The organism is Curtobacterium guangdongense (assembly GCF_049341845.1).
Taxonomy (GTDB): Bacteria; Actinomycetota; Actinomycetes; order Actinomycetales; family Microbacteriaceae; genus Curtobacterium; species Curtobacterium guangdongense.
Genome location: NZ_JBMPIT010000001.1, coordinates 451,928 through 503,708, shown reverse-complemented (window position 1 = coordinate 503,708; position 51,781 = coordinate 451,928). Strand labels below are relative to the sequence as shown.

General features: G+C 69.4%; 57 protein-coding genes and 1 rRNA gene (1 of these 58 only partly in view). 33 read left to right on the top strand and 25 right to left on the bottom strand.

What is annotated here, in order from left to right; all coding sequences use genetic code 11:
• The 10 genes from rrf to ACO0E1_RS02375 form a co-directional block, all read left to right on the top strand.
• A 5S ribosomal RNA gene (gene rrf / locus ACO0E1_RS02420) occupies positions 1-76 on the top strand; the annotation flags it as partial.
• A gap of 1,288 nt (positions 77-1,364) precedes the next feature.
• Positions 1,365-2,195: a tetratricopeptide repeat protein gene (locus tag ACO0E1_RS02415; protein ID WP_422872715.1), complete on the top strand. Its 831-nt coding sequence runs from the start codon at positions 1,365-1,367 to the stop codon at positions 2,193-2,195.
• Positions 2,196-2,226: 31 nt separating this feature from the next.
• Positions 2,227-3,201, top strand: coding sequence for an HAD-IIA family hydrolase (locus ACO0E1_RS02410; protein ID WP_422872733.1), 975 nt, complete (start codon positions 2,227-2,229; stop codon positions 3,199-3,201).
• 10 nt (positions 3,202-3,211) lie between these two features.
• On the top strand, positions 3,212-3,391 hold the full coding sequence (locus tag ACO0E1_RS02405) for a hypothetical protein (RefSeq protein ID WP_422872714.1): 180 nt from the start codon (positions 3,212-3,214) through the stop codon (positions 3,389-3,391).
• Positions 3,384-4,220: a TlyA family RNA methyltransferase gene (locus tag ACO0E1_RS02400; RefSeq protein ID WP_422872713.1), complete on the top strand. Its 837-nt coding sequence runs from the start codon at positions 3,384-3,386 to the stop codon at positions 4,218-4,220. The genes ACO0E1_RS02405 and ACO0E1_RS02400 overlap by 8 nt, the downstream gene beginning before the upstream one ends.
• Complete coding sequence (locus tag ACO0E1_RS02395) at positions 4,217-5,143, top strand: NAD kinase (protein WP_422872712.1); 927 nt, start codon at positions 4,217-4,219, stop codon at positions 5,141-5,143. Before ACO0E1_RS02400 ends, ACO0E1_RS02395 begins: the two co-directional genes overlap by 4 nt.
• Positions 5,140-6,831 (top strand): DNA repair protein RecN, encoded by a 1,692-nt coding sequence (recN, locus tag ACO0E1_RS02390; protein ID WP_422872711.1) that lies wholly within the window; start codon positions 5,140-5,142, stop codon positions 6,829-6,831. Before ACO0E1_RS02395 ends, recN begins: the two co-directional genes overlap by 4 nt.
• A 121-nt stretch (positions 6,832-6,952) precedes the next feature.
• Positions 6,953-8,668 carry a CTP synthase gene (locus ACO0E1_RS02385; RefSeq protein ID WP_422872710.1) on the top strand — a complete coding sequence of 572 codons (1,716 nt, stop codon included), beginning with the start codon at positions 6,953-6,955 and terminating at the stop codon, positions 8,666-8,668.
• Positions 8,669-8,747: 79 nt separating this feature from the next.
• Positions 8,748-9,317, top strand: a complete 570-nt coding sequence (locus ACO0E1_RS02380) for an NUDIX domain-containing protein (RefSeq protein WP_422872709.1) — start codon at positions 8,748-8,750, stop codon at positions 9,315-9,317.
• Between the two features lie 9 nt (positions 9,318-9,326).
• Positions 9,327-10,301, top strand: a complete 975-nt coding sequence (locus ACO0E1_RS02375) for a site-specific tyrosine recombinase XerD (protein ID WP_422872708.1) — start codon at positions 9,327-9,329, stop codon at positions 10,299-10,301.
• A 234-nt stretch (positions 10,302-10,535) separates the two neighbouring features.
• Here ACO0E1_RS02375 and ACO0E1_RS02370 read toward each other — a convergent pair whose 3' ends face one another.
• Both ACO0E1_RS02370 and ACO0E1_RS02365 read right to left on the bottom strand, forming a co-directional pair.
• Positions 10,536-10,985: a DUF2510 domain-containing protein gene (locus ACO0E1_RS02370; protein ID WP_422872707.1), complete on the bottom strand. Its 450-nt coding sequence runs from the start codon at positions 10,983-10,985 to the stop codon at positions 10,536-10,538.
• A 98-nt stretch (positions 10,986-11,083) separates the two neighbouring features.
• A complete protein-coding gene (locus ACO0E1_RS02365; RefSeq protein ID WP_422872706.1) occupies positions 11,084-12,121 on the bottom strand; it encodes an LLM class flavin-dependent oxidoreductase in 1,038 nt (345 codons plus the stop codon).
• A 50-nt stretch (positions 12,122-12,171) separates the two neighbouring features.
• Between ACO0E1_RS02365 and ACO0E1_RS02360 the strand changes: the two genes are divergently transcribed.
• Together ACO0E1_RS02360 and ACO0E1_RS02355 are read left to right on the top strand one after the other, a co-directional pair.
• Entirely contained in the window at positions 12,172-12,504 is a 333-nt protein-coding gene (locus ACO0E1_RS02360; RefSeq protein ID WP_422872705.1) for a TraR/DksA family transcriptional regulator, read from the top strand.
• Between the two features lie 134 nt (positions 12,505-12,638).
• Positions 12,639-13,070 (top strand): TIGR02611 family protein, encoded by a 432-nt coding sequence (locus ACO0E1_RS02355; RefSeq protein ID WP_422872704.1) that lies wholly within the window; start codon positions 12,639-12,641, stop codon positions 13,068-13,070.
• Positions 13,071-13,251: 181 nt separating this feature from the next.
• Here ACO0E1_RS02355 and ACO0E1_RS02350 read toward each other — a convergent pair whose 3' ends face one another.
• Positions 13,252-14,511 (bottom strand): MFS transporter, encoded by a 1,260-nt coding sequence (locus ACO0E1_RS02350; RefSeq protein WP_422872703.1) that lies wholly within the window; start codon positions 14,509-14,511, stop codon positions 13,252-13,254.
• Between the two features lie 100 nt (positions 14,512-14,611).
• On the opposite strand from ACO0E1_RS02350, the gene ACO0E1_RS02345 reads away from it, so the two are divergent.
• Together ACO0E1_RS02345 and ACO0E1_RS02340 are read left to right on the top strand one after the other, a co-directional pair.
• The gene (locus tag ACO0E1_RS02345) at positions 14,612-14,977 is read left to right on the top strand and encodes an ArsR/SmtB family transcription factor (protein ID WP_422872702.1); all 366 of its coding nucleotides are present in this window, start codon (positions 14,612-14,614) and stop codon (positions 14,975-14,977) included.
• Entirely contained in the window at positions 14,974-16,518 is a 1,545-nt protein-coding gene (locus ACO0E1_RS02340) for a DUF7059 domain-containing protein (protein WP_422872701.1), read from the top strand. Before ACO0E1_RS02345 ends, ACO0E1_RS02340 begins: the two co-directional genes overlap by 4 nt.
• 3 nt (positions 16,519-16,521) lie before the next feature.
• On the opposite strand, the gene ACO0E1_RS02335 is transcribed toward ACO0E1_RS02340, so the two are convergent.
• Complete coding sequence (locus ACO0E1_RS02335; RefSeq protein WP_422872700.1) at positions 16,522-17,385, bottom strand: NAD-dependent epimerase/dehydratase family protein; 864 nt, start codon at positions 17,383-17,385, stop codon at positions 16,522-16,524.
• Positions 17,386-17,485: 100 nt separating this feature from the next.
• Complete coding sequence (locus ACO0E1_RS02330) at positions 17,486-18,076, bottom strand: TetR/AcrR family transcriptional regulator (RefSeq protein WP_422872699.1); 591 nt, start codon at positions 18,074-18,076, stop codon at positions 17,486-17,488.
• A gap of 206 nt (positions 18,077-18,282) precedes the next feature.
• Here ACO0E1_RS02330 and ACO0E1_RS02325 point away from each other — a divergent pair, with 206 nt between their 5' ends.
• Positions 18,283-19,476, top strand: a complete 1,194-nt coding sequence (locus tag ACO0E1_RS02325) for an MFS transporter (RefSeq protein ID WP_422872698.1) — start codon at positions 18,283-18,285, stop codon at positions 19,474-19,476.
• 47 nt (positions 19,477-19,523) lie between these two features.
• Positions 19,524-21,992 (top strand): beta-glucosidase family protein, encoded by a 2,469-nt coding sequence (locus ACO0E1_RS02320; RefSeq protein ID WP_422872732.1) that lies wholly within the window; start codon positions 19,524-19,526, stop codon positions 21,990-21,992.
• A 410-nt stretch (positions 21,993-22,402) separates the two neighbouring features.
• Here the strand turns inward: ACO0E1_RS02320 and ACO0E1_RS02315 are convergent, their stop codons facing one another.
• Positions 22,403-23,413 (bottom strand): LLM class flavin-dependent oxidoreductase, encoded by a 1,011-nt coding sequence (locus ACO0E1_RS02315; RefSeq protein ID WP_422872697.1) that lies wholly within the window; start codon positions 23,411-23,413, stop codon positions 22,403-22,405.
• A 75-nt stretch (positions 23,414-23,488) separates the two neighbouring features.
• Between ACO0E1_RS02315 and ACO0E1_RS02310 the strand changes: the two genes are divergently transcribed.
• Both ACO0E1_RS02310 and ACO0E1_RS02305 read left to right on the top strand, forming a co-directional pair.
• Positions 23,489-26,044: a DEAD/DEAH box helicase gene (locus tag ACO0E1_RS02310; RefSeq protein ID WP_422872696.1), complete on the top strand. Its 2,556-nt coding sequence runs from the start codon at positions 23,489-23,491 to the stop codon at positions 26,042-26,044.
• 88 nt (positions 26,045-26,132) lie between these two features.
• Positions 26,133-26,384 (top strand): DUF6458 family protein, encoded by a 252-nt coding sequence (locus ACO0E1_RS02305; protein WP_071291234.1) that lies wholly within the window; start codon positions 26,133-26,135, stop codon positions 26,382-26,384.
• Here the strand turns inward: ACO0E1_RS02305 and ACO0E1_RS02300 are convergent.
• The gene (locus tag ACO0E1_RS02300; RefSeq protein ID WP_422872695.1) at positions 26,378-27,436 is read right to left on the bottom strand and encodes an NAD-dependent epimerase/dehydratase family protein; all 1,059 of its coding nucleotides are present in this window, start codon (positions 27,434-27,436) and stop codon (positions 26,378-26,380) included. The genes ACO0E1_RS02305 and ACO0E1_RS02300 overlap by 7 nt on opposite strands.
• Positions 27,437-27,539: 103 nt before the next feature.
• On the opposite strand from ACO0E1_RS02300, the gene ACO0E1_RS02295 reads away from it, so the two are divergent.
• Positions 27,540-28,373 carry a helix-turn-helix domain-containing protein gene (locus ACO0E1_RS02295; RefSeq protein ID WP_422872694.1) on the top strand — a complete coding sequence of 278 codons (834 nt, stop codon included), beginning with the start codon at positions 27,540-27,542 and terminating at the stop codon, positions 28,371-28,373.
• On the opposite strand, the gene ACO0E1_RS02290 is transcribed toward ACO0E1_RS02295, so the two are convergent.
• Genes ACO0E1_RS02290 through ACO0E1_RS02280 form a run of 3 tightly spaced genes read right to left on the bottom strand, consistent with a single transcriptional unit; the run spans position 28,374 to position 29,552 of the window.
• Positions 28,374-28,781: a PIN domain-containing protein gene (locus ACO0E1_RS02290; protein WP_422872693.1), complete on the bottom strand. Its 408-nt coding sequence runs from the start codon at positions 28,779-28,781 to the stop codon at positions 28,374-28,376.
• A complete protein-coding gene (locus tag ACO0E1_RS02285; RefSeq protein WP_422872692.1) occupies positions 28,781-28,981 on the bottom strand; it encodes a type II toxin-antitoxin system VapB family antitoxin in 201 nt (66 codons plus the stop codon). The genes ACO0E1_RS02290 and ACO0E1_RS02285 overlap by 1 nt, the downstream gene beginning before the upstream one ends.
• A gap of 49 nt (positions 28,982-29,030) precedes the next feature.
• Positions 29,031-29,552 carry a ribonuclease H family protein gene (locus tag ACO0E1_RS02280; protein WP_422872691.1) on the bottom strand — a complete coding sequence of 174 codons (522 nt, stop codon included), beginning with the start codon at positions 29,550-29,552 and terminating at the stop codon, positions 29,031-29,033.
• 85 nt (positions 29,553-29,637) lie between these two features.
• Here ACO0E1_RS02280 and ACO0E1_RS02275 point away from each other — a divergent pair, with 85 nt between their 5' ends.
• Genes ACO0E1_RS02275 through ACO0E1_RS02265 form a run of 3 tightly spaced genes read left to right on the top strand, consistent with a single transcriptional unit; the run spans position 29,638 to position 30,360 of the window.
• The gene (locus ACO0E1_RS02275) at positions 29,638-29,874 is read left to right on the top strand and encodes a hypothetical protein (protein WP_422872690.1); all 237 of its coding nucleotides are present in this window, start codon (positions 29,638-29,640) and stop codon (positions 29,872-29,874) included.
• Positions 29,871-30,092: a hypothetical protein gene (locus ACO0E1_RS02270; RefSeq protein WP_422872689.1), complete on the top strand. Its 222-nt coding sequence runs from the start codon at positions 29,871-29,873 to the stop codon at positions 30,090-30,092. The genes ACO0E1_RS02275 and ACO0E1_RS02270 overlap by 4 nt, the downstream gene beginning before the upstream one ends.
• 46 nt (positions 30,093-30,138) lie before the next feature.
• Positions 30,139-30,360, top strand: coding sequence for a hypothetical protein (locus tag ACO0E1_RS02265; protein WP_281265715.1), 222 nt, complete (start codon positions 30,139-30,141; stop codon positions 30,358-30,360).
• On the opposite strand, the gene ACO0E1_RS02260 is transcribed toward ACO0E1_RS02265, so the two are convergent.
• Both ACO0E1_RS02260 and ACO0E1_RS02255 read right to left on the bottom strand, forming a co-directional pair.
• Complete coding sequence (locus ACO0E1_RS02260; RefSeq protein WP_422872688.1) at positions 30,357-31,175, bottom strand: aldo/keto reductase; 819 nt, start codon at positions 31,173-31,175, stop codon at positions 30,357-30,359. The genes ACO0E1_RS02265 and ACO0E1_RS02260 overlap by 4 nt on opposite strands.
• A 259-nt stretch (positions 31,176-31,434) precedes the next feature.
• Positions 31,435-32,640: an MFS transporter gene (locus ACO0E1_RS02255; RefSeq protein WP_281265713.1), complete on the bottom strand. Its 1,206-nt coding sequence runs from the start codon at positions 32,638-32,640 to the stop codon at positions 31,435-31,437.
• A gap of 389 nt (positions 32,641-33,029) precedes the next feature.
• Here ACO0E1_RS02255 and nrdH point away from each other — a divergent pair, with 389 nt between their 5' ends.
• The 7 genes from nrdH to ACO0E1_RS02220 all read left to right on the top strand — a co-directional run bounded on the left by nrdH (position 33,030) and on the right by ACO0E1_RS02220 (position 39,079).
• The gene (gene nrdH, locus ACO0E1_RS02250) at positions 33,030-33,263 is read left to right on the top strand and encodes a glutaredoxin-like protein NrdH (RefSeq protein WP_022904483.1); all 234 of its coding nucleotides are present in this window, start codon (positions 33,030-33,032) and stop codon (positions 33,261-33,263) included.
• 102 nt (positions 33,264-33,365) lie between these two features.
• On the top strand, positions 33,366-33,782 hold the full coding sequence (nrdI, locus tag ACO0E1_RS02245) for a class Ib ribonucleoside-diphosphate reductase assembly flavoprotein NrdI (protein ID WP_281265712.1): 417 nt from the start codon (positions 33,366-33,368) through the stop codon (positions 33,780-33,782).
• A gap of 17 nt (positions 33,783-33,799) precedes the next feature.
• A complete protein-coding gene (gene nrdE / locus ACO0E1_RS02240) occupies positions 33,800-35,905 on the top strand; it encodes a class 1b ribonucleoside-diphosphate reductase subunit alpha (protein ID WP_420365475.1) in 2,106 nt (701 codons plus the stop codon).
• 498 nt (positions 35,906-36,403) lie between these two features.
• On the top strand, positions 36,404-37,378 hold the full coding sequence (gene nrdF, locus ACO0E1_RS02235) for a class 1b ribonucleoside-diphosphate reductase subunit beta (RefSeq protein ID WP_402729933.1): 975 nt from the start codon (positions 36,404-36,406) through the stop codon (positions 37,376-37,378).
• A 430-nt stretch (positions 37,379-37,808) separates the two neighbouring features.
• Entirely contained in the window at positions 37,809-38,162 is a 354-nt protein-coding gene (gene cmtR / locus ACO0E1_RS02230; RefSeq protein ID WP_422872687.1) for a Cd(II)/Pb(II)-sensing metalloregulatory transcriptional regulator CmtR, read from the top strand.
• Positions 38,159-38,842 (top strand): cation diffusion facilitator family transporter, encoded by a 684-nt coding sequence (locus ACO0E1_RS02225; protein WP_422872686.1) that lies wholly within the window; start codon positions 38,159-38,161, stop codon positions 38,840-38,842. Before cmtR ends, ACO0E1_RS02225 begins: the two co-directional genes overlap by 4 nt.
• A 15-nt stretch (positions 38,843-38,857) precedes the next feature.
• Entirely contained in the window at positions 38,858-39,079 is a 222-nt protein-coding gene (locus tag ACO0E1_RS02220) for a hypothetical protein (RefSeq protein ID WP_422872685.1), read from the top strand.
• 141 nt (positions 39,080-39,220) lie between these two features.
• On the opposite strand, the gene ACO0E1_RS02215 is transcribed toward ACO0E1_RS02220, so the two are convergent.
• The 7 genes from ACO0E1_RS02215 to ACO0E1_RS02185 form a co-directional block, all read right to left on the bottom strand.
• The gene (locus tag ACO0E1_RS02215) at positions 39,221-39,448 is read right to left on the bottom strand and encodes a hypothetical protein (RefSeq protein ID WP_422872684.1); all 228 of its coding nucleotides are present in this window, start codon (positions 39,446-39,448) and stop codon (positions 39,221-39,223) included.
• 369 nt (positions 39,449-39,817) lie between these two features.
• Entirely contained in the window at positions 39,818-40,336 is a 519-nt protein-coding gene (locus ACO0E1_RS02210; RefSeq protein WP_422872683.1) for a GNAT family N-acetyltransferase, read from the bottom strand.
• Positions 40,333-40,728: an arsenate-mycothiol transferase ArsC gene (locus tag ACO0E1_RS02205; RefSeq protein ID WP_422872682.1), complete on the bottom strand. Its 396-nt coding sequence runs from the start codon at positions 40,726-40,728 to the stop codon at positions 40,333-40,335. The genes ACO0E1_RS02210 and ACO0E1_RS02205 overlap by 4 nt, the downstream gene beginning before the upstream one ends.
• 9 nt (positions 40,729-40,737) lie before the next feature.
• Positions 40,738-42,138, bottom strand: coding sequence for an FAD-dependent oxidoreductase (locus ACO0E1_RS02200; RefSeq protein WP_422872681.1), 1,401 nt, complete (start codon positions 42,136-42,138; stop codon positions 40,738-40,740).
• Positions 42,139-42,158: 20 nt separating this feature from the next.
• Complete coding sequence (locus tag ACO0E1_RS02195) at positions 42,159-42,575, bottom strand: arsenate reductase ArsC (protein WP_422872731.1); 417 nt, start codon at positions 42,573-42,575, stop codon at positions 42,159-42,161.
• Between the two features lie 23 nt (positions 42,576-42,598).
• Positions 42,599-44,002 (bottom strand): arsenic transporter, encoded by a 1,404-nt coding sequence (locus tag ACO0E1_RS02190; RefSeq protein WP_422872680.1) that lies wholly within the window; start codon positions 44,000-44,002, stop codon positions 42,599-42,601.
• Complete coding sequence (locus ACO0E1_RS02185; RefSeq protein WP_422872679.1) at positions 44,002-45,390, bottom strand: FAD-dependent oxidoreductase; 1,389 nt, start codon at positions 45,388-45,390, stop codon at positions 44,002-44,004. Before ACO0E1_RS02185 ends, ACO0E1_RS02190 begins: the two co-directional genes overlap by 1 nt.
• A 111-nt stretch (positions 45,391-45,501) precedes the next feature.
• On the opposite strand from ACO0E1_RS02185, the gene ACO0E1_RS02180 reads away from it, so the two are divergent.
• The gene (locus ACO0E1_RS02180; protein ID WP_058724395.1) at positions 45,502-45,858 is read left to right on the top strand and encodes an ArsR/SmtB family transcription factor; all 357 of its coding nucleotides are present in this window, start codon (positions 45,502-45,504) and stop codon (positions 45,856-45,858) included.
• A 148-nt stretch (positions 45,859-46,006) separates the two neighbouring features.
• On the opposite strand, the gene ACO0E1_RS02175 is transcribed toward ACO0E1_RS02180, so the two are convergent.
• The 3 genes from ACO0E1_RS02175 to ACO0E1_RS02165 form a co-directional block, all read right to left on the bottom strand.
• Complete coding sequence (locus ACO0E1_RS02175; protein WP_422872678.1) at positions 46,007-46,474, bottom strand: MerR family transcriptional regulator; 468 nt, start codon at positions 46,472-46,474, stop codon at positions 46,007-46,009.
• Positions 46,471-47,421: an alpha/beta hydrolase gene (locus tag ACO0E1_RS02170; RefSeq protein WP_422872677.1), complete on the bottom strand. Its 951-nt coding sequence runs from the start codon at positions 47,419-47,421 to the stop codon at positions 46,471-46,473. Before ACO0E1_RS02170 ends, ACO0E1_RS02175 begins: the two co-directional genes overlap by 4 nt.
• A gap of 83 nt (positions 47,422-47,504) precedes the next feature.
• Entirely contained in the window at positions 47,505-48,017 is a 513-nt protein-coding gene (locus ACO0E1_RS02165; protein WP_422872676.1) for a GNAT family N-acetyltransferase, read from the bottom strand.
• 373 nt (positions 48,018-48,390) lie between these two features.
• On the opposite strand from ACO0E1_RS02165, the gene ACO0E1_RS02160 reads away from it, so the two are divergent.
• The 3 genes from ACO0E1_RS02160 to ACO0E1_RS02150 all read left to right on the top strand — a co-directional run bounded on the left by ACO0E1_RS02160 (position 48,391) and on the right by ACO0E1_RS02150 (position 50,283).
• Complete coding sequence (locus ACO0E1_RS02160; RefSeq protein WP_422872675.1) at positions 48,391-48,561, top strand: hypothetical protein; 171 nt, start codon at positions 48,391-48,393, stop codon at positions 48,559-48,561.
• A 128-nt stretch (positions 48,562-48,689) separates the two neighbouring features.
• Entirely contained in the window at positions 48,690-49,235 is a 546-nt protein-coding gene (locus ACO0E1_RS02155) for an RNA polymerase sigma factor (protein WP_422872674.1), read from the top strand.
• On the top strand, positions 49,228-50,283 hold the full coding sequence (locus tag ACO0E1_RS02150; RefSeq protein ID WP_422872673.1) for a CU044_5270 family protein: 1,056 nt from the start codon (positions 49,228-49,230) through the stop codon (positions 50,281-50,283). The genes ACO0E1_RS02155 and ACO0E1_RS02150 overlap by 8 nt, the downstream gene beginning before the upstream one ends.
• Before the next feature lie 118 nt (positions 50,284-50,401).
• Here ACO0E1_RS02150 and ACO0E1_RS02145 read toward each other — a convergent pair whose 3' ends face one another.
• The 3 genes from ACO0E1_RS02145 to ACO0E1_RS02135 all read right to left on the bottom strand — a co-directional run.
• A complete protein-coding gene (locus ACO0E1_RS02145) occupies positions 50,402-50,719 on the bottom strand; it encodes a winged helix-turn-helix domain-containing protein (RefSeq protein WP_422872672.1) in 318 nt (105 codons plus the stop codon).
• Positions 50,716-51,147 (bottom strand): chemotaxis protein CheY, encoded by a 432-nt coding sequence (locus ACO0E1_RS02140; RefSeq protein WP_422872671.1) that lies wholly within the window; start codon positions 51,145-51,147, stop codon positions 50,716-50,718. Before ACO0E1_RS02140 ends, ACO0E1_RS02145 begins: the two co-directional genes overlap by 4 nt.
• A 68-nt stretch (positions 51,148-51,215) precedes the next feature.
• On the bottom strand, positions 51,216-51,781 hold the 3' portion of the coding sequence (locus ACO0E1_RS02135) for a DUF1349 domain-containing protein (RefSeq protein WP_422872670.1). The gene runs 22 nt beyond the window's last position; the window shows 566 of its 588 coding nt (coding positions 23-588); its start codon lies beyond the right edge, outside the window; the stop codon is at positions 51,216-51,218.

Sequence of the window (51,781 nt, the reverse complement as noted above, 5' to 3'; positions counted from 1 at the left end):
GAACCCGGAAGCTAAGCCTCTCAGCGCCGATGGTACTGCAAGGGGGACCTTGTGGGAGAGTAGGACGCCGCCGGACTCAACGTAAGAAGATGTGGCCATCGGCCCTCCATCGAGAACTCGCAGGGGAGACCCTCGTTCTCGTGGGGGCCGGTGGCCATTTCTGTTTTCCCGTGCGCATGACGGCTCGACGCCTGGCCCGGTTCGTGATGGACTGGGGGTGCTCGAAACCACGGATGGCGCAACAACCACAACGACACAGCGGACGACAGCCGGCGCGACAGCTCCGGCACGCAACGAGGAGCACAACGGTGGCGAACGACGACGAACGGCGGAACGACCGCGACGACGAGCGTGGCGGACGCCCGCCTCGAGACGGCAACCGCTCCCCGCGTCGTGATGGCGCTCCTCGACGCGACGACCGTGGTGGCAGCCGCGGCGGATGGTCGTCCGGGCCCCGTGAGTTCGAGCGGCGTGAAGGTGACCGGCGTGATCGTCCGCAGCGGGATGGTGACCGTCCGTTCCGAGGCGACCGGGGACCGCGCGACAGCACCAGCGGACGTGGCTTCCGCGATGGTGGTCAGCGTTCCGATCGTCCGGCGTGGCGGGGGGACCGCGACTCCTCGGAGCGGCCGCCGCGCACTGGTGGCCCGCGCGGGGACCGTCCGTTCAACTCGGATCGTCCGCGTCGCGACGGCGACCGTCCGTACAATTCCGACCGTCCGCGCCGTGATGCCGACCGACCGTTCCGTGGCGGCAGCGATCGTCCGCGTCGTGATGGTGACCGTCCGTTCAACTCGGATCGTCCGCGCCGCGACGGCGACCGTCCGTACAACTCGGATCGTCCGCGTCGTGATGGGGATCGCCCGTACAACTCCGATCGTCCCCGCCGCGACGGGGACCGTCCGTTCCGTGGCGGCAGCGACCGTCCGCGTCGTGATGGGGACCGTCCGTTCAACTCGGATCGTCCGCGTCGTGATGGAGACCGTCCGTTCAACTCGGATCGTCCGCGTCGTGATGGGGACCGTCCGTTCAACTCGGATCGTCCGCGTCGTGATGGAGATCGTCCCTACAACTCCGACCGTCCCCGCCGTGACGGCGACCGACCGTTCCGCGGCGGCAGCGATCGCCCCCGCCGCGATGGAGATCGTCCGTTCAACTCCGATCGTCCCCGCCGCGACGGGGACCGTCCCGAGCGCGGACAGTTCGGCGCCCGCGGCGGCGACGAGCGTCGACGGTTCGGCGACGGCACCCGTGGTCCGGGCGCCCGCTTCGGTGAGGCAGCGCGCGACGACTACGAGGACCGCGACCCCTACGGTACGAAGTCGATCCGCCCGCGTCACGACGACCCGGAGATCCCCGAGGACGTGCAGGCGCGTGACCTCCACCCGCAGGCCCGCGCGGAGCTGAAGACCCTCAGCAAGGACAACGCCGACTGGGTCGCGCGGCACCTCGTGACGGCGGCGCTGCTCGTGGACGAGGACCCCGAGCTGGCGAACCAGCACGCGCTGAGTGCCGCCCGCCGTGCCGGTCGTGTAGCGGTGGTCCGCGAGACCGCTGCGATCACGGCCTACCGACTCGGTGACTTCGGCACGGCGCTGCGCGAACTGCGGACGTACCGCCGGATCTCCGGACGCAACGACCAGCTCCCGATGATGGTCGACTGCGAGCGCGGCCTCGGCCGTCCAGAGCGTGCGCTCGAGCTGGGCCGTTCGACCGACCGTGCGTCGCTCGATCCGGGCGTGCAGGTCGAGCTCGCGATCGCGATGTCCGGCGCGCGGCTCGACCTCGGGAATCCCACAGCTGCCCTCGGCGAGCTGGAGATTCCACAGCTCGACCCGTCGACGGCGTACAGCTGGTCGCCCGCGCTCTACAGTGCTTACGCGGCCACGCTCGAGGAGCTCGGCCGCCAGGACGAGGCCGACGAGTGGTGGGCCCGTGTCGACCGCGCGGCGGAGGCCCTCGCGGAAGCCGCCGATGAAGACTCTTGGGAGACAGTTGATGTGGTCGAGGAAGCGTTCGAAGTCGAAGAACTCGGAGACGGGCCCGAGCGACTCGATGGACCCGTCGACGACGAGCCCGGAGAGCCCGACCAGCTCGAGCCGCTCGACGAGCCCGCAGCGGACGAGCCCGACGACGACCTCGGCGAGATCGACGACGACAACCCCCGCGACGTCGACGGCTCCGCAGCCGACTGACACCCCGCGTCCACCGACGGACGGCGTCGACCTGGTCCTCACCGACCTCGACGGCGTCGTCTACCGCGGGCGGAATGCGATCCCGCACGCGGTCGAGTCGCTGACGCGTGCGTCGCTCACGGCTCGGGTCGGGTACATCACGAACAACGCCTCACGTCGACCGTCCGACGTCGCCGAGCACCTCGAGCGCTACGGGCTCGAGGTCACGCCCGACGACGTCGTCACGAGCTCACAGGCCGGCGTCCGGCTCCTGTCGACGCTCGTCTCCGAGGGCTCCACGGTCCTCGTGATCGGCGGCATCGGTCTGACGAGCATCGTCGAGCAAGCGGGGTTCACCGTGACGTCGAGCGCCGAGGACTCCCCGGCAGCCGTCATCCAGGGTTTCTCGCCCGACCTCGGGTGGCAGCAGCTGGCCGAGGCCTCGTTCGCGCTCGCGGACCCGGAGATCCCCTGGGTCGCGACGAACATGGACTGGTCGATCCCGGTCGAACGCGGCATCGCTCCCGGCAACGGCACGCTCGTGGCAGCGGTCCACCAGGCCGTGGGCAGGATGCCGGTCGTCGCCGGCAAGCCCGAGCGTCCGATCTTCGACGCCGCCCTCGCGCGGTTCGGTGGCGAGCATCCGCTGTTCATCGGGGACCGGCTCGACACCGACATCAAGGGCGCGAACGACGCCGGCATCCCGAGCGTGCTCGTGCTGACCGGCATCGACCAGGCGAAGCAGGTGCTCGCGGCTGATCAGCGTTCCCGTCCGACGTACGTCCTGCAGGACCTCCGTGGACTCTCGGAGCCGTACCCGGTGACCCACCGGCACGAAGCCGAGGACGGCACCCGGTTCGTGAGCGTCGGTGACGCCACCGTCCGGATGCACCAGCACGTGGTCCGGGTGGAGCGGGCAGGAGCGGACCCCATGGACCTGCTCCGCGCCGGTGCGACCGCGATCTGGGACTCCGGGCTGGCGATCTACGGCCTCGACGTCGACCCCCAGCTCTACGGCGGCGAGTAGCGTGGACGGCGTGTCGAACGACTCCGCGGAACCACAGCGCGACGAGCAGGAGCAGCCGTCCGTGACCGACGTCGCACGCCGCGCACGCGCGGCTGAGTACCTCCCGTTGCCGGAGCGCGCCGATGCCTTCTCCGGCCTGCACGACGAGCTGCGCACGCGGCTCGAGAGCGGTGGCACCGCGAGTGCCTGACCCCGACGTGTCGACCCGGACCGTGTCCGCTCCCGCGCGCCTGGACGCGACCGTTGCCGCTCGAGGGCTCGCCAGGTCCCGGACCGCCGCCGCCAAGCTCATCCAGGACGGCCGGGTCAGCGTCGACGGCACTGCGGTCGTCAAACCGTCGACCCCGGTGCTCCCTGACGCAGCGATCGTGGTGGACGCCGGGGACCAGTGGGTCTCCCGCGCTGCCCTCAAGCTCGTCGGTGCGCTCGACACGTTCGGCGTCGACCCGAGCGGTCGTGTGGCGCTCGACGTGGGCGCGAGCACGGGTGGGTTCACGCAGGTGCTCCTCGCTCGCGGTGCCCGTCGGGTGGTGGCGCTCGACGTCGGGCACGGACAGCTCGACCCCGTCGTCGCGATGGACGACCGCGTCGCCGTGGTCGAGGGCCTGAACGCGCGGAACCTCACCGCTGACGACTACCTGGCGCTCGATGCCTCCGCATCGCAGACCAGCCTCGTGGTCGGGGACCTGTCGTTCATCAGCCTCCGGATCGTGCTCCCCGCGCTCGTCGCTTCCGTGCCGGCCGACGAGTTCGTCCTGCTGGTGAAGCCGCAGTTCGAGGTCGGCCGCGGCGGTGTCCGCGAGGGCATCGTGCACGACGCCGACCTGCGGAACGACGCCCTGATGAACGTCCTGTGGGCGGCGTGGGACCTCGGTCTCGGAACCTCGGGGCTCGCAGCGTCCCCGATCATCGGCACCCACGGCAACCACGAGTACCTCGCGCGTCTCCAGCGGGGCGCAGGGTCCAATCCGACAGAATGGATCGACCGGGCGACGGAACTGGCGGAAGGAACCCCATGAGCGACGAACGGCACATCCTGCTCGTGTCGCACACTGGTCGCCGCGACTCGATCGACGCCGCGGTCGAGGTCTGCGACCTCCTGCACGCGGCCGGGCTCGTCCCGGTGATGCCCTTCGACGAGTACGCCGACATCCGCCGCGCCGAAGCATCCGTCGGTCAGGTCGACATCCTCGGTGTCGACGTGCAGGCCCAGGACCTCGAGATCGTCATCGTCCTCGGCGGCGACGGCACGATCCTCCGCGCGGCCGAGCTCGTGCGCGGGACCGGTACGCCCCTCGTCGGTGTGAACCTCGGCCACGTCGGGTTCCTCGCCGAGAGCGAGCGCGACGGCCTCTCCGAGACGGTCGAGCGCGCCCTGTCCGGCGAGTACCACGTCGAGGAACGCGTGGCCCTGCAGGTCGACGTCGTCGTCGGGCACGAGGTCGTCTACTCGTCGTGGGCCCTGAACGAGGCCACGATCGAGAAGGCGTCCCGCGAGCGCATGCTCGAGGTCGTCACCGAGGTGGACGGGCGTCCGCTGTCCTCGTTCGGGTGCGACGGTGTCGTGATCGCCACGCCGACCGGTTCCACGGCGTACTCCTTCTCCGGTGGCGGTCCGATCGTCTGGCCGGACGTCGACGCCCTCATCATGGTGCCGTTGAGCGCCCACGCCCTCTTCTCGAAGCCGATCGTCGTCGGACCCGACTGCGTCCTCGCCGTCGAGGTACTCCGGCGCACGAGCGGCGTCGGCGTGCTCTGGTGCGACGGCCGTCGTACCCACGACCTTCCCCCTGGAGCGCGCATCGAGGTCAGCCGGTCGCCGGAACCGGTGCGTGTCGCTCGACTCAAGGACGCCCCGTTCACGGACCGCCTGGTGGCGAAGTTCCAGCTGCCCGTCGCCGGGTGGCGTGGGCCGCAGCACGACGACGAGGACCGCCTGTGATCCAGGAGATCTCCATCAACGACCTCGGGGTCATCGGTGACGCGACGCTCGAGCTCGGCCCCGGCTTCACCGTCGTCACGGGCGAGACCGGAGCCGGCAAGACCATGATCGTCACGGCGCTCGGGCTGCTGCTCGGCGCGCGGGCGGACGCGGGCTCGGTCCGTCGGGGTGCGTCGAGCGCCGTCGTCGAGGGACGCTGGGACATCCCGGACCACGCCACCGTCGCGGAGCGCGTCGAGGACGCCGGGGGAGCGGTCGAGGACGGCGAGCTGATCCTGACCCGCACGGTCTCGGCCGAGGGGCGCAGCCGCGCCACGGTCGGCGGACGTGGAGCACCGGTCGCGGTGCTCGGCGAACTCGCGGACCAACTCGTCACGGTGCACGGGCAGTCCGACCAGATCCGCCTGACCTCGTCGACTGCGCAGCGTGCCGCCCTGGACGGCTTCGGCGGTGCCGCGGTCGAGAAGGCCCTCGGCAGGTACGTCGCCGCGTACGACACGTGGCAGCAGCACACCGCAGACCTCGAGACGCTCACGCGGGACCAGGACGACCGACTGGCCGAGGCCGCTCGTCTGCGCGAGGCCTCGGACGAGATCGAGGCGGCGGATCCGCAGCCCGGCGAGGACGTCGAGCTCCAGGAGCGCTCGGACCGCCTCGGGAACCTCGAGGAACTGCGCCTGTCCGCCGGCCTCGCCCACGAAGCCATCTCGTCCGAGTCCCTCGACGGCACCGACGTCATCGGCCTGGTCGAGGCCGCTCGGCGTGCGGTCGAGCGGGTCGCCGGCGCGGACAGCACGCTGCAGCCGGTCCTCGAGCAGCTGACGGAGCTCGGCATCCAGGCGAGCGAGGCGTCTGCCAGCCTGTCGAGCTACCTCGGTTCGCTCGAACCCGACGCGGGGCACGACCTCGAGCTCATCAACGAGCGCCGAGCACTCCTCGCGGGGCTCACGCGCAAGTACGGCGAGACGATCGACGACGTCATCGCGTTCGGGCAGCGTGCGAGCGATCGGCTCCTCGAGCTCGACGGCGACGACGACCGGATCGTCGCGCTGCAGGAAGCGGTCGCGCAGGACGAGCAGGCGCTCGACGAGGCGGCGACGTCCCTGACCCAGGCGCGCACGAAGGCGGCAGCGGACCTCGCGAAGCGTGTGACGACGGAGCTCAAGACCCTCGCGATGGCCGGCGCGACCCTGGTGGTCGAGGTCACCGACGCCGGCGAGTACCGGCGGCACGGGCGGGACCAGGTCGCGATCCTGCTGCAGCCGCACTCGGGCACGGACCCGCGACCGATCGGCAAGGGGGCGTCGGGTGGCGAGCTCTCCCGCGTCATGCTCGCGATCGAGGTCGTCATGGCCGGGTCGACGACGGTCCCCACCTTCGTCTTCGACGAGGTCGACGCCGGTGTCGGTGGTGCCGCGGCGATCGAGATCGGTCGACGCCTGGCGAAGCTCGCCGAGCGCACGCAGGTCATCGTCGTCACCCACCTGGCCCAGGTCGCGGCGTTCGCGACGAACCACCTCAACGTCGTGAAGGACGCCAGCGGCGCGGTGACGTCGTCGAGCGTCCGGCGTCTCGAGGGGGACGAGCGGCTGCAGGAGATGGCCCGTCTGCTCTCCGGGCTCGGCGACAGCGCGAGCGGCATGGAGCACGCGCGCGAGCTGCTCGAGGTCGCTGCCCAGTCCGCCTGACGGACGCACGCCGCCGTGGCGGACGGGATCGGGGCCGTGGACCCGGCCACGCGCCCGGGCGACACGCGCCGGGCGAACGCGGGTCGCGCCTCCCGGCAGTTCTGACGTACGATGGAACCCCGTGGCGGACACTTTCAGCAGCGGTACCCAGGCAAGCACCCCGACCCCGAAGGTGACGAAGCAGATCTTCGTGACCGGCGGGGTCGTCTCGTCTCTCGGCAAGGGCCTGACGGCGGCCAGCCTCGGCAACCTGCTCACGGCACGCGGCCTCAAGGTCGTCATGCAGAAGCTCGACCCGTACCTCAACGTGGACCCGGGCACCATGAACCCGTTCCAGCACGGGGAGGTCTTCGTGACCGACGACGGTGCCGAGACGGACCTCGACATCGGGCACTACGAGCGCTTCCTCGACATCAACCTGTCGCAGTCGGCCAACGTCACGACCGGGCAGGTGTACTCGACGGTCATCGCCAAGGAGCGTCGAGGCGAGTACCTCGGCGACACGGTGCAGGTCATCCCGCACATCACCGACGAGATCAAGCGCCGCATGCGGGAGCAGGCCTCGAACGACCCGCAGCCCGACGTCATCATCACCGAGGTCGGCGGCACGGTCGGCGACATCGAGTCCCAGCCCTTCATCGAGTCGGCGCGTCAGGTGCGGCACGAGCTCGGCCGCAACAACGTGTTCTTCGTGCACGTCTCGCTCGTGCCGTTCATGAACGCATCGGGTGAGCAGAAGACCAAGCCGACGCAGCACTCCGTCGCCGCGCTCCGCTCGATCGGCATCCAGCCGGACGCACTCGTGCTCCGCAGCGACCGGCCCGTCTCGGACTCGAACAAGCGCAAGATCGCGCTGATGTGCGACGTCGACGAGGACGCCGTGGTGAACGCGGTGGACGTCCCGTCGATCTACGACCTCCCGACCCTCCTCAACACGCAGGGCCTCGACCGGGTCATCGTCGACGCGCTGCACCTCGAGGCGAACGAGGTCGACTGGACCTCGTGGAACCCGGTGCTCCGGGCCGTGCACGAGCCGAAGAAGGACGTCACGATCGCCCTGGTCGGCAAGTACATCGACCTTCCAGACGCCTACCTGTCCGTGACCGAGGCGCTCCGTGCCGGTGGCTTCGCGCACAATGCGAAGGTCACACTGAAGTGGGTCGTCTCGGACGACTGCACCACGCCAGAGGGTGCGGCGAAGCAGCTCGGCGACGTCGACGGCATCTGCGTCCCCGGCGGGTTCGGCGTGCGCGGCATCGAGGGCAAGCTCGGTGCGCTGAAGTTCGCGCGCGAGAACCACATCCCGACGCTCGGCCTGTGCCTCGGCCTGCAGTGCATGGTCATCGAGTACGCCCGACACGAGGCCGGGCTGGTCGACGCGTCGAGCTCCGAGTTCGACCCGGAGACCCCGACCCCGGTCATCGCGACGATGGCGGAGCAGGTGGACATCATCGCCGGCGGCGACATGGGCGGCACGATGCGCCTGGGCCTCTACCCGGCGACGTTCACGTCCGGGTCGCTCGCGGAGTCGCTGTACGGCGCGCCGGAGGCGTCCGAGCGGCACCGTCACCGCTACGAGGTGAACAACAAGTACCGCCAGCAGATCGCGGACGCCGGCCTGGTGTTCTCGGGCACCTCGCCCGACGGCAACCTGGTCGAGTACGTCGAGCTCGACCGTGCGCAGCACCCGTTCTACATCGGCACGCAGGCGCACCCGGAGCTGCGGTCGCGTCCGAACCACGCGCACCCGCTGTTCGCGGGGCTCGTCGAGGCGGCGATCGCGCGCAACGAGTCGACCCGGCTCTTCGACCCGGAGAGCGAGCAGGTCGCGTCGTAACGCACCCACGATCGGACGGGAGGCACGGTGCCAGCTGGCACCGTGCCTCCCGTCCGTCATCGGCTGGTTGGATGGACGGGTGACCGACGCACCCATCTCCGACGAGCCCGCATCCTTCGACGTGACCGACTCGACCCTCGTGTACGACGGCGTCGTCTGGGACGTCCGGCGCGACACCGTGGCGTACGGCGACGGCAGCATGGTGCGCGAGTACATCGACCACACCGGGGCCGTCGCGGTCTACGCCGAGGACGACGAGGGGCGCGTGCTGGTCATCCAGCAGTACCGTCACCCGGTGCACCTCCGCGACTGGGAGCTGCCGGCCGGGCTGCTCGACATCTCCGGTGAGGACGAGCTCGTCGCCGCGCAGCGGGAGCTCGCCGAGGAAGCCGACGTCGAGGCCGACGACTGGGAGCCCCTGGTGCGGTACAACACCTCCGCCGGTGGCAGCAACGAGTTCATCCAGATCTACCGGGCCCGCGGTGTCCGAGCGACCGCGTCGACCTTCGACCGCTCCGACGAGGAAGCGGACATCGTGAAGCGCTGGGTGCCGCGGTCGGAGATCGTCGCGGGGATCCTGGAAGGCCGTTTGCGGAACTCAGCGCTCATCGTGGCGGCGCTCGCCGTGGACGCGGCGTCGCGCCGGTAGCCTTCGGGGATGGTCTCGCTCGCTGCCGCCACCGAGACGTACCTGCGACACGTCGCGATCGAGCGGGGGCTGTCGCAGCACACGCTGTCGGCGTACCGGCGGGACCTCGTGACCTTCGCCACGTGGGTCGGTACCCAGCCGGAGATCGACTCCGAGGGAGCCGACCGGGCCGGGGGTGCATCGGTCGTCGACGACGTCGCTCGACTGACGCGAGCGGATCTCGCGGGGTTCGTTTCGCATCTGGCCACGCGAGCAGCATCGCCGCTGGCGCCACGGTCCGTCGCCCGGATGCTCAGTTCTGTGCGGTCCTTCGCGACGTTCGCCGCTGGGGAGGGATGGCTGCCACTCGACCCCGGCGCGTCCGTCCGTCCGCCGAAGGCACCGATGCGGCTCCCGAAGGCGATCTCGGTCGACGACATGGACCGGCTGCTGCAGGCCGTCGACGGGGACGATCCCGTGCAGTTGCGCGACCGGGCGCTCCTGGAACTCCTGTACGCCACCGGTGCGCGCATCTCCGAGGCCGTCGGGCTCTCGGTCGACGACGTGACGGACGACCCGGACGGAACCGGGGTCTCGGTCGTCAAGGTCACGGGCAAGGGGAACAAGCAGCGGATCGTGCCGCTCGGCAGCTACGCGCGGGCCGCGATCGAGGCGTACCTGGTGCGGGCACGACCGGTCTTCGCCGTGCGGGGGCCGTCGACGCCGGCGCTCTTCCTCGGGGCCCGCGGGGCACGGCTGTCACGCCAGAGCGCCTGGCTCGTGATCCAGGCCGCGGCCGACCGGGCCGACCTGTCCGCCCACGTGTCGCCGCACACGTTCCGGCACTCGTTCGCGACGCACCTGCTCGAGGGCGGGGCGGACGTCCGGGTCGTGCAGGAGCTCCTCGGGCACGCGAGCGTGGCGACGACGCAGATCTACACGATGGTCACGGCCGACATGCTCCGCGACGTGTACCAGACGGCGCACCCACGGGCCCGGCGGTAGGCGGGGTGCGGCGGCGCATCCCATCGGCCGATCGCACGCGCCGCCAGTCCCGCCGGCCGATCGAGTGCGCCGCCAGTCCCGTCGGCCGATCGAGTGCGCAGAAAAGGGGGTCTGCGGGGCGGTCGTCCCTCGTCTTCTGCGCACTCGATCGCCAGGGCGACCGGGACGAGGAGCGTGAGGAGCGCGAGCGCCGGGCGCGAGCGAGCCGGGAGCGCAGGAGCGGGACGGCTCTGCTCAAGCCACCGGGAAGTGGACGTCTGCGGCGATGATGCCCGTCGCGACGGCGAGGACCAGCGACGACACCGCCAGGCTCCGAGCGAGGACCCGCCACCGGCCAGTCGCACCCGGGCGGACGATCCCGATCACGGCGGCGACCACGGCGAGCACGCTGAAGACGCCGTAGGGGTTCAGCAGCAGGGACGCGACGGCGAGCAGCACCGCGGAGATCGCGAACGCGCAGAGCTTCCGGGACGTGCTCGCGCCGTACGCCCACGCACGGTGTTCGACGGTGCCGGTCCGCACCGAGAAGGCCGGACCCGTCGACGCCACCACGATCGGCAGCACCGGCTCGACCTGCCGCGCCGGAACCGCCCGCGTCGCCTCCCCCCAGGCGTGACCGTCCCACCAACGGAGACGACCGGCATCCCGGGGGTCCGGGAACCAGCCAGCGGCCGGCAGCGTCACGAGGTGCTCCTGAGAACGGGGGATGGTGCGCTCCGACGCTACGTGCCGCCGTGCGCGCCCCCCAGTCCCAACCCGGGTGTCGGCAGGAAGGGGGACGCCTACGCGCGCGCCGGCGCGGCGTCCACCTCGGCGAAGACGTCCTTCACCGCGGCGAGGAGTCGGGCGTTGAAGTCCACGCCCAGCTGGTTCGGCACGGTGACGAGGACGGTGTCGGCAGCACGGACGGCGGCGTCCGCCGAGAGCTCCTCGACGAGCGACTCCGGAGACCCGATGTACGACCGGCCGAAGCGGGCGAGCCCACCGTCGAGGTACCCGACCTGGTCGGTTCCCTCGACCTGCGCGCGCACGCCGAAGTAGTGCCGTGACTCGTCGTCGATGATCGGGATGATGCTGCGCGACACGGAGACCCGGGGTGCCCGGTCCCAGCCGGACTTGGCCCAGACCCGACGGAAGCGCTCGATCTGCTCGGCCTGCAGCTCGTCGAACGGCACGCCGGTGTCCTCGGTCAAGAGGGTCGACGACATCAGGTTCATGCCCTGCTCGGCCGTCCACTCGGCGGTGGCGCGTGTCCCGGCACCCCACCAGATGCGGTCGGGGAGCGTGTCGGACAGCGGGAAGACCGGCAGTGAGCCCGCGGCACCCGTCATCTGCGGGTTCGCGTTCGCCATCGGCTCACCGGCGATCGCGCGGCGGAACACGCTCGTGTGCGCACGGGCGAGATCGGCGCCGTTCGGGTCCGAGGCGTCGGGCACGTACCCGAACTGCTGGTAACCGGCCTGAGCGGTCTCGGGTGATCCCCGCGAGACGCCGAGCTGCAGCCGCCCGCCGGAGATGAGGTCGGTCGCTGCAGCCTCCTCGGCCATGTAGAGGGGGTTCTCGTAGCGCATGTCGATCACGCCGGTGCCGATCTCGATGCGGCTCGTCTTCGCCGCGATGGCGGAGAGCAGCGGGAACGGTGCGGCCTGCTGGGGGGCGAAGTGGTGCACGCGGAAGTACGCGCCGTCGACGCCCGCTTCCTCGGCCGCCACCGCGAGGTCGATCGCCTGCACGAGGGCCTCGCGGCCGCTGCGCACCTTCGATCCGGGGACGTCACGCCAGTGTCCGAACGACAGGAACCCGATCTTGGTCATGTCCATGCGAACGCATTCGAGAGGTCGCGCATTCCGTCGGACTAGGTTCGGAGGACATGGACGATCCACGTGCGGCGCTGCGTGCGGAACGAGCGCGGGCGACGAAGCTCATCGCCGACGTCGAGCGGAGCATGCGCGACGTCAGCGACGCCCGTGACGGTGCGAACACGGACGACGAGCACGACCCCGAGGGAGCGACGCTGGCGTGGGAGCGCGGATCGCTCGGTGCGGTCCGCGACGACGCACGGCGACGCATCGGCCAGGTCGACGCCGCACTCGCACGTCTGGACGCGGGAACCTACGGGACGTGCGCCGTCGGCGGCGAACCGATCCCGGAGGCACGACTGGCGGCAGTCCCGTGGGCCGCGACGTGCGTCGCGCACGCGTGACGAGCCTCCCGTCCGCCCCGTGGTGACGTGAGCCGGCCGGGAGGCACGGCGCACCCCCGGCAGGTCCGCCCGCGTCCGGCGGGTGCGCACCGCGCGCGCCGCGGATTCCCAGCCGCGCGCCCTACCGTTTCGGCATGGACGGCGACCCGAACCACCGACCCGCGGAAGCGGACTCCGGTGAGTCCGCGCTCCGACACCGCTTCCGCTGGTTCCACGAGGCCCGCGAGTGGATCCACGCCCGGCCGCACCTGCACCTCTTCTACAAGGTGGTCGTCGGCATCGTCGGCGGGCTGGTCGTCATCATCGGGCTGATCCTCGTGCCGTTGCCCGGACCCGGGTGGCTCGTGGTGTTCATCGGCCTGACGATCCTGGCGAGCGAGTTCCACTTCTTCCACAAGATCATCACGTGGCTCAAGGCGCAGCTGCACCGCTTCTGGGACTGGGCGAAGGCGCACGGGCCGCAGTGGCTCCGCAACATCGCCGACCGCGGGAAGGCCGACGTCGACGCGGCACACGACGACGCCCACCGGAGCATCGGCCGGCGCCCGGCTCGTCCCGGGCACTGACTCCCCAGCGCTTCTGACCCAGCGCTTCTGACCCACAACGTGTGCGATGGGAAGCGGAATCGCGCGTAAGGGGTCGGAAATCCGGGCTACCTACGCGCGATTCGACTTCCTACGCGCGAATCGACCTCCCGCGGCACCACAGCCGCGGCAGCACAGCAGCGGGCCCGCGGCAGCGCGCGACTCAGTCCGCGGCGGGAGCGGGGCAGGCCTGCACGCGGACCGAACCCGTGGTGATGCGTTCGGACGCCTGCTCCTCGACCTCGGCGGCGTCCCGCGACACGAGCTGCAGCACGAGGGCGACCACCGCTGCGAGCACGATGAACGCGCCGTACCCGGCGATGACCGGCACGAGTCCGACCGTCGGCTCGAGCAGCCCGCCGATGACCGCGGGGACGCCGAACGCCAGGTAGCTCACGACGTAGATCGTGGAGAGCAGCCCGGCGCGGTGCGTGGGCGAGGCGGTTGCGAGCAGCATCCGGAGCGGCGCCTGGAACCCGGCACCGAACCCGACACCGGCGATCGCGCTGCCGACCACGAGGCCGGGCAGCGAGTGCGCGAACACGAACGCGACGGTGACGACCGGCCCGAGGATCAGCGCGACGAGTCCGATGAGGACGCCGATGCGCGCGTCGAGCCGCTGGATCGCGAGCCCGGTGAGCGCGCCGACGCCGGTGACGACGGCGATGAGTGCTCCGGCGGCGAAGTGGTTCGTGATCCCGAACACCGCCCCGAGCGCCGACGGCACGAGTGACAGGAACATCCCGCCGAGCGCCCAGCTGGCGATGAGCGAGCCGGCGACGCCGCGGAACAGCCGGCGCGAGGAGCGGGGCACGGAGATCGTCGGGCGAAGGGAACGCAGCGCCCCCGGCCGGCGGGTGACCCGCTCGGGGACGACCGCGAGCGCGATCACCATCAGGACGAGCAGGACCCCGAAGAGCACGTACACGAGCTGTTCCGGCGCCGGGCCCCACTCGACGAGGGCACCGCTCGACAGGGCTCCGGTCGCGAGGGCGATCGGCGGGATCACCCCGTTCAGGACGCCCGCGAGGGAGGGATGCGCCTCGAGCGAGTTGTCGATCAGCGCAGCACCGAGGGCGCCGATGAGCAGCCCGACGGAGACGCCCTGCACGATGCGGTCGACGATCAGCGCACCGAGGCCGTCCGCGATCGAGAAGAGCCCGAGCGAAACCGCGACGCCGAGCCCACCGACGACGAGCACCGGCTTCCGCCCGACGTGGTCGGACAGGCGGCCGGCGACGAGCAGGCTCGTGAGGAGCCCGGCGACGTAGATCGCGAACACCCCGGTGAGCATGAGCGGCGTCAGGTGCCACTCCGCCGCGTACACGGGGTAGATCGGCGACGGCACGGCGGACGACGCGACCGAGACGAGCAGCATGGCCGCGAGGATCCAGAACCCGGCGACCGAGCGAGCTGACTGCATGGGTGCCCCTTCGATGACGAACAGTACGAGGAAAGTCGTACCGCACTCTGCTGTACGACGCAAGTCGTACTGAGAGGTGAACGGTGGTAGCGTCCCGTCCATGCCCGAGCGCACCGCTGCCCCCGAACGGCTTCCCCAGCCGACGGTGGGCGAGATGGACCTCCCCGTCGTCATGGACGCCCTGTCGGACCCGATCCGCCTGGCGATCCTGCACCGGTACCTCGTCGACGCCGCCGGCGGGATCCGCAGCTGCGGCTGGGTCGGCATCGACCGGCCGAAGTCCACGCTGACGCACCACTTCCGCGTCCTGCGCGAGGCCGGCCTGCTCGAGCAGCACCAGGAGGGACTCACCCGCAGCAGCCGTGCGCGTGTCGAGGACGTGCAGCAGCGGTTCCCCGGGCTCCTCGACCTGGTCCTCGACTGGACGGTGCCCGCCGAACTGATGCGCGAGGACCTCACCGCATGAGCCATGCCCTCCCAGACGTCCACGCCGACGCCGAGACGACGGGCGCGCTCGCAGCAGACCTCACCGCCGCCGGGTTCTCCGTCGAGGGCGTCGACGCGCTCTGGGGCGTCGACGCCGCGGCCGCGCTGCACCGTGGGAACCGCGTCGCCGCCGTCCGTGCGCTCGACGCCCGTCCGACGACACCGCTGACGACCCTCGCGACGCTCTTCGTCCTCGGGCTCGCCGTGCCCCGCGTCGACGCCGAGCAGGCGTTCCCGACGGCCGGGCTCGACGCGGTCGTGGCCGCCGGCCTGCTCCGTGTCGACGACGACCGCGCACACCCGACGGTCGACCTCCGCCCGTACGCGTTCGTCGACGACGCCGGTGCCGGCAGCTGGTGGATCGTCTCCGACCTCGGGGAGCTCGCCCTCGGCAGCGCGCTCGACGAGGAACACGTCCTCGGCATCGGCGGGGCGACCACCACGCTGAGCGGCCTGCAGGTGCCCGTACCCGTCCACCGGGTGCTCGACCTCGGGACCGGGTGCGGCATCCAGGCCATGCACGCCCGGCGCTTCGCCGACGAGGTCGTCGCGACCGACATCTCCCGTCGCGCACTGGACATCGCACGGTTCAACGCGCAGCTGAACGGCATCGACGGCATCGACTTCCGCTTCGGATCGCTGTTCGAGCCCGTCGCCGGGGAGCGCTTCGACCGCATCGTGTCGAACCCGCCGTTCGTCATCACGCCACGCACCGAAGGCGTCCCGTCCTACGAGTACCGCGACGGCGGGATGGTCGGCGACGCCCTCGTCGAGACCGTCCTCCGTGGCCTGGCCGAGCACCTCGAGCCAGGCGGGACCGCACAGCTCCTCGGCAACTGGGAGTACCACTGGGGCGTCGACGGTCTCGATCGCGTCCGCGCCTGGTTCGAGGGGACCGACCTCGACGCATGGGTCATCGAGCGCGAACGGCAGGACCCGAACGCCTACGCCGAGACCTGGATCCGTGACGGCGGGACGAAACCCGGCACGGCCGCGTTCGACCAGCTGGTCGGCGCGTGGCTCGACGACTTCCGGGAGCGGAAGGTCACCGGGGTCGGCTTCGGCTACGTCGTGGTCCGCAGGGTCGGGACGGGAGGCACGGTGCAGCTCCGGCGCTTCGAGCGCGTCCCCGAGACGCTCGGCTCCAACCCCGCGGGGCTCGGCGCGACGGTGGCCCGCGTCCTCGACGCGGCCGCCTGGCTGGCCGCGCACGACGACGTCGCGCTCGCGGCAGCGCACCTGACGGTCGCCGGCGACGTCACCGAGGAGCGGTACTACTGGCCGGGCAACGACGACCCCACGGTCATGACGCTCGTGCAGGGTGGCGGGTTCGGCCGGCGGGTCGACGCGGACACGGCGCTCGCCGCGTTCGTGGGCGCGTGCGACGGGGAGCTCTCCGTCGCGGCGATCATCGGTGCACTCGCGCAGATCACGGGCGTCGACGAGCAGGTGCTCGCGGCGGACCTGCTGCCGACCGCCCGTGACCTCGTGCTCGACGGGCTGCTGACGCCGAGCGCGTGAGGCTCAGGCGCGGTGGTCGCGCCAGCTGTGCTGCGGGTCGTAGCCGAGGAGTTCGCGGGCCTTCTCCGATGACAGCAGCGAGCTGACCCCGTCGATGTCCGCACGACGCTCGATGTCCGGCACGTACCGTTCGACGAGTTCGATGGTCGGGGTGTCCATCACGGTGTCGGGGCTCGCGATGACGAACGCCTCGAAGCCGGTCAGGTCCGCCTCGACGGCCTTGCGCACGGCCTGGGCGCCGTCGCGGGAGTCGATGTACGACCACAGGTTGAACGTCTTCGCCTCGGGGGTGGCGTCCCACGGGTAGGACGGGTAGTCGGTCTCGTCCATGACGTTCGAGAACCGCAGCCCGATCATCTTCAGCGTCGGGTCCCAGCGGGTGAAGTGCCGCGCCATCTCCTCCTCGACGGCCTTGCCGAGCGAGTACGACGACTGCGGGCGCACCGGGAACTCCTCGTCCACGGGGAGGTAGGGCGGGTGGTGCTCGCCCATCGGGATGCCGAGGAGGGTCTCGCTCGACGCCCACACCACGTTCGTGATCTTCGCGGCGCGTGCGGCGTGGAAGACGTTGATGGACGCGGTGACGTTGTTCGTGATGAGCGCCACGTCGGGCACCTGTCCCGGCGCCGGGATCGCGGCGAGGTGCACGACGGCGTCGACGTGGTCGTACCGGTCGTCGATGCCGATGAACGCGTTCAGCACCTGCCCGTAGTCGCCGAGGTCGGTGCGCACGAACTGCACACTGTCCGGCTTGTCGGGGGAGGGGACCCGGTCGAGCAGGACCACGTCGTACCCGTGTTCGTCGAGGTCGCGCACCACTGCTCGTCCGAGCTTGCCGCTGCCGCCGGTCACCACTACGCGTGTCATCGCGCCTCCGCTCATCGTCGAGTCGTGCTGTCGGTGTCCATCCTGCACCGCGGGGTCCGCCGCAACCAGGCACCAGCGGTACCTGTCCGCGGAGCGCGTGTCAGACGGAGGGGACCGCCTGGGCCACCGCCATGCGCACGACGAGCTCGACGTGCGCGGCCATGTCGCGCGACGGGTCGAACAGCCACTGGATCTGCATGCCGTCGGACACCGCGAGCAGCACGCTCGTGAGTTGCTCGGCATCGACGTCGGCGCGGAGCCGGCCGTCCTGCTGCATCGCCCGGAAGTCCGCGGCCATCGTGCGTCGGGAGTTCTCGTAGCGCTGCCGGAAGTACTCGTGCGCCGGGTGGTCCGGGTCGGTCGCCGCGGCGGCGGAGAGGTTCACGAACATCTGGACGAGCCCCGGGACCTCCGCGTTGTGCCGGACGATCGCGGCGAGGAGCTCACCGGGGTCGTTCGCGTGCCAGTCCGCCGCGTTGTCGATCTCGTCGCGGCGCCGGAGGATCTCGACCCAGAGCTCGTCCTTCGAGTCGAAGTAGTGCAGCAGCCCGGCCTGCGTCAGCCCGACCGCGTCGGCGATGTCCTTGATGCTCGTTCGCCGGAACCCCTGCTGAGCGACGAGGTCCAGGGCGACGGTGAGGATCTCCTCGCGCTTCGCGATGCCCTTCGCGTACGAACCCCGTCGTGTCATGGCGAGACTGTACCGCTCCCTGGCGTTCCCGGAAAACCTAGCGGTAATAGGTTTTGGTGGTACGGTGGCACGAGCCGCCGACGAAGGCGTGCGAGTCGCCGACGTCGGCGGCGCACCCGATGGAGGTTGCAGTGGCGAACGATGCCCTGACCGTTTCCGACGCCCCGACCGCAGTCTCACCCACGCGCGGTCGAGGCAGCTCGCTCATGTACACGCTCGGCATGCCGATCGCGATGCTCGGCCTGTACATCGCCCTCCTCCCACCCGTGCTGGTGGCGATGGCGCTGAAGGTCGCGGAGATCGCGCCCGACGACCAGGCGGGCGTGCTCGGGCTGGCGCTCGGCGTCGGCGCGTTCGCGGCGATGGTCGCCAACCCCCTGGCCGGTCGCTTCAGCGACCGCACGGCCGGGAGGCTCGGCATGCGTCGTCCGTGGATCATCGGTGGCACCGTGGTCGGGTTCGCAGGCCTCGTGGTCGTCGCGACGACGTCCTCCACCGTGGTCCTGGTGCTCGCGTGGGGCGTCACGCAGATCGCGTACAACGCCACGATCGCGGCGCTGACCGCCGTCATGCCCGACCACGTCACGCGGTCCCAGCGCGGACGGGTCGCGGCGCTGCTCGGGCTGTCGCAGAACCTCGCGCTGGTCGGCGGGACGTTCCTCGTGCAGCTCTTCTCGACGTCGGCGACGCAGATGATCGTCCCCGGGGCCATCGGGTCCGTCGTGGTCGTCCTCTACGCGCTGCTCTTCCGCGACCGTGTGCTCACCGAGCGGCCGTCGACGCGCCTCGGCATCGGGCAGCTCTTCGGGTCGTTCGTGTTCAACCCCGTGAAGCACCCCGACCTCGGCTGGGCCTGGCTCACCCGGTTCATGATGGTCGCCGCGCAGTACACCGCCGTGAGCTACCTCACCTACTTCCTCCGCGACGACATCGGGATCGAGTCCGCCCACGTCGCGAACGCCGTCTTCCAGGGCACGCTCTGGAACGTCGTCGGCATCGTCCTCACCTCGCTCGTCGCCGGGTGGTTGTCCGACAAGCTCGGTCGCCGCAAGCTCTTCGTGGCGGTCGCCGGGATCGTCGGCGTCGTCGGCCTGGTGCTCATCGCCACCGCGCCGTCGCTCGGCATGGTGCTCGTCGGCGAGTTCGTGATGGGTGCCGGCATGGGCGTCTTCTACGCCGTCGACCTCGCCCTGATCACGGACGTGCTGCCGTCCGACGAGGACAATGCGAAGGACCTCGGTGTCGTGAACATCGCGCAGGCCCTGCCCCAGTCGATCGTCCCAGCGGCGGCCCCCGGCGTGATCGCCCTGACCGGCGGCTACAGCGGCTTCTTCATCACCGGCGCGGTCGTCGGACTGCTCGGGATCGTCTCGGTCTCGCGCGTCCGCGGCGTCCGCTGACCGACCCTCCCTGGCTCTGAACGAAAGGAACGACCATCGTGACAACCGTGAACGACGTGCGCACAGCCTCCGGTGCGGCCCAGTTGAACGAGCGCATCGGCGCGCTCGTCGACCAGCTGACCACCGAGGAGAAGGTGCAGCTGCTCACCGGACGTGACTTCTGGACGACCTGGCCGATCGAGAAGATCGGGCTGCGGCGCATCCTGATGTCGGACGGACCCTCCGGGGTCCGTGGCGAGGTGTGGGACGAGCGTGACCCGTCGCTCAACCTGCCGTCCGCCACCGCCCTGAGCGCGTCGTGGGACCGTGCGATCGCGAAGCGCTACGGCGCCGCCGCTGCCGTCGAGGCCCGTCGCAAGGGCGTCGACGTCGTCCTCGGCCCGACCATCAACCTGCACCGCTCGCCCCTCGGCGGTCGGCACTTCGAGGCGTTCAGCGAGGACCCGGTGCTCACCGGCGACCTCGCCGCGTCGTACGTCGACGGGGTGCAGGAGAACGGCGTCGCCGCGACCCCGAAGCACTACATCGCGAACGACTACGAGACCGACCGCTTCACCGCGTCGACCGAGGTGTCCGACCGTGCGCTCCGCGAGCTCTACCTCCTCGCGTTCGAGAAGGCGGTCACCGAGGCGCACGCGTGGGCCATCATGTCGTCCTACAACTCGATCAACGGCGTCACCGCGTCCGAGAACGAGCTGCTCGAGACGCCGCTGAGCTCCGAGTGGGGCTTCGACGGCATCGTCGTGTCCGACTGGACCGGCGTTCGCTCGGTGGACTCGGCGAAGGCGTCGCAGGACGTCGCGATGCCCGGACCGAACCAGTGGTGGAGCGAGGGGCCGCTGCTCAGCGCCGTCGAGTCCGGCGAGGTCCCGATCGAGGCGATCGACCGCAAGGTCCGTCGCATCCTGACGCTCGCCGCCCGCGTCGGAGCGCTGTCCGGGTTCGACGCCGTCGCGGCGGAGCCCGTGCACGTCGAGGACGGCATCGCGTTCGTCCGCGAGGCCGAGGCTGAGGGCACCGTCCTCGTCCGCAACACCGGGATCCTGCCGCTCGACGCCCCCGCGCTCGCCCGGATCGCGGTCATCGGCCACAACGCCGACCAGGCCCGCACGCAGGGCGGCGGCTCGGCCACGGTCGTGCCGTCGCAGGTCGTGTCGCCGCTCGACGGCATCCGCGCGGCGTTCCCGTCCGCGACCGTCGACTACGCGATCGGCGCCGTCGTGCAGGAGGGCATCGCGGAGTTCCCGCTCTCCACCATCACGAACCCCGCCACCGGCGAGCCAGGCGCCCGCGTCGCGTTCGTCAAGGACGGCGAGGAGCTGTACGTGGAGGACCGCCGAGCGACGGCGCTCTTCTGGTTCGGCGGCGACGCCCCCACGCGCGAGGCCGACCGCCTCGACATCACCACGACCTACACGGCACCGACGACCGGCACCGTGCGGATCGGCATCGGTGCGGCCGGCCGCTCCCGCATGTGGATCGACGGGTCGCTCGTCCTGGACGAGGACGTGCCGTTCGAGGGCGACCAGCTCGGCGCGGCGTTCCTCAACCCGCCGGCGCGCTCCGTGCCGGTCTCGGTGACGTCCGGCCAGCAGGTCGCGATCCGCATCGAGTACGACGTCATCCAGGACGAGACGCTGGGCGGGGTGCTCGCGTACCAGTTCGGCACCGAGCCCTCCGACGAGGACCCGTCGGTGCTCATCGCCTCCGCCGTCGGTGCCGCTCGCGGAGCCGACGTCGCGGTCGTCGTGGTGGGGACGAACTCCAAGGTCGAGTCGGAGGGCTACGACCGGTCGTCGCTGGCGCTCCCGGGGCACCAAGACGAGCTCGTCGCAGCCGTCGCCGCCGTGAACCCGAACACGATCGTGCTCGTCAACGCCGGGTCGCCGGTCGAGATGCCGTGGCGGAACGACGTCGCCGCGGTCCTCCTGACGTGGTTCGGTGGGCAGGAGTACGGGAACGCGGTCGCTGACGTGCTCACCGGTGCGTCGGAGCCGGGCGGGCGCCTGCCCACGACGTGGCCGGTCGCCATGTCGGACGTCCCCGTGCTCGACGTCACGCCGGTCGACGGTGTCGTCCGCTACGACGAGGGCGTGCACATCGGGTACCGGGCCTGGCTCCGCGCCGGGGTACAGCCCGCGTACCCGTTCGGCCACGGCCTGGGGTACACGACCTGGACGATCGACGGCATCGTGGGATCGCCCGTCGTCCGTGCGGGTGACGCGGCGATCGTCACCGCGACCGTCACGAACACCGGAGCACGTGCCGGCAAGCACGTCGTGCAGGTCTACGCCTCGCGGGAGACGTCCGCGATCGACCGTCCGGTCCGCTGGCTCGTCGGGTTCGCCCCGGTGCGCCTCGAAGCGGGGGAGTCGACCGAGGTCTCGATCGAGGTGCCGGCGAGGGCATTCGCGCACTGGGACGACGCGTGGGCGTACGAGCCGGGCACCTTCACCCTGCACGTCGGCGCTTCGGTCGCAGATGCGGCCGGAACGGTGGCCCTCGAACTGGAGTGAGTGAACTCGCATCCGGTTTCCGCGCACCGGTCAGGTGCGGTCAGTAGCATGGAGAGAGCGTCAGGCGGCTGGTTACCGTCGACGCGCGCACCGACATGGGATCGCCGCGTGAGCGACACGGCCTCCTGATCCGGCCGATGGAGCCCCGGCGGTCCCGGTGCGTCATGGTGCGCCCCCGCTTCTGCGGGGGCGCATCTCTTTCTCCGCGCGGAGGTTTTTCCGTATGCGGAATATGTCGTGACGAATCATCACGATTCGCTGAGTCGAGGCATCCGAGTTGTGACAAACAACGCGGATGGTGGAACGATGAGTGCACCATCCCGTGCGGATCAGGGACGAGATGGTCATCCGGCGGGAGCCCCGAGACTCACCAACTCGTGCAGGCCCCGCCGGATGCCTGAGAGCCGCGTTCAGCTCAAGTGCGGGGCGATCTGTTCGGCGATGACCGTCAGGATCCGCTCGTGCGACGCGGCGTCGCCGTTCGCCGGCAGGGTGATCACGAGTTCGTCGGTCGCGGCCACGGCGGGGTCGGCGCGCAGGGCCTCCACGATCGCCGCCGGCTCGCCGGACAGGACCTTGCTGAAGCGGAACGGCGGATTGCCCGAGAGCGGTCGTCCCTCGTCGTCCATCCCCGACGCGTAGCCGGTGAGGAACTCCTCGTGCACGGCACGGTCGTGGTCGTCGAGGAGCGGGACGACGATGCGCCCGACGGCGACCTTCGGCGTGCGATCGGGGTGCAGCTCGGCGAAGCGATCCCGGTACGCCGCGATCTGCGCGGCCTGCGCGACGGCGAAGGGCTCGCCGGTGTCCTCCGTGTTCAGGGTCGAGCAGTGCAGCAGCAGGCCCTTCTCGGCCGTCCGGACCGCGGTGCCCATGCTGCCGCCGCCCCACCACACTCGGCTTCGCAGCTGGGGGCTGAGCGGCTGCAGCGTCAGGTCCGTGTCGGCCGGGATGCTCTCGTACCCCTTGCCCGAGGTGCCGAGGGGCTCCCCGTCGAGGACCTCGAGGAGCCGTGCCGCGCGGGCTTCTGCCTCGTCGCGGAAGCTCCGCTCGGTCGCACCGAACACCGGGTCCAGGATCGGGCCGTACCCGGCGATCCCCGTGCTGATCCCGAGCTGCACGCGGCCGCCGCTGAGCAGGTCGACGGTGCTGGCGTCCTCGGCGAGGCGCACCGGGTCCTCGTAGCGCATCCCGAGCACCGCGGTGCCGAAGCCGATCGTGCTCGTGCGCTGTGCGGCGGCGGCGAAGAAGGTCATCGGGCTCGTCAGGAAGGGCTCGAAGTGCCGTCCGCGCACCCACCCCGTGCCGTACCCCAGGCGTTCGGCGGTCTCGAACAGCCGCAGGCCGTCCTCGAGGGCGGCGGCGGCACCGGCTGGACCGCCGTGGTTCGGGACGAAGGAGAGGAAGCCGAGTTCGCGCACGACGTGAGTCTATGCGCGCGTATCGAGCCGAGCCTCCCGATCGTCGCTCCGTCACCATGCTGGGAGGATGGGGACATGACCGACGTCACCGTCCACGCCCCGCTCGTCGCCGCGATCCCTGCGGCCGTCGGCGGCGCCGTCGATCCCGACGCCGTCTACGAGGCCTTCGCGGACTGGGCCGCCAGCGGCGGCCGCCCGCTCTACCCGGCGCAGGACGAGGCCGTCATCGAGCTCGTGTCGGGCGCGAACGTGATCCTCAGCACCCCGACCGGCACCGGGAAGTCCCTCGTGGCCGCCGGCGCGCACTTCGCGGCGCTCGCCGAGGGCAAGCGGAGCTACTACACGGCACCGATCAAGGCGCTGGTGTCCGAGAAGTTCTTCCAGCTCGTCGACCTGTTCGGTGCAGAGAACGTCGGCATGGTCACCGGCGACTCCAGCGTCAACGCCGACGCGCCGATCGTGTGCTGCACGGCCGAGATCCTCGCGAACCTCGCCCTGCGGCAGGGGCCGGACGCCGACGTCGACGTCGTGGTGATGGACGAGTTCCACTTCTACGGCGACGCCGACCGCGGCTGGGCCTGGCAGGTGCCGCTCCTGGTGCTCGAGCGGGCGCAGTTCCTGCTGATGTCGGCGACCCTCGGCGACGTGACGACCATCGCGGACGACCTCTCCCGGCGGACCGGGCGGCCGACCGCTCGCGTCACGGGGGTGTCCCGTCCGGTGCCGCTGTCCTACGAGTACGTGGTGACGCCCGTGCAGGAGACCGTCGAACGCCTGCTCGAGGAGGGCAAGGCGCCGGTGTACATCGTGCACTTCGCGCAGGCTGCGGCGCTCGAGCGTGCGCAGGCGCTGATGTCCGTCCGCGTCGCCGATCGCGCGCGTCGGGACGCCATCGCGGAGGCGATCGCCGGGTTCCGCTTCAGCGCCGGGTTCGGGCAGACGCTGTCCCGACTGATCCGTGCCGGGATCGGGGTGCACCACGCAGGCATGCTGCCGAAGTACCGGCGGCTCGTCGAGCAGCTCGCCCAGCGCGGGCTCCTGCCGGTGATCTGTGGCACCGACACTCTCGGCGTCGGCATCAACGTGCCGATCCGCACGGTGCTGCTGACCGGGCTCACGAAGTTCGACGGCACGAAGATGCGGCAGCTGTCCGCGCGGGAGTTCCACCAGATCGCGGGTCGTGCCGGACGCGCCGGGTACGACACCGAGGGCGACGTCGTCGCGGAGGCTCCGGAGCACGACATCGAGAACGCCCGGGCCGTCGCCAAGGCCGGTGACGACCCGAAGAAGAAGAACAAGGTCAAGAAGAAGAAGGCCCCGGACGGGTTCGTCTCCTGGGGCCAGGCGTCGTTCGAGCGGCTCATCCAGGCCGAGCCCGAGCCGATGGTGTCCAGGATGCGGATCACCCACGCGATGGTGCTGTCCGTCGTCGCCCGTGGCAATGCGGCGTTCGACGAGGTCCGGTCGCTCGTGTTCGACAACCACGAGCCGCGCGCCCGGCAGCTCGCGATGGCCAGACGTGCGCTGACGATCGCCAGGACGTTGATCAACGCCGGCGTGATCGAGAAGGTCGACGGGACCTACCGGCTGACGGTGGACCTGCAGGCGAACTTCGCCCTCAACCAGCCGCTGTCGCCGTTCGCGCTCGCCGCCTTCGAGCTGCTCGATCCCTCGTCACCCACGTACGCCCTCGACATGGTGTCCATCGTCGAGGCCACCCTCGACGATCCGCGCGCGATCCTGTCGCAGCAGCAGTTCAAGGAGCGCGGTGAAGCCGTCGCCCGGATGAAGCAGGAGGGCATCGAGTACGAGGAGCGCATGGAACTCCTCGAAGAGGTCACCTGGCCGCGTCCGTTGGCCGAGCTGCTCGAGGCGGCGTACGAGGCGTACGCGGCCGAGCAGCCGTGGGTGCTCGACTTCACGCTGTCACCGAAGGCCGTCGTCCGCGACATGTACGAACGGGCGATGACGTTCGGGGACTTCGTGCGGTTCTACCAGCTCACCCGGTCCGAGGGGCTCGTGCTGCGGTACCTCTCCGACGCCTACCGGACCATGCGACAGACGATCTCGGACGAGCAACGCACGGAGGAGCTCGACGACCTGATCGAGTGGCTCGGCGAGCTCGTCCGGCAGGTGGACTCCTCGCTCGTCGACGAGTGGGAGGCGCTGGTCAACGGCTCGGTCGAATCGGCAGCGGCGGAACACGACGAGATCGCCCCGCCGCAGCCCGCCCGGCTCACCGGCAACGTGCGGGCCTTCCGGATCCTCGTGCGGAACGCCCTGTTCCAGCGGGTGCTCCTCGCCGCGCGCGACGACGTCGAGGGGCTCGGGGCGCTCGACGGTGCTGCCGGGTTCGACGCCGACGCGTGGGACGCCGTGCTCGAGGAGTACTACGAGTCGCACGACGACGTCGCGACGGACGCCGACGCGCGGTCGATGCAGTACCTGGTGCTGTCCGAGCAGGGCCGGACGTGGCGTGCTCGGCAGATCTTCGCCGACCCGTCCGGGGACAAGGACTTCGGGTTCTCGGCGACGATCGATCTCGACGCGTCCGACGAAGCGGGCGAGGCCGTCGTGCGGGTCACCGAGATCGGGCGGTTCGACGGGTGGACCGAGGTCGACGTCGACTGATGCCCTGACCATCCCCGGTGTGCAGCAGCGGCCGGGCGGTGCCGCTTCCGGGTAGCGTCTCGTGGACCACCATCGAGAGGAACGCGTCATGCGCATCGGATCCAGCATCGCCCTGATCGTCATCGGCGCGATCGTCGCGTTCGCGCTCAACATCCAGCTGGCCGGGGTGGACCTCCGGCTCATCGGCTACATCCTGATGGCCGCCGGGGTGGTCCTGCTGATCATCAGCCTCGCGGTGGCGTTCGGAGGCCGTCGGACGACAACCACCACGCGCTCCGGGGTCGACCCGGCGTCCGGCGAGCAGATCACGCGTCAGGACCGGCGCGACGGGACCTACTGAGCCCCGACCGCGGGCACTCCTCCTGCCTGCGCGCGTCGGACGAGGCTCCGTCCCGCGTCCGTGATCGCCTCGTGCGGATCTCGCGGCGTCCAGCCCAGCACCGTGCGCGCCCGCTCGTTCGAGGTCCGCTTGGCGTAGCCGAGATCGGGGACCATCGAGCGGAACTGCGGCTGGGTCTCCGCTGCCGCGCGCACGGTGTCGTCGGGGAGCACCGCCGTCGGGACCTTCGCCGCGTCGTCGCCGAGGTGCTCGCGGAGCGTGGTGGCGATCTCGTGCAGCTCGAGTGCCGGTCCGTTCGACAACAGGAACCGCTTGCCGGCGGCCTCGGGTGCGTCCACTGCGCTGACGTGTGCGGCGGCGACGTCCCGGACGTCGACGATCGGGATGAACAGCCGCGGGGTCGCCGGCATCGAACCGTCCAGCATCGACTGCAGGATGTGGTTCGCCCCGGACACGGCGCCGCCCATCGCCGGACCCATGACCGCGACGGGCAGCATCGTGACGAGTTCCAACTCGGTGCCCTCGGCGAGGTCCCACGCGGCGCGCTCGGCGAGAGTCTTGCTCCGGCCGTAGGCGTCGACTCCGGGGCCGTCGAGCACGGTCCAGTCGGCCTCGGTGAACACGTGGTCGGTGTGCGGGTGCCCCCAGCTGACCGCGTGGAACGCCGACGTCAACACCACGCGGCGCACCCCGGCGTCCCGCGCGGCGCTGAGCACGCGGGTCGTGCCGTCGACCGCGGGGCGGATGACCGCGTCCTCGTCGTCCACGTGGCCGGGCAGCACGGGAGACGCCACGTGCAGGACGGTGTCGATGTCGCTCGTCGCGGCGGACCAGCCGTCGTCTGTGGTGAGGTCGGCGGCGACGAACTCGAGCCGGCCGCTCGCCGTCATGCCGGCATCGGTCAGGACCGCGCGGACCGCAGGTTCGTTCTCGAGCGATCGGATCGTGGTGCGGACGTCGTACCCGGCGTCGAGGAGCTGCAGGATGCAGTGGCCGGCGATGAAGCCGGATCCGCCGGTGACGAGGACGCGGGTGCTGGGAGTCGTGGACATGTGTGCCACCTTCGCGCGGCACCGTCGGGCGTTCCAGACCGCTCCGCTCCTGGTAGCGGGGCGACCAGGCAGTGACGACGGCATCCGGCCTAGCGTGGGAGCCATGACCGACGCGACCAACCCCCTCGGCGCGTTCCTGCGCGCCCGGCGCGAGCTCGTGTCCCCTGAGCAGGCCGGCATCCCGGTGACCGGGGTGCGCCGAGTCCCGGGGCTCCGTCGCGAAGAGGTCGCGATGCTGTCGGGGATCAGCAGTGAGTACTACCTCCGGCTCGAGCAGGGTCGCTACCGGAACCCGTCGGCGCAGGTGCTCGAGGCGATCGCCCGGGTCTTGCAGCTCGACGACGAGACCACCGCGTACCTGCTGGGACTCGTCGTCTCGCAGCCCAGGACTGCGCGTCGTCGCGCGGCGCGGGAAGTGGTGCCGGCGAGCCTCCGATCGTTCGTCGACGGCCTCGGCAGCCCCGCGTTCATCGAGGGCCGCTACCTCGATGTGCTCGCCGCGAACCCGCTCGCCACTGCGTTGTCACCACGCCTCGTCGTCGGGGCGAACCGGCTCCGCGACGTCTTCCTCGACGCGGAGGAACGGGCACTGTTCGTCGACTGGGAGGCTGCGACCGAGGGACTCGTGGCGTCGTTCCGCCAGTCCGTCGGGAACTCGATCGACGATCCACGGTGTGTCGAGCTCGTCGGGCAGCTGTCGATCGCGAGTCCTCGGTTCCAGCGGCTCTGGGGACGGCACGACATCGGCGGGCGCCGTGGCGCGCTGATGCGGTTCGACCACCCGGTCGTCGGCGAGATCAGCCTGCACCGGGAGAAGCTCGTGCCCGCCGAGGCGCAGAACCTCACCGTAGCGGTCTACCACGCCGAAGCGGGCAGCACCGATGCCGACAAGCTGGCGCTCCTCGCTGCTGCTGCCCAGGCGGTCGTCGGGTCCTGATCAGTCCTGCTCGGCGAGGTACTCGTGCCGGAACCCTTCCACGCTCGCTGCGATGTGCTCGTAGTCACGATCAGCGCTCAGGACAGTTGCCCCGTTGCAGACCGCATACGCCGCGATGTGCACGTCGACCGGGCCAGCGCCCCGCACGAATCCGTTGCTCCAGAGTGCGCTCTGGATGGCGGTCACGTCGTCGACGTCGGGGTGGATCGATGCTTCGAGGAAGGCGTCCATGTCGGCGCAGTGGTCGCCGTGATCCGCGCTCGATCTCGCCGAGTGGCAGTACTCCAAGACCTGCGGCGGGCAGGTCACGATCAGGTCCTGGGTCGCGATCGCGCGGAGCCGCTCGGCGATGACCGGCGAGCGTCCCGCTTTCCACCAGACGGAGTTGTCGACGATGTAGGTCGCCATCAGGGGTGGAGTTCGTCCGCCGCGGTGGGGTCTTCCGCGAAGTCCCGGGCGATGATGCGCTCGACTGCTGCAGGCTGACGACGGACCGCGATGAGCGTCTCGAGTGCACGCTGGACGACTTCTCGGTTGGAGCGAGCGCCGGTCAGCTGTTTGGCGTCATCGAGCAGGCGTTGGTCCAGATCGATCGTGGTGACTGCCATGATGAGCTCCTCGCCGTTTGTATAAGCGAGTATATAGACGAAGGCGTGATCAGAACAGGGTCGCCGGCGGGGTCGCCTCGGGCAGCGGAGCAGGCTCGCTGACCTCGACGCCGGGCCACCCCGGGCCGTGCGGGACCTCGGTGTGGTTCTGGTAGGCGGTCGCTGCGCCACGAGCACGGACGTCGGCGGCCTCGTTCATCTCGTGGCCGACGTGGCCGCGCACCCACTCGAAGGTGACCTTGCGGCCCTGGAGTTCCTCGTCGAGCTCCTTGATGATCTCCACGTTCATCACGGGCTTGCCGTCGGCCTTCCGCCAGCCCTTCCGCTTCCACCCTGCGAGCCATTCCGTGCAGGCCTTGATGGCGTACTGGCTGTCGCAGAGGATGTGCAGCGGCTCGCCGGAGTCCTTCGTGGCACGGAGGAGCTGCAGCACGGCGGTGAGCTCACCGATGTTGTTCGTGGCCTTCGGCCAGCCACCGGCGGCCCACCGGTCGTCGTCGACGTACCAGGCCCAGCCCGCCGGGCCGGGGTTGCCGAGGGCGGAGCCGTCTGCGGCAGCGACGATCGTCACGAGGTACCTCCTGGGTGGGGCGAGTTCGAGGTCAACCGTAACGGAACGCCGGGAACCGCCAGCACCCCTGGGTACGGTGCACTGCATGCCGATCCCATGGATGGAACGCACCGGTCGGACTCCCGGAGGAGTCATCGGAGCGTGGTTCAACGTCGTCGTGTGCGCCGGTCTGGTGGTCGCACTCCCCGTGATCACGTTGACGCAAGGTCACGACCTCGCACACATCGCGTTCGCGGTGTTCCTCACGGCGATCGCGGTCACCCTGGAGGTCGTGTTCATCCGGAACCTGCGGCAGCAGCTCGCCAGGAGGCGCGGTCGGTGACCCCGGGGATCTGGTTCGGCATCGGGGCGGTGGTGGTCGCGCTCTGGGGCATCACGATCGCGGTGTTCAACCGTTGGGCGCAGTCCATCGGCGGCGACGAGTTCATGAACGGCCGACCGATCACCCCGCGGTTCGTGCGGGTCATCGGGATCTTCCTCGCCGTCATCGGGACGGTCATCGCCGTCTTGGCGTTCTCCGGCATGCTGCCAGAGCGCTGACATCGGCCGAGGAGCCCGCCAGGTACCGCGGGCTACCGTCACGGACATGAGCAACGACGACACCGCGTACAGCCCGTCGAGTGAGCGCGAGACCGAGGCGTCGCAGCACCTGCAGCGCGACGACGACGACCTGCGTGCGGACGGCATCGACCCCTCGAAGGTCACCGCGGCACCGGGCACCGGCGGTGCGGACGACGCCGGCGACGTCGAGCCGGCCCCGGAGGACCTGCACCTGCCGTGGCAGTCCGAGGACGACCGCCGCGGCTAGGACACCGAGTCGGGGTGCGACCCCGTCCGCTCGCCCGTTTCCAACCCGGCGATCGCCGCGAGCTCCTCGTCTGACAGCACGAAGCCGTCCACGTCGATGTTCGACGCGATCCGCGACGGCGTGACCGACTTCGGCAGCACCACGACGCCCTGCTGCACGTTCCACCGCACGAGGACCTGTGCCACGCTCACCCCGTGCGCCGACGCGATCCCCGCCAGCACCGGTTCGTCCATGAGGCGCCCGCGACCGAGCGGCGACCAGGCTTCCGTCACGATGTCGTGCTGCTCGTGGAACGCGATGAGCTCCCGCTGCGGCAGCCACGGGTGTCGCTCGACCTGGTTCACCGCGGGGACCTCACCGGTCTCCGCGATGATCCGCTCCAGGTGCGGCACCTGGAAGTTCGAGACACCGACGCTGCGCGCCCGCCCGGACTCACACAGCTCGACGAGGGTGCGCCACGTCTCGACGTAGCGGTCGTTCGCCGCGGCCGGCCAGTGGATCAGGTACAGGTCCACCGTGTCGAGCCCGAGCCGGTCGAGGCTGGCGTCGAACGCGCGCAGGGTCGCGTCACGCCCCTGGTTGCTGTTCCACACCTTGGTGGTCACGAAGACGTCGTCACGGTCCAGCCGGGAGGCCCGGATCGCCTTCCCGACGCCCGTCTCGTTGCCGTACATCTCGGCGGTGTCGACGTGGCGGTATCCACTGTCGAGTGCGGTTCCGACCGCGGTCTCGGCTTCGGCGTCGTCGACCTTGTACACGCCGAACCCGATGGCGGGGACGGAGCGACCGTCGCGGAGGGGGATGGAGGTGACCATGCGTCCATCCTGCCGGTCGAGGCGGGGCTGAGCCGAGCCTCCAGTCCGTTCGTGGAGAGCCGGGCCGGCGCGCGTCGCTGTGGAGGACGCACGTTCCGACCCACAACGCCCGCGATAGGAGGTCGAATCGCGCGTAGGAGGGCGGAAGTTCCGACCGACTACGCGCGATTCCGCTTCCTACGCGCGAAACGGCCCACCGACGGGGACGGGGACGCGGCCGGGGACGAGACGGAGCGGGACAGGGCAGCGGGCACCGCCCCTACGTCGGGATGTTCACCGGCTCGGTGTCGGGGATGGGGCTCGCGTCGCGACCACGCAGGTCGGGGAGCCACCGCTTCGCGAACAGCGGCAGCAGCACGCCCACGAAGGCCGCAGCCGCCCCGACGAGCATGCCGCCCGTCGCGCCGTGCAGGTCGATGAGGAACCCGGCCACAGCGGAACCGAGCGCAGCGCCGATGAGCTGCCCCGTCCCCATCCAGCCGTACGCCTCTGCCGTGTCCGAGAACTTCACCGTCGCCGACACCGACCCGAACATCACCGCGAGCGCCGGCGCGATCCCACCGCCCGCGATGAGGAGTGCGAACGACAGCCACCAGAACCCGGTGCCGAACGTGGCGAGTCCCAGGCCGATGAAGACGATGAGCATGCGGGTCCACAGCGTGTTCGGCGAGATCGGACGGTGGCCGAACGCCAGCCCGCCGACCAGGGAACCGATCGCGAAGATCGCCAGCACGATGCCGGCGTTCGGGCTGCCCTCGCCGAACGCGCTGGTGACGCCGGCCTCGACCGCGGCGCACGCACCGATGAGGAGCATGCCGGTCAGGGTGGCGACCACGACCGACGGGCGCTTGAGGACCACGCCGAACGCGCGCTTCGAGCGGGGGATGCGGACGCGACCGAGCTCGGGGGAGGCGATGAACCACACGCCGCCGACGACGAGGAACACCATCGCGAGGACGATCGCCTCGACCGTGCCGATCTGCGTCGCGACGAACGTGGTGATGACCGGACCGGCGACCCAGATGAGCTCCTGCGCACTCGCGTCGAGGGAGAAGAGGGGTGTGAGCTGCGTGGACGTGACCATCTTCGGGTAGATGGTGCGGACGGCCGGCTGCACGGGTGGGACCGCCAGGCCGCCGATGAAGCCGATCACGACGTAGGCCCACAGGGGCATCAGCACGAACGCGATGACGCCCATGCTGGCGAGCGCGACCAGGCTCGTGAGGATGAGGACGGGGCGCATGCCCCAGCTGCCCATCCACCGGCTGGTGAGTGGGCCGGCGATGGCCTGCCCGACGCTCGTCGTCGCGAGCACGAGACCGGCGGATCCGTACGAGTGGAACACGTGCTCGACGTGCAGCAGGTAGGCGAGCGAGAGCATCCCGAACGGGAACCTCGCCGTGAGCTGCGCCGCGATCACTCGGCCGACACCGGGGGTCTTCAGCAGGTTGCCGTACGCGCTCACGGGTCGAGTGTACGGACCGGACGGGAGGTCCGTGGGGCGTGTGTCACCCGTGTGGGGGAGGCGTCGGCCGCGACCCCGATCCGGTCCGACGGCGACACGCCGATGCGCTCATTCCACACATGTGGATCGAGGCTGTCCACCGGTGTGGGGAAATGTCGGTGGTCGGCCGCAGACTGGCGGAATCACGGGGCTCGCGGGAATCCACAGACTGTGGAGGGCGTTGTGGAGAACTACACGGCTGTAACACTTCCTCTTGTGGTCGGTGCCGTGGTCGGCCACTAGATGTAGTGTGGAGTCCATCGCAGCGGCCCCTTCCCGGACACGTCTGCGCACAGGCATCAGCACCACCTCCACAGCACGAAACCACCCAGCAAGAACCAGGGGAGATCATGGCCGTCACCGTCTACACCAAGCCGTCCTGCGTCCAGTGCACCGCGACGTACCGGGCCCTCGACAACAAGGGCATCCAGTACGAAGTGCACGACGTCTCGACGGACGAAGCAGCGCTCGAGCACGTCAAGAGCCTCGGCTACCTGCAGGCCCCCGTCGTCGTCACCGACGACGACCACTGGTCGGGCTTCCGCCCCGACAAGATCGCGACCCTCAGCGCCGAACTGGCGTAGTCCGCCGGATGGTCGATCCGAGTCCGCTCAGGAGGCTCGGATCACCACCCGCAGACACCCTCCGGTCCGTCAGTTACGCACCTTCTCCAAGAGGAGCGCACCATGAGCCGACTCGTCTACTTTTCGAGCGTGTCCGGGTACACCGCACGCTTCATCGAGAAGCTCGGTCGCGATGCTGACCGGATCCCGCTCTACCCGAGCGAACCGTTCCTCCACGTGGACGAACCGTACGTCCTCGTGCTGCCCACCTACGGGGGCGGCAACGGCGACGGGGCGGTCCCCAAGCAGGTCATCAAGTTCCTCAACGACGAACGCAACCGGTCACTGATCCGGGGAGTCATCGTCGGCGGCAACACGAACTTCGGCGAGGCGTACGGCCTCGCAGGGGACGTCATCGCACAGAAGTGCCACGTCCCCGTGCTCTATCGATTCGAACTCTTCGGAACGCCTGACGACGTGCAGGCGGTCAACTCAGGATTGGATGCATTTTGGACGCAGCAGTTGCAGACGTCGATCTGACGTCGCCGACGACGGGGATGGACTACCACTCCCTCAACGCGATGCTCAACCTCTACGACGCGGACGGCAACATCCAGTTCGACAAGGACCGGGAAGCCGCCAAGCAGTTCTTCCTGCAGCACGTCAACCAGAACACCGTCTTCTTCCACAACCTGAAGGAGCGGCTGGACTACCTGGTCGAGAACGAGTACTACGAGCAGGCGACGATCGACCAGTACTCGCTGGACTTCATCCAGAAGCTCAACGACCTGGCCTACTCGAAGAAGTTCCGGTTCCAGACCTTCCTCGGTGCGTTCAAGTACTACACGAGCTACACGCTCAAGACGTTCGACGGCAAGCGCTACCTCGAGCGCTTCGAGGACCGCGTCGTGATGACCGCCCTCGGCCTCGCACAGGGCAACGAGCAGCTCGCGATCGACCTCGTCGAGGAGATCATCGCCGGCCGCTTCCAGCCCGCGACCCCGACGTTCCTCAACACCGCGAAGGCCCAGCGCGGTGAGCTCGTCTCCTGCTTCCTCCTCCGCATCGAGGACAACATGGAGTCGATCTCGCGCGGCATCAACTCCTCGCTGCAGCTCTCGAAGCGCGGCGGCGGCGTGGCCCTGCTGCTCTCCAACATCCGTGAGGCCGGCGCCCCGATCAAGCAGATCGAGAACCAGTCCTCCGGCATCATCCCCGTGATGAAGCTGCTGGAAGACTCCTTCTCGTACGCCAACCAGCTCGGTGCCCGCCAGGGTGCCGGTGCCGTGTACCTCTCGGCGCACCACCCGGACATCATGCGGTTCCTCGACACCAAGCGCGAGAACGCCGACGAGAAGATCCGCATCAAGACGCTGTCCCTCGGCGTCGTCGTGCCGGACATCACGTTCGAGCTCGCGAAGAACAACGAGGACATGTACCTCTTCTCGCCGTACGACGTCGAGAAGGTCTACGGCGTCCCGTTCGGTGACGTCCCGATCTCCGAGAAGTACCGCGAAATGGTCGACGACTCGCGCATCAAGAAGACGAAGATCAAGGCGCGCGACTTCTTCCAGACCATCGCGGAGATCCAGTTCGAGTCGGGCTACCCGTACATCGTGTTCGAGGACACGGTGAACAAGGCCAATCCGATCAAGGGCCGGATCAACATGTCCAACCTCTGCTCGGAGATCCTGCAGGTCAACACGCCGACGACCTTCAACGAGGACCTCTCCTACAAGGAGATCGGCAAGGACATCTCCTGCAACCTCGGCTCGTTGAACATCGCGCTGACGATGGACTCGCCGGACTTCGGCAAGACCATCGAGACCGCCATCCGCGGCCTGACCTCGGTCTCGCAGATGTCGCACATCAACTCGGTGCGCAGTGTCGAGGACGGCAACGACAAGTCGCACGCCATCGGCCTCGGCCAGATGAACCTGCACGGCTACCTCGCTCGTGAGCGCGTGTACTACGGCTCCGAAGAGGGCATCGACTTCACGAACATCTACTTCTACACGGTGCTGTTCCACGCCCTGCGCGCCTCGAACAACATCGCGATCGAGACGGGGGAGACCTTCGACGGTTTCCGCGACTCGAAGTACGCGTCGGGTGAGTTCTTCGACAAGTACACCGACGCCGTCTGGGCACCCGCGACCTCGCGCGTCGAGTCGCTGTTCGCTGGCGCCGGTATCGCGATCCCCACGCAGGACGACTGGAAGGCGCTGAAGGCGTCCATCCAGGAGCACGGCATCTACAACCAGAACCTGCAGGCCGTCCCGCCGACCGGTTCGATCTCGTACATCAACCACTCGACGTCGTCGATCCACCCGATCGCGTCGAAGATCGAGATCCGCAAGGAAGGCAAGCTCGGTCGCGTCTACTACCCGGCGCCGTTCATGACGAACGACAACCTGGACTACTACCAGGACGCGTACGAGATCGGTGCCGAGAAGATCATCGACACGTACGCCGCGGCAACGCAGCACGTGGACCAGGGCCTGTCCCTGACGCTGTTCTTCAAGGACACGGCCACCACGCGTGACATCAACAAGGCGCAGATCTACGCATGGCGCAAGGGCATCAAGACGATCTACTACATCCGTCTCCGCCAGCTGGCGCTCGAGGGCACCGAGGTCGAGGGCTGCGTGAGCTGTATGCTCTAAGGCTTCCGCCCTTTTCCTGGAGGCGCGGTGCCAGCCCGCACCGTGCCTCCAGGCACAAAAAAGTCGAGGCCGACTCCTGGAAGAGCCGGCCTCGATAGCCCCGGCAAGCGGGACTCCAATGCACTTGGATCCACCACGCTACACGGGTCAGCGCTCACGGACAACGTGAGGCCCGGCCGAGGCGCTACCCGAAAGGGAGCCCATCGTGGCACAAAAAGTAAACAGGGATGCTGGATCTGGGCAGTTCGTCTCGCCCTCCGTGGCCGTGCGTCGGCCTACGACAACGACCACTGAGCGAGTGGGCGCCGGGACCAGCAACGACCGTCCGGTGTACCGGTCGGCCGCCACTGGGGAGTTCGTGACAGCTGCTTTCGCAGATCGCAACCCCACTCGCACGATCCGTCAGTGGGTCTAGCGAGACCTGGGGTGGGGCCCGAGGAACCTCGGGTCCCACCCACCATCCGACGCCCGCCGCAATCTCACTCTTAGGAAGTCACGTTGGTCGAGAAGCTCAAGCTCATCGATCGGGTCCAGGCCATCAACTGGAACCGTATCCAGGACGACAAGGACGTCGAGGTCTGGAACCGCCTCGTCAACAACTTCTGGCTGCCCGAGAAGGTGCCGCTGTCGAACGACGTCCAGTCGTGGAACACGCTGACGCCGGCCGAGCAAACCCTCACCATGCGCGTGTTCACCGGCCTGACGCTCCTGGACACCATCCAGGGCACCGTCGGCGCCGTTTCGCTGATCCCCGACGCGATCACCCCGCACGAAGAAGCGGTCTACACGAACATCGCGTTCATGGAGTCGGTGCACGCCAAGAGCTACTCGTCGATCTTCTCGACCCTCGCGTCGACGCCCGAGATCGACGAGGCCTTCCGCTGGTCCGAGGAGAACCCGAACCTGCAGAAGAAGGCGTCCATCGTGATGGACTATTACCAGGGCGACAACCCGCTGAAGCGCAAGGTCGCCTCGACGCTGCTCGAGTCGTTCCTGTTCTACTCGGGCTTCTACCTGCCGATGCACTGGTCCTCGCGTGCGAAGCTCACCAACACCGCCGACCTGATCCGCCTGATCATCCGCGACGAAGCCGTCCACGGGTACTACATCGGGTACAAGTTCCAGAAGGGGCTCGAGCAGGCCACCCAGGCGGAGCGCGACGAGCTGAAGGACTACACGTTCTCGCTGCTGTTCGAGCTGTACGAGAACGAGGCGCAGTACACGCAGGACCTCTACGACCAGGTCGGGCTGACCGAGGACGTCAAGAAGTTCCTGCACTACAACGCCAACAAGGCCCTCATGAACCTGGGCTACGAGCCGATGTTCCCGAAGAACATCACGGACGTGAACCCGGCGATCCTCTCGGCGCTGTCGCCCAACGCCGACGAGAACCACGACTTCTTCTCGGGGTCGGGGTCGTCGTACGTGATCGGGAAGGCCGTGAACACGGAGGACGAGGACTGGGACTTCTGAGTCTGGTCTGATCCACGAGGGCGCCCCGTTGGCTTCGGCCGGCGGGGCGTTTCTCATTCTGTCGAACTCATCGGCGAGTGTCCGGATGGCGGCCCATCATCGCGACTCGATTCGGACGGGCTATCTGGGACGCGCGGTCCACTTCGTTAGCTGCCTGCCCGGTGGGGTCTGTTGCGGGACCGGCTATAGGACACATAGTCGGGCCTATGAAGCGTAGCTTCGGCTCATGTTCGCAGCAGGGGCAGAGGGTTGGTGGTGGGCCCTGCTCATCTTGCCGGTCGTCGTAGCAATCGGCTTCTACCGGGATCGCCGCAATCGGCGGAAGTGACCTCTGGGCGATCGTCTATCGGACGGCTTCCAGGGTGCCCGCAAGCACTGTTGGGACCTATCCGTCTTCTTGAGTGGTCACTGATCGCTGTATAGTCACTGCATGCTGACCATCGCTTCGCGGCTTGACGTGATGACCCGTCTCGGACGTGCCCTGGCCGATCCGACCCGGGCCCGAATCTTGCTTCGGCTGCTGGACGAGCCCGGGTACCCGGCCCGTCTCGCGGAGGAGTTGGAACTGACCCGCACCAACGTGTCGAACCATCTTGCGTGTCTCCGCGGCTGCGGGATCGTCGTCGCCGTCCCAGAGGGGCGAAGCACCCGGTACGAGATCGCGGACCCGCACCTCACCCGAGCGTTGGACGCCCTGGTCGACGTCGTTCTCGCCGTCGACGACGGTGCTGAGTGCACGGATGAAGGCTGCGACATCCCGCTGTGCTGCGGAGCCGGCGCATGAGCGCCACCGTGCAGCTCGCCGCTTCCCTGTCGGCCGCGCGCCGGAGCGTGTTGCAGCGACGGGTGCGGTGGATCGTTGCCGCGACGATCACCTACAACGTGATCGAAGCCATGATCGCGATCGCCGCCGGCACGGTGGCGTCCTCCACGGCGCTGATCGGGTTCGGTCTCGACTCCATTGTGGAAGTGCTCTCTGCTGCGGCTGTAGCGTGGCAGTTCTCCGGCCGCAACCCGGAGGCGCGCGAGCGCACCGCGTTGAAGGTCATCGCGGTGTCGTTCTTCGGTCTCGCGCTGTACGTCACCGTCGACGCCGGCCTCACCTTCGCGGGACTCCGCGAGCCCGAGCACAGCACCGTTGGCATCGTCCTCGCTGCGGTGAGCCTCGCCGTGATGCCGTTCCTCAGCCTGCTGGAAAGGCGCACCGGGAAGGAACTTGGCTCCGCGTCCGCGATCGCTGACTCGAAGCAGACCCTCGTGTGCAGCTACCTGTCCGCCGCGGTCCTGATTGGCTTGCTGCTGAACACGCTCTTTGGGTGGGCTTGGGCTGACCCGGTTGCGGGCCTGGTCGTGGTGGTCTTCGCGGTCCGGGAGGGCTTGGAGGCCTGGCGCGGCGACGCGTGCAAGCAGCCCGTGTCGGCACTGACCGGTGAGCGCACCGTCGACGCGTGCGACTGCTGCTGACCGGCTGGGCTCCTGGTGCAGCTCGGGGAGCGGTTCCTGCTCGACTGGTTCGAGTTCGAGGCTGTCGCGGACGGGTACCGGCTCTGGTCTGCGGACGATCGAGAGCCCATCGCGGATGTCGAGGCGCTACCGGAGCAGTGCCAGGTGTGCATGCTCCGGTCGGGGCTCCGGTTCCGGTGCGACAGCCTCGATGACGTCGAGTGGCGGGTCGGCGCGTGTCGCCTGCTCGGGCTGTAGCAGTCCAGGCAGCCCGTCGCGCGGCCCATCTGTCTAGGAAGACGGGCCATTGGTGCTTGCAATCTCACATGGGGCACCCCTATCGATACAACTCAAGGTAGAGCTCTCCTTCCCGAATGAGGGTTGGCGTTTTTTCGGCGGCTACTTCTTCCCGAGGCGGGCTCGTCGCAGTTCTGCGACGATGCGTGCCCGCTCAGGGTCCTTGGCCAGCGTGCGGTCGTCAACGACGTCCACGATGTGCTTGATCAGCTCCACAACCTGCTTGCGCACGAGGAAGCCGAGCACGGCGAAGACGACCGTGATGACGCTGGTCACGATGGTGCCGCCGAAGGCCGTCAGCATGTCCACCGTGGTGTCGGTGATGGGCATGTTGCCTCCTTCGGGTTTGGCCGTATGGCCAGCCCGCCCGTCGTGGGCGGGGGTCTAGAGCGTCGGCAGCCGACGCGAGCGCCCGGTGGGCGCGCAGAGGCCCTATCCCCGGAGCGAGCGGTCTGGTGTGCGCTCCGGGCGTGAGGGCATGGAAAAGGCCGGCCCTGACGGGTCCGGCCTGTTCGTGGTGCTCGGGTGCTGCGCTGAGGGCAGAGTCGTATCGAGCGGTTCCAGCCTACGGTTCGGGCCGGACATGACGAAAGCCAGTCCGATGGACTGGCTTTTTGCGCGCACTAATGACGCGTGCCATAGCATAGCGGGTTTTGGAATATACCTGCAAGCATGCGGATCGGGGCGTGCCGCTCCTGCTCAGGAGCTGGCGTGCGTGCTTCGGCGTTCGACGAGGACGTTGTCGCGCCACTGCCCGGCCCACGGCCCGAATGTCATGAGGCCGATGCGTTCGCGGGTGCCGAGTTCGCGGAACCCGTGTTGGGCGTGGAGGGCGCGGGAGGCGGTGTTCTCGGGGAAGATCCCGGACTGGATGGTCCAGATGCCGGCGGCCTCGGTCGACGCGACCAGGGCGTCGAGGAGCAGGTGTCCAACACCGCGACCACGCGCTGCGGCGGCGACGTACACGGAGTGCTCGACGACGCCCCGGTACACCGGCCGGGTGGAGGTCGGGGAGACCGCCACCCAGCCGAGGACCTCGTCACCGTCGGCTGCGACGAACCGATGCTCGGTCAGCTTCCCGGCGTCGAACGCTTCCCAGGTCGGCGGTTCCGCCTCGAACGTGGCGTTCCCGGTGGCGATGCCCTCTCGGTAGATCGCCTCGACACTGGGCCAGTCGGCGGCGGTCATCGGCCGCACGGTGACCTTCGGGTCGGTCAAGGGTGGAGTAATTCGTCTTGGATGCGGGCGGTGACGGCGTCGCGCATGGGGCGGACGTCGTCGGGGGACCAGGAGTCCGGGTCCGGGAACGACCACTGCAACACCTTCCCACGGGGCGTCGCGGGCAGGTCGAGTCCCTGCTTCATGAGCACGACCACGTCGGCTTCGTCCAGCAGTTCGGGCGTGACCTTCCGCGGGGTGCGATCGCTGATGTCGAGGCCGAGTTCCGCAACGGTCGCGGCGATCGACGGGTTCACCTCGTCTGCGGGTGCGATTCCTGCGGAGATTGCGGTGTAGCGGTCGTCGGCGGCGAGTTCGAGGAGAGCGGCGCCGAGTTGGGAGCGGCCGGCGTTGTGCTTGCAGATGAACAGCACGGTGGGCTTGTCGGTCATGGGTCCGGTTCAGTTCGTGCAGCAGGAGCTGCTGGCGGGCGGCGCGGCCGGTGCAGGTGCGGCGCAGCACGACGAGTCCTCGGACGCCTCGGTCGTGGTTGCGGGCACGTCGCATGAAGATGAGCCGCCGACGCCAGTGGAGCAGACGCCGGTCTCGGGCAGGACCAGTTCCACCTGCCGAGCCGCATGGTGGTCACCGGCGAGTTCTGCGGCGATGGAGCGGACCTGCTCGTAGCCGGTGAGGAGCAGGAACGTGGGGGCGCGGCCGTAGGACTTCATGCCGGCGATGAAGAAGTTCGGCTCCGGGTGCGCCAGCTCTGCGACACCGTGCGGAGGGACGGAGCCGCAGGAGTGCAGGTTCGGGTCGATCAGCGGCGCGAGCGCCCGGGGTGCTTCGACGATGTCGTCGAGGCCCAGGCGGATCTCGCGGAGCATGTCGAGGTCGGGCCGGAACCCCGTCGCGTTCACCACAACATCAACCGTCACCGTGAACGCCCCGCCGGCACGGCGGCCGGTAACGGCAACCTGGTCACCGTCGGGACGGACGTCGTCGATCTCGAACGAGGCGAGCTGCTCGACCTGGCCGGACTCGACGAGGCCGTGCACGTTCGAGCCGAGCTGCCCGCGGGCAGCGAGCCCGTCGGCGGCATCCGCGCGGAGACGGGCGGTGCCGGCGTTCCGGATCGCCCACAGCAGCGTCGTGCCGGGTTCGTCCTTGGCGAGCGCGGCGAGCTTGATGAGCGTGTTCGCGGCAGAGTGCCCGGCCCCGACGACGAGGACCCGCTTCCCGGCGAACCGTGCCCGGTCCGCACCAAGCACGTCCGGGAGAGCGTGCATCACCCGGTCCCCGAGGTCCGCTGCGGGTGCGAGGCCGGCGGCGGTGAGCGGGTTTGGCGACGTGTACGTGCCGGAGGTGTCGATGACGGCGCGGGCGGTGACGTCCTCGACGCCGTCAGTGGTGTGGAGGCGGAGGAGGAACGGGGTGTCGGCTCGGCCGGTGGAGCGGGTGCGGTCCATGCCCTGCCGGGACACGCCGTCGACGCGGACGCCGTACCGGATCACCGGGGCTAGCTCCGGTGTCTGGGCGAGCGGTTCGAGGTACTGGGCGATGAGGTCGTGCCCGGTCGGCAGCGACGACCGGCGGGGCTCGGTCCAGCCGGTGGGTTCGAGGAGCCGGCGGGCGGCGTCGTCGATGACGTACCGCCACGGGGAGAACAGCCTGGTGTGCCCCCACGCGCGAACACTTGTGCCGACCTGGTCGCCGGCTTCGTAGACGACGACGGGGAGTCCCTGCTCGAGGAGGTGCGCGGCGGCGGCGAGCCCGACGGGGCCGGCGCCGATGACGGCGACGGGCAGCCCGGTGAGGCGGTCCGCGTCGGTCCGGGGCGGCACGGTGAGGGTGAGGGTCATGGTTGTGGTCCTTCCGGTGGTTAGGCGGATGCTTCGGTGGGCAGCAGCTCGGCCAGGAGCGCTTGCACGCGGGTCTTGATCTCGTCGCGGATGGGTCGGACGTCGTCGATGCCCTTCCCGGCGGGGTCGGTGAGGTCCCAGTCCTCGTACCGCTTGCCGGGGAAGATCGGGCACGCGTCGCCGCAGCCCATCGTGATGACCGCGTCGGACTCGCGGACGGCGTCGGTGGTGAGGATCTTCGGCTGGTTCCCGGCGATGTCGACGCCGTCCTCCGCCATCGCCTGGATCGCGATCGGGTTGATCTGGTCCTTCGGGGCGGAGCCTGCGGAGAGGACCTGGACGCGGTCGCCGCCGAGGGCCTGGGCGTAGCCGGCGGCCATCTGGGAGCGGCCTGCGTTGTGGACGCAGACGAACAGGATCGTGGGGGTCGCGGTCATGGTGGTGCTTTCGGTTCGGGTGGTCATCGGATGAGGGTGAGCCAGCCGGCGAGGGCGGCGAGTGTGATGGCGAGGACGGGGACGGTGAGGACGATGCCGGTGCGGAAGTACTGTCCCCAGCCGATGTGGATGCCCTTCCGGTCGAGCACGTGCAGCCACAGCAGCGTTGCCAGCGACCCGATCGGGGTGATCTTCGGGCCGAGGTCGGAGCCGATGACGTTGGCGTAGATCATCACCTCGTGGGTCAGGCCGGTCGCGCCGGCGCCGCCGATCGCGAGGGCGGCGATGAGGACGGTTGGCATGTTGTTCATCAGCGACGCGAGGATCGCGATCACGAACCCGACCCCGAGCGCGGTGACGAGGACCCCGTGGTCACCGAACACGTCGAACAGGCGTGCGAGGTAGTCGGTGAGGCCCTGGTTTTGCAGCCCGTACACGACGAGGTACATGCCGATCGAGAACAGCACGATCTGCCACGGTGCCTCTCGGATCGTCTTCCACACCGGAATCACCCGCCCCGACCTACCACTGCTCCCACCACTGCCGGTGGTGATGGTGGCGGTGCTTGCGGTGGTGACGAGGACCGGGGACGCGGTCTGGCGGGCGAAGAGGAACGCGGGTTGCCGGGCGGCGACGAGGACGATCACTACCGCGCCGACACCCGCGACGGCGGCGAGGGGCACTCCGAGCGGGTCGGCGGCGAAGTAGCCGACCAGCAGCACGGCGAGGACCACCCAGCCGGCGCGGAACGTCGCCCGGTCTTTCACCGCGGCGGCGGGCCGGGTGAGCGCGAGGACGTCGTACCGCTTCGGGATCGACCGGCCGAAGTGCGCCAGCAGCATCCCGAGGGACGCCAGCACGGACACGATGCCGACGGGCACCATGACGGCGGCGTACTCGGCGAACCCGAGGCCGAAGTAGTCGGCGGAGACGATGTTGACCAGGTTCGACACCACCAGCGGCAGGCTGCCGGTGTCGGCGATGAACCCGGTGGCGAGGATGAACCCCAGCGCCGCCTTCGCCGGCATGTTCAACGCGCGGAGCATCCCGACCACGATCGGGGTGAGGATCAGCGCGGCCCCGTCGTTGGCGAACACGGCCGCGATGACCGCGCCGAGGCCGACGATCAGCACGAACAGCAGCAGCCCGTTCCCGCGACCCCACCTGGCCACGTGGAGCGCGGCCCACTCGAAGAACCCGGCCTCGTCGAGGATCAACGAGATCAGCACCACCGCGACGAACGTCAGCGTCGCGTTCCACACGATCCCAACTACCGTCGGCACGTCACCCAGCCCCACGACCGTGGTCGCGAGGGCGATGACCGCGCCGATGAGCGCGGTGTAGCCGATCGGGAAGCCCTTGGGCTGCCAGATCACCACCACGAGCGTCGCGACGAAGATCACCGCAGAAAGAATTGCCAGCACCATCAGCCGCCCACCTTGGCTGGGTTCGCGGCCGCCGCGGCGCGTTCCCAGCCCTGCGCAGCGACCTGCACGGCATCCCACGGGGACCCGAACGGCGGCGTGTAGGAGAGGTCCAAGTCGATCACGTCGTCGACGGTGAATCCCGCGTGGAGGGCGGTGGCGAAGGTGTCGATGCGCTTGCTGATCTCCGCGGACCGTTCCCCGACGATCTGCGCCCCGAGGAGCCGTCCGGACGTGTGATCGCCGGTGACGCTGATCGTCAGCGGCACCGCACCCGGGTAGTACCGCTTGTGGTCGTCCGCGACCGTCACCCGGGTCAGCGGGGACACGTCCAGCGGGGCGGTTTCGTGGTGGCGGAGGCCGGTGCGGGCGGCGACGAGGTCGAACACCTTCACCACCTGCGTCCCGACGGAACCGGCGAAGACCCTGCTGCCGCCGAGCATGTTCTCCCCGGCGACGCGGCCCTGCTTGTGCGCGGTTGTCCCGAGCGGCAGCCAGGTCGTGCCGAGGAGGCGGTGGTGTGTCACGACGCAGTCGCCCGCTGCCCACACGTGCGGTACCCCGGTGCGCATCTGCTCGTCGACGACGATCGCGCCGGCCTGCCCGAGCTGCGCGCCGGCCGCGGCCGCGAGGTCCGTCACCGGCCGCACCCCGACACAGACCACGACGAGCGCGAACGTTCCGGCGGCGTCACCAGATGTGGAGCTGGTCGCGACGCTCCACTGCCCGCCGCCCGCGGGGGTGATTCCGGTGACGGTCGCTCCGGTCAGCACGCTTGCGCCGTGCCGGCGGACCTCCGCGGTGACCAGGGACCCGAGTTCCGGGTCGAGGGTGGAGAGCACTTCCGGGCCGCGCTGAATCAGCGTCGTGTCGAACCCGCGGGCGACAAGGCCTTCGGTCATCTCGAGGCCGATGTAGCCGGCGCCGACGACCGCGACACGGCTACCGGCAGGCAGGAGCTCCAGGGCGGCGACGACCTGCTCGGCGTCGGTCATCGAGTGCAGCAGGTGGATGCCGGGCTCTCCGAAGGGGATCCGGGCCGGGCGGACCGGCTCGGCGCCGGTCCCGATCAGCAGTTCGTCGTAGGCGATCTGCTCCTCACCAGCCGGTCCGGTGACGGACAGCAGCTGGCGGTCGACGTCGACGGCGGAGGCCCACGTCGAGGAGCGGACCGTCATGCCGGCGGCTTCGAGGTCGGCGCGGGTGCGGTGCGCGAGGGACGCTTCCGTGGCGACGTCGCCGGAGACCCAGTACGGGATGCCGCAGATGGAGAAGTTCGGGAACTCGTCCGCGAGGACCACCGTCACGTCGGTGGTCGGGTCCAGCTCACGGGCGCGCAGCGCCGCGGCGATGCCGGCGTCACTGCCCCCAACGGCAACCAGGTGAGTCATCGAAGTTGGTCCTCTACAGATCGGACGGAAGGCGAGCAGGAACATCGAAGCACGTCGATATCGATGTTCGCAAATATAGACGTATATCGAAGAGCGTGGGATGATGGTGCGATGACGACGATCGAGCTGCTCCCCATTCAGGACGTCACCGCATGCTGTTCGCCCGTCACGACCGAGGCGATGACGCAGGAGTCCGCGGAAGTCCTCGCGAAGTCGTTGAAGGCGATCGCCGACCCGGCGCGCTTGCGGTTGATCTCGATGGTCGCCGCGCACGAGGGTGCGGAAGCGTGCGTCTGCGACCTGCAAGAACCGCTCGGCCTGTCCCAGCCCACCGTCTCGCACCACCTCAAGGTGCTCGTCGACGCCGGCATCCTGCACCGCGAGAAGCGCGGCACCTGGGCCTACTTCTCGCTCGTCCCCGGCGCGCTCGAATCGGTCGCTGCTCTACTGACCTCACCTACCCGGTGAGCGAGTCCGGCGTCCGTTAAGCGATCGGCTATCGGACACGAAACCAAGCTCGACGTGACGGTCGCAGCGCTCCGGCACTGCGCCGCGGCTCTGGGCCCCCCCCCCCGACGCTGGGTGTCTCCGGCGCCCTGTCCGGATGCAGTGCCGGCTACGGACGCGGCGCTGGTGGCTCTTTCGTCTCGCCCGTGCGAGTCGCCGTGCGGTGATGTGTCCGCTCGGTCTCCCAGGAAGCGTCGGCGCGCGCGGGAGTCTCGGTGGAGACCCGGCGTGCGTACGCGTCGACCTTCTCCTCGATGAGGGTGAGATTCTCGGTGAGGGACCGGATTCGTGTGCGGACCCGGTCGGCGTGCGCGCGGAGGAAGTCGACGCGCTCTGTGACAGTGTCCGGGCCTCGTCGCGCGAGCGTGACGTAGCGGCGCAGGTCGTCGATGTCCATACCGGTGTTCCGAAGGGCAATGCAGGTGCGAAGCCACGCGATGTCCGAGTCGGAGTAGATCCGCCGTCCTGCGCCGTCGCGCCCGACCGGGCGGATGAACAGTCCTTCGTCCTCGTAGTAGCGGAGTGTGGAAGGGGTGAGGCCAGTCGCCGCACTCACCTGTCCGATCGTGTGCGTCACGAGGACGGTGTGGGTACGAGTCGCCGCGTGTAGAAGTCAGCGAGGTGGCCGACGGCCGGGTCGACGTACTCGGGCTTGTCGTAGAGGTCGTAGTGCCCAGCACTTTCGATCACCACGAGGGGCTCCTTCGTGCGGGCGCGCTCCCAGAGCAGTAGCCCGTCGTCGTACTGCCCGGTCGAGCCGCGTCGCCCACCGACGACGACCAGCAGCGGTTGGACGAGCAGCTCCTCGACGAGATGGAAGGCGTCGAACCCAATCTGGAGGGCGGTGCTCACGAACACCATCCGGTTGCTGCGGTCCGGGTCGTAGCCGCGGGGCGTGCCGTAGTAGTCCACCGCCTGCAGGGTCTCCGGGTCCGTGACCCCGACGGCAACGGCATCCGCCGGGGTGTCCGGGATCCAGGGGTCGCGGCGGATCGCGTCGCCGCGTGCCTCTGCGGTGCGTTGCGCGCCGACAGCTCGGAGTGCTCGCACGGCCCCCTCGGGGTCGCGGCCGCCGCCCTGTCGTCGCTGTCGGCCTTGGTTCACCGGGACGACGACGCCGATCGCGGCGAAGCGGTGTTCGATCTTCGCGGTGGCGACCGCGAAACCTCCGCCCGCGCAGACACCGAGGACCCCGAGTCGGTCCATGTCGACCTCGGGGCGCACGGCGAGGAAGTCCACCGCCGAACGGACGTCCTCCACCCGCGCGGACGGGTCCTCGAGGTCGCGCGGCTCTCCGTCGCTCCGCCCTTGGAACGAGGGATCGAATGTGAGCGTGATGAATCCGAGGTCCGCGAGTCGGCGGGCGTAGTTGCGGCCGACCTGCCCCTTCCGGCTGCTCCCAGGGGTGACGAGCACCACGGCAGCTCCCGACTTGGACGCCCCGCCGTCCCCCGGGAGGCGGAGATCACCCCGGATCGTGCGCCCCTGCGTCTCGAAGGCGATCGCCTCGGTCTGGTGCTCCATGATGCTGCTCCTCCACGTCGACGGCACGATACGACTTCAAGTGCACTGGAGGTCAAGCGGCATCTGTCCGCTGTGCCATCGTCCTACGGACGCGGCCGCGACAGCCGCGCACTCATCTGTATCCGTCGCCCGTATCGGTCGAGGCCGTGCTTGGCCTCGATCACGAGCAGTGACTGGTGAAACGGCGTGGCTGGTTCTTCCTTGATGAAGCCAGCCGATGCGTAGAACGGGGCGTTCCATGGCACGTCCGCATACGTGCGAAGGGAAATGTGCCTGTACCCCCGCTGGCGTGCGTGATCCTTCGCAGCTTCGACAAGCGCTCGACCCAGACCCTGCCGCGACTGCAGCGGGTCTACAGACAGCTGCTCGAGGTGACAGATGCCGCCCGTCTCCAAGACGTGAACGAAGCCGCCGACCTCACCGTCAACGTCGACGATCAGCAGGAAGCCAGGCTCAGAAAGTCGCGCGATCCCGGTGGGAGCTGCGGGCCAAGCGTCGGGATGAAGGTGATCGATGAGCAGCTGGTCGGCGTCGTTCTCAATCCGCTCGATCGCGTGCGAATCCCTCTCCTGAGCGAAGCGGATGCACCCTGCCATGCCGTAAGCGTAGGAGTTGCGCAGCGCGTCTCGGTAGCCGATCGGCTATCGAGGCGGGTTGCGCGTTCCGCGTTTCGCTGCTCGAACGGCCAACAAGATGGTGGCGCCCCAGCAGACGGCCCCCATCAGGATCAGTCCGACCCCGATCCAGATTGCGGTCGAGTCACCGGACGACGCGTTGCCGACGATCACAGCGATGCCGGTCAGGACGAAAGTTCCACTCAGCACGTCAAGTAGCACCTGAGTCCACGATCGCCCCGTTCCTTCGAGGCCGAAGGTCTCTCTTGGAGTGCGCATGACTGGAGGGTACGTAGCGTAGGCAGCCATCAGCCATTGGGACAAAGTGTTCACTAACGGTCGGTAGCTTCCGCCAATGAAGAATTTGTGGCTGTTCGCGGTCGCCGGCGTCGCGTTCCTCGTGTGTGGTGTCGTTCTCATCGTGAACGGCAGCGGTGGGTCGCTGGTCTTCGGTATTCCGCTCGTGCTCGTCGGACTCGTGTGCATCGTTCTCACCACCGTGTACCGCCGCAAGTCTGCGCGCTGAGGAGGAAGTCTCAGCAGCGGATCGGCTGTCGAGACGCGCTCGAGGCTCAAGTTGACTCGCGCGCAACAGTGACGCGGCAAGTCTCGACGAGGATGGAACTCTTCCGGCAGGATCGGGCAATACCAGTCGTGCCCAGTAGCCATCCACCACCAGGAGCCGCAGCCGAGCTCGGTCGCCAGTTCGACGAGCACGGCCGCCGCATCCTGCTGTACCTCGCGCGCCGAACCGACCTGCAGAGCGCCGAGGACATTCTCGGCGAGACGTTCGTGACCGCCCTCGTCCGGTGGGACTCGTTCGACCCAGACCGGCAGGACCCGCTGCCGTGGCTGTTCGGCATCGCGTCGAACCTGCTCCGTCGGCACTGGCGCTCCCAGCGGCGGGCGGACCGTGCCATGTCCCGCGTCGCCGTGCCCGAGCGGCTCGAGGACGACGCCGGAGATCGTCTCGACACCGAGCGCGCCGTGCGGACCGTCGTCCGTGAACTCGACCGGATGCGTCCGGCGGTCCGCGAGACCGTGCTGCTGCACGCGTGGGCGGAGCTCACCTACGAGCAGATCGCGGAGGCGACCGGCGTCCCCGTCGGCACTGTCCGCTCCCGACTGAACCGTGCCCGAACGGCCCTTCGCGCCGTGCCCGGCACAACCGACTCCCTGAACGGACCACTCCATGTCTGACGACGACTTCACTCCGCTCCGCCTGCTGCGACGCGACGTGCCGCCAGAGGCGGTCGACGCGTCGCTCGCCCGCGCCCGCGTCCGGTTCGATACGGCCGCCATGGCGACCACCGTCCGGACGGGAGGCGCGGCACCGGTCCGCACCGCGCCTCCCGTCCGGTGGGTGCGTCGTTCGCGACCCGTCCTGCTGACCGGAGCAGCGCTGGTCGTGGCCGGTGGGTTGGTCGCCACGGGTGTCGGGGTGACGCACTGGGGATCGCCCGAGTCGGCCGCAGCAGCGACGCTGCACAAGGCGGCCGCTGCCGCGGCCGCCGACCGGGCACCGGTCGGCGCGTTCACGAAGGTGGTCGAGTCGGAACTGTCGATGGTCTACGCGACGTCCGATGGCGAGCACTACGACGAGGGCTACCTGGAACCGACGACGACCACCACATGGGTCCCCGTCGACGTCTCAGGTCCCTGGGTCCGCGAGATCCGCTCCGAGGCACCGACGAAGTTCTTCGGGGGTGCTGCGGCACGTGAGGCCGCGTCCGACGACGGCGCCACAGAGCCTTCCGCCCCGGTGCGGGAACGGGGCGCCGGCGGCGACTTCGCGGTCGGCGAGCTCGGCGGCGCACAGGCCGGCACGCTCGGGGCGTCCGAGATCGCCGACCTGCCCCGTGACCCGGACGCCCTCGTCCGACGCATCGAGGCCGCTCCCCGAGCGGCGGACACGACCGACGAGTTGCACGTCTTCGACACGATCAGCGGGCTGCTCCGGACGGGGCTCGTGCCCGCCGACCTCCGCGCGACGATGTACGAGGCGCTGGCGACCCTGCCCGACGTCGTGGTCACCGAGGAACAGGTCTCGCTCGACGGCCGGCGCGGCACTGCCATCGGCCTTCCACACTGGAGCGCGACCGAGCAGCACGACGTTATCATCGACCCAGCCGACGGCGCCTACATCGGCGAACGAAGCATCCAGACCCGGCCGATCGGCAGCATCCCGGCCGGCACTGTCATCGACTCGGTCACCGTGCAGGTGACGCCGGTGGACGACCAGCCCTGACACGGAGCGTGAGGGGCCGGTGGCGCGGAGTCGAAGCGATGGGAGCCGACGCTCTCGCGACGGTCAAGCGCCCGATGGGCGATCGCTGAGCGCGACACGGCGGCGAGGGCCGAGCGGGTCAGGACGGACCGGCGATCTCCCGGAGCGCTGCGAGGTGAGCGCGCCATGCAGTTCGGCCCTCGCGTGTGAGGGTGAGCGAGGTTCGCGGCGTCTTCCCCGCGAACGCCTTCCCGACGGAGACGTACCCCGCCGTTTCGAGGAGTGCGACCTGCTTGCTCAGCGCCGAGTCCGTGACCTCGATGGCGTCTCGGACTTCGCGGAACCCCAGAGTGGTTGCACGGTCGAGTGCGGCCATGATCGAGAAGCGCACCGGGTTCTGCAGGTGGCCGTCAAGCCGGTGCCGGGGATGAACAGGCACGTGGTTCGTCGTCGTCATCGTCGTGCCTCGTAGGACGCGCAGGCCATCGTGACCACCAGGATCGCTCCGGACGTGATCCCGGACCACAGCACCGACCCGTGCACCCAGGCGACGACGGCGATCGCAGCGCCGTAGGTGACGAACCAGCTCGCGATGTAGATGGTCCATCGGCGGCTCCGCGCGAAGGCCGCTCGCCCCCGGATGGAGACCGCGAAGAAGATGATCAGCGCGAAGAAAGCGGCGAGTGTGCCGACGTAGGTGAGGCCGAATGCGGAACCGGTCGTGAGTCCCATGCCGAGGGCTCCGAACGCGGTCACCATGCCGAGCGCGAGGATGAAGGCCACGTACGGCCATCGGGTGGACTCGTGCGCTCGTCGACTGAGGCGATCGGCGGTGTCGAGAAGCGTTCGTGCCTCTGTCGGGCTGATGCTGTGCTGGTTGTCCATGATGTTCCCCTCCTGGGTTCCAACTTGGCACACACTTGCCAGAATTGCAACAGTTTGCGGGTTCCGCCCTATTCGTCTGGGTGCAGACTGCCGTCGGCGGCGCCGGTCCGCCAGGCCGTGAAGTGCACCTGGAAGCCTGAGCGTGACGGCGCACAGCACATCGGTCCAGCCGTCACGGTCGCCTCTTCGTCCAGCGGTGCGACGCGAACCAAGCGCCAGTCGCCGCCGTCGACGCGTGCGCGCACCGTGAGGGCGTTGCCGGACCGGCTGGCGCGGATGGTGACGAGTTTGCCGTGCCAGTCCGGGACCGGGGAGAGTGACCAGTCGGAGAAGACACGCGTGACGACTGCTCCGAGGCTGTTCTCACCGTCGCTCCGCTCGACGCCGGCTTTGATCCAGGTCTCCTCGTCGACGGAGACGAAGATGCCTGCCTGGTCGAACTGGTCGGTGAAGTCCAACCGGAACGTCACCTCCATGGCGGTGCCGTTCGGGAACGGTGCGAGGAGCGCGTGTTCGGTGTCGTGCACGAACCCGTACGAGGTGAGCCGCCAGGCGTCACTGCCCTCGACGGCTGTGACACGCAATCCGTCGTCCGCTGTCAGGGCTTCGACGGGCGCGTTCGTCCATGTCCCGG

Coding starts and splice junctions, on each gene's coding strand:
- ACO0E1_RS02300 (WP_422872695.1), bottom strand. CDS start 27,436: ATGTCCACGACTCCCAGCACCCGCGTCCTCGTCACCGGCGGATCCGGC.
- ACO0E1_RS02355 (WP_422872704.1), top strand. CDS start 12,639: ATGGACGGCGACCCGAACCACCGACCCGCGGAAGCGGACTCCGGTGAG.
- ACO0E1_RS02145 (WP_422872672.1), bottom strand. CDS start 50,719: ATGACGACGACGAACCACGTGCCTGTTCATCCCCGGCACCGGCTTGAC.
- ACO0E1_RS02170 (WP_422872677.1), bottom strand. CDS start 47,421: ATGGAGCACCAGACCGAGGCGATCGCCTTCGAGACGCAGGGGCGCACG.
- ACO0E1_RS02325 (WP_422872698.1), top strand. CDS start 18,283: ATGTACACGCTCGGCATGCCGATCGCGATGCTCGGCCTGTACATCGCC.
- ACO0E1_RS02340 (WP_422872701.1), top strand. CDS start 14,974: ATGAGCCATGCCCTCCCAGACGTCCACGCCGACGCCGAGACGACGGGC.
- ACO0E1_RS02275 (WP_422872690.1), top strand. CDS start 29,638: ATGCCGATCCCATGGATGGAACGCACCGGTCGGACTCCCGGAGGAGTC.
- ACO0E1_RS02215 (WP_422872684.1), bottom strand. CDS start 39,448: ATGCCCATCACCGACACCACGGTGGACATGCTGACGGCCTTCGGCGGC.
- ACO0E1_RS02265 (WP_281265715.1), top strand. CDS start 30,139: ATGAGCAACGACGACACCGCGTACAGCCCGTCGAGTGAGCGCGAGACC.
- ACO0E1_RS02365 (WP_422872706.1), bottom strand. CDS start 12,121: ATGGACATGACCAAGATCGGGTTCCTGTCGTTCGGACACTGGCGTGAC.
- ACO0E1_RS02295 (WP_422872694.1), top strand. CDS start 27,540: ATGACCGACGCGACCAACCCCCTCGGCGCGTTCCTGCGCGCCCGGCGC.
- ACO0E1_RS02260 (WP_422872688.1), bottom strand. CDS start 31,175: ATGGTCACCTCCATCCCCCTCCGCGACGGTCGCTCCGTCCCCGCCATC.
- ACO0E1_RS02160 (WP_422872675.1), top strand. CDS start 48,391: ATGAAGAATTTGTGGCTGTTCGCGGTCGCCGGCGTCGCGTTCCTCGTG.
- ACO0E1_RS02140 (WP_422872671.1), bottom strand. CDS start 51,147: ATGGACAACCAGCACAGCATCAGCCCGACAGAGGCACGAACGCTTCTC.
- ACO0E1_RS02360 (WP_422872705.1), top strand. CDS start 12,172: ATGGACGATCCACGTGCGGCGCTGCGTGCGGAACGAGCGCGGGCGACG.
- ACO0E1_RS02205 (WP_422872682.1), bottom strand. CDS start 40,728: ATGACCGACAAGCCCACCGTGCTGTTCATCTGCAAGCACAACGCCGGC.
- ACO0E1_RS02330 (WP_422872699.1), bottom strand. CDS start 18,076: ATGACACGACGGGGTTCGTACGCGAAGGGCATCGCGAAGCGCGAGGAG.
- nrdI (WP_281265712.1), top strand. CDS start 33,366: ATGAGCCGACTCGTCTACTTTTCGAGCGTGTCCGGGTACACCGCACGC.
- ACO0E1_RS02335 (WP_422872700.1), bottom strand. CDS start 17,385: ATGACACGCGTAGTGGTGACCGGCGGCAGCGGCAAGCTCGGACGAGCA.
- ACO0E1_RS02180 (WP_058724395.1), top strand. CDS start 45,502: ATGACGACGATCGAGCTGCTCCCCATTCAGGACGTCACCGCATGCTGT.
- ACO0E1_RS02395 (WP_422872712.1), top strand. CDS start 4,217: ATGAGCGACGAACGGCACATCCTGCTCGTGTCGCACACTGGTCGCCGC.
- ACO0E1_RS02190 (WP_422872680.1), bottom strand. CDS start 44,002: ATGGTGCTGGCAATTCTTTCTGCGGTGATCTTCGTCGCGACGCTCGTG.
- ACO0E1_RS02165 (WP_422872676.1), bottom strand. CDS start 48,017: ATGGCAGGGTGCATCCGCTTCGCTCAGGAGAGGGATTCGCACGCGATC.
- ACO0E1_RS02305 (WP_071291234.1), top strand. CDS start 26,133: ATGCGCATCGGATCCAGCATCGCCCTGATCGTCATCGGCGCGATCGTC.
- ACO0E1_RS02310 (WP_422872696.1), top strand. CDS start 23,489: ATGACCGACGTCACCGTCCACGCCCCGCTCGTCGCCGCGATCCCTGCG.
- ACO0E1_RS02225 (WP_422872686.1), top strand. CDS start 38,159: ATGAGCGCCACCGTGCAGCTCGCCGCTTCCCTGTCGGCCGCGCGCCGG.
- ACO0E1_RS02345 (WP_422872702.1), top strand. CDS start 14,612: ATGCCCGAGCGCACCGCTGCCCCCGAACGGCTTCCCCAGCCGACGGTG.
- ACO0E1_RS02185 (WP_422872679.1), bottom strand. CDS start 45,390: ATGACTCACCTGGTTGCCGTTGGGGGCAGTGACGCCGGCATCGCCGCG.
- ACO0E1_RS02195 (WP_422872731.1), bottom strand. CDS start 42,575: ATGACCGCGACCCCCACGATCCTGTTCGTCTGCGTCCACAACGCAGGC.
- ACO0E1_RS02200 (WP_422872681.1), bottom strand. CDS start 42,138: ATGACCCTCACCCTCACCGTGCCGCCCCGGACCGACGCGGACCGCCTC.
- ACO0E1_RS02350 (WP_422872703.1), bottom strand. CDS start 14,511: ATGCAGTCAGCTCGCTCGGTCGCCGGGTTCTGGATCCTCGCGGCCATG.
- ACO0E1_RS02150 (WP_422872673.1), top strand. CDS start 49,228: ATGTCTGACGACGACTTCACTCCGCTCCGCCTGCTGCGACGCGACGTG.
- ACO0E1_RS02375 (WP_422872708.1), top strand. CDS start 9,327: ATGGTCTCGCTCGCTGCCGCCACCGAGACGTACCTGCGACACGTCGCG.
- nrdH (WP_022904483.1), top strand. CDS start 33,030: ATGGCCGTCACCGTCTACACCAAGCCGTCCTGCGTCCAGTGCACCGCG.
- nrdE (WP_420365475.1), top strand. CDS start 33,800: ATGGACTACCACTCCCTCAACGCGATGCTCAACCTCTACGACGCGGAC.
- ACO0E1_RS02290 (WP_422872693.1), bottom strand. CDS start 28,781: ATGGCGACCTACATCGTCGACAACTCCGTCTGGTGGAAAGCGGGACGC.
- ACO0E1_RS02285 (WP_422872692.1), bottom strand. CDS start 28,981: ATGGCAGTCACCACGATCGATCTGGACCAACGCCTGCTCGATGACGCC.
- cmtR (WP_422872687.1), top strand. CDS start 37,809: ATGCTGACCATCGCTTCGCGGCTTGACGTGATGACCCGTCTCGGACGT.